General features: G+C 45.7%; 66 protein-coding genes (1 of these 66 only partly in view). 64 read left to right on the top strand and 2 right to left on the bottom strand.

Annotated features, from left to right (window positions below):
- Positions 1-188: the start of an excinuclease ABC subunit UvrC gene (gene uvrC / locus QP860_RS07325; protein WP_284912447.1), read on the bottom strand. Its footprint begins 1,642 nt before the window's first position; 188 of the gene's 1,830 nt are visible here — the first part of the coding sequence; it begins with the start codon at positions 186-188; its stop codon lies beyond the left edge, outside the window.
- Between the two features lie 218 nt (positions 189-406).
- Here uvrC and QP860_RS07320 point away from each other — a divergent pair, with 218 nt between their 5' ends.
- The 5 genes from QP860_RS07320 (at position 407) to QP860_RS07300 (ending at position 6,425) form a co-directional block, all read left to right on the top strand.
- A complete protein-coding gene (locus tag QP860_RS07320; protein ID WP_284912446.1) occupies positions 407-1,564 on the top strand; it encodes a metallophosphoesterase in 1,158 nt (385 codons plus the stop codon).
- A 15-nt stretch (positions 1,565-1,579) separates the two neighbouring features.
- Positions 1,580-2,821, top strand: a complete 1,242-nt coding sequence (locus QP860_RS07315; RefSeq protein WP_284912445.1) for a DEAD/DEAH box helicase — start codon at positions 1,580-1,582, stop codon at positions 2,819-2,821.
- 13 nt (positions 2,822-2,834) lie between these two features.
- Positions 2,835-4,217: a bifunctional UDP-N-acetylglucosamine diphosphorylase/glucosamine-1-phosphate N-acetyltransferase GlmU gene (gene glmU / locus QP860_RS07310; RefSeq protein WP_284912444.1), complete on the top strand. Its 1,383-nt coding sequence runs from the start codon at positions 2,835-2,837 to the stop codon at positions 4,215-4,217.
- Between the two features lie 71 nt (positions 4,218-4,288).
- Positions 4,289-5,287 carry a ribose-phosphate diphosphokinase gene (locus QP860_RS07305; RefSeq protein WP_070618477.1) on the top strand — a complete coding sequence of 333 codons (999 nt, stop codon included), beginning with the start codon at positions 4,289-4,291 and terminating at the stop codon, positions 5,285-5,287.
- A gap of 199 nt (positions 5,288-5,486) precedes the next feature.
- Positions 5,487-6,425, top strand: a complete 939-nt coding sequence (locus QP860_RS07300; RefSeq protein ID WP_284912443.1) for an AEC family transporter — start codon at positions 5,487-5,489, stop codon at positions 6,423-6,425.
- Between the two features lie 146 nt (positions 6,426-6,571).
- Here QP860_RS07300 and QP860_RS07295 read toward each other — a convergent pair whose 3' ends face one another.
- Positions 6,572-7,534 carry an L-lactate dehydrogenase gene (locus tag QP860_RS07295; protein ID WP_070618483.1) on the bottom strand — a complete coding sequence of 321 codons (963 nt, stop codon included), beginning with the start codon at positions 7,532-7,534 and terminating at the stop codon, positions 6,572-6,574.
- Positions 7,535-7,950: 416 nt separating this feature from the next.
- Here QP860_RS07295 and pth point away from each other — a divergent pair, with 416 nt between their 5' ends.
- The 59 genes from pth (at position 7,951) to rplQ (ending at position 57,249) form a co-directional block, all read left to right on the top strand.
- Positions 7,951-8,514 (top strand): aminoacyl-tRNA hydrolase, encoded by a 564-nt coding sequence (gene pth / locus QP860_RS07290; protein WP_070618486.1) that lies wholly within the window; start codon positions 7,951-7,953, stop codon positions 8,512-8,514.
- Between the two features lie 33 nt (positions 8,515-8,547).
- A complete protein-coding gene (mfd, locus tag QP860_RS07285) occupies positions 8,548-12,069 on the top strand; it encodes a transcription-repair coupling factor (RefSeq protein ID WP_502869812.1) in 3,522 nt (1,173 codons plus the stop codon).
- A gap of 9 nt (positions 12,070-12,078) precedes the next feature.
- Complete coding sequence (locus tag QP860_RS07280) at positions 12,079-13,701, top strand: polysaccharide biosynthesis protein (RefSeq protein ID WP_284912441.1); 1,623 nt, start codon at positions 12,079-12,081, stop codon at positions 13,699-13,701.
- Between the two features lie 12 nt (positions 13,702-13,713).
- Positions 13,714-13,992 (top strand): RNA-binding S4 domain-containing protein, encoded by a 279-nt coding sequence (locus QP860_RS07275; protein WP_070618492.1) that lies wholly within the window; start codon positions 13,714-13,716, stop codon positions 13,990-13,992.
- A 136-nt stretch (positions 13,993-14,128) separates the two neighbouring features.
- Positions 14,129-14,584, top strand: coding sequence for an FtsB family cell division protein (locus tag QP860_RS07270; protein WP_284912458.1), 456 nt, complete (start codon positions 14,129-14,131; stop codon positions 14,582-14,584).
- 31 nt (positions 14,585-14,615) lie between these two features.
- Positions 14,616-15,059: a S1 domain-containing RNA-binding protein gene (locus QP860_RS07265; RefSeq protein ID WP_067973116.1), complete on the top strand. Its 444-nt coding sequence runs from the start codon at positions 14,616-14,618 to the stop codon at positions 15,057-15,059.
- Positions 15,060-15,129: 70 nt separating this feature from the next.
- On the top strand, positions 15,130-16,509 hold the full coding sequence (gene tilS, locus QP860_RS07260) for a tRNA lysidine(34) synthetase TilS (protein ID WP_284912440.1): 1,380 nt from the start codon (positions 15,130-15,132) through the stop codon (positions 16,507-16,509).
- 136 nt (positions 16,510-16,645) lie between these two features.
- Positions 16,646-17,191 (top strand): hypoxanthine phosphoribosyltransferase, encoded by a 546-nt coding sequence (gene hpt / locus QP860_RS07255; RefSeq protein WP_070618498.1) that lies wholly within the window; start codon positions 16,646-16,648, stop codon positions 17,189-17,191.
- Positions 17,192-17,236: 45 nt separating this feature from the next.
- Entirely contained in the window at positions 17,237-19,378 is a 2,142-nt protein-coding gene (ftsH, locus tag QP860_RS07250) for an ATP-dependent zinc metalloprotease FtsH (protein ID WP_284912439.1), read from the top strand.
- A gap of 451 nt (positions 19,379-19,829) precedes the next feature.
- Positions 19,830-20,711, top strand: coding sequence for an Hsp33 family molecular chaperone HslO (gene hslO, locus QP860_RS07245; protein ID WP_070618502.1), 882 nt, complete (start codon positions 19,830-19,832; stop codon positions 20,709-20,711).
- Positions 20,712-20,725: 14 nt separating this feature from the next.
- Positions 20,726-21,622 carry a pyridoxal-phosphate dependent enzyme gene (locus QP860_RS07240; protein ID WP_284912438.1) on the top strand — a complete coding sequence of 299 codons (897 nt, stop codon included), beginning with the start codon at positions 20,726-20,728 and terminating at the stop codon, positions 21,620-21,622.
- Positions 21,623-21,697: 75 nt separating this feature from the next.
- Positions 21,698-22,693, top strand: a complete 996-nt coding sequence (dusB, locus tag QP860_RS07235) for a tRNA dihydrouridine synthase DusB (protein ID WP_284912437.1) — start codon at positions 21,698-21,700, stop codon at positions 22,691-22,693.
- 88 nt (positions 22,694-22,781) lie between these two features.
- Positions 22,782-24,290: a lysine--tRNA ligase gene (gene lysS / locus QP860_RS07230; RefSeq protein ID WP_070618595.1), complete on the top strand. Its 1,509-nt coding sequence runs from the start codon at positions 22,782-22,784 to the stop codon at positions 24,288-24,290.
- 644 nt (positions 24,291-24,934) lie between these two features.
- The gene (locus QP860_RS07225; RefSeq protein WP_284912436.1) at positions 24,935-25,744 is read left to right on the top strand and encodes a sensor histidine kinase; all 810 of its coding nucleotides are present in this window, start codon (positions 24,935-24,937) and stop codon (positions 25,742-25,744) included.
- A complete protein-coding gene (locus QP860_RS07220; protein ID WP_284912435.1) occupies positions 25,737-26,468 on the top strand; it encodes a LytR/AlgR family response regulator transcription factor in 732 nt (243 codons plus the stop codon). Before QP860_RS07225 ends, QP860_RS07220 begins: the two co-directional genes overlap by 8 nt.
- Before the next feature lie 246 nt (positions 26,469-26,714).
- Entirely contained in the window at positions 26,715-27,563 is an 849-nt protein-coding gene (locus tag QP860_RS07215; RefSeq protein ID WP_070618518.1) for an ABC transporter ATP-binding protein, read from the top strand.
- Positions 27,556-28,251, top strand: coding sequence for an ABC transporter permease (locus tag QP860_RS07210; protein ID WP_284912434.1), 696 nt, complete (start codon positions 27,556-27,558; stop codon positions 28,249-28,251). The genes QP860_RS07215 and QP860_RS07210 overlap by 8 nt, the downstream gene beginning before the upstream one ends.
- Before the next feature lie 473 nt (positions 28,252-28,724).
- Entirely contained in the window at positions 28,725-31,424 is a 2,700-nt protein-coding gene (locus QP860_RS07205; RefSeq protein ID WP_284912433.1) for a GW dipeptide domain-containing protein, read from the top strand.
- Positions 31,425-31,876: 452 nt separating this feature from the next.
- The gene (gene rpsL / locus QP860_RS07200) at positions 31,877-32,290 is read left to right on the top strand and encodes a 30S ribosomal protein S12 (RefSeq protein WP_067973086.1); all 414 of its coding nucleotides are present in this window, start codon (positions 31,877-31,879) and stop codon (positions 32,288-32,290) included.
- A 24-nt stretch (positions 32,291-32,314) separates the two neighbouring features.
- Entirely contained in the window at positions 32,315-32,785 is a 471-nt protein-coding gene (gene rpsG / locus QP860_RS07195) for a 30S ribosomal protein S7 (RefSeq protein ID WP_070430141.1), read from the top strand.
- Between the two features lie 208 nt (positions 32,786-32,993).
- Positions 32,994-35,084 carry an elongation factor G gene (gene fusA / locus QP860_RS07190; RefSeq protein WP_070618524.1) on the top strand — a complete coding sequence of 697 codons (2,091 nt, stop codon included), beginning with the start codon at positions 32,994-32,996 and terminating at the stop codon, positions 35,082-35,084.
- A gap of 172 nt (positions 35,085-35,256) precedes the next feature.
- Positions 35,257-36,444: an elongation factor Tu gene (gene tuf, locus QP860_RS07185; protein ID WP_070618528.1), complete on the top strand. Its 1,188-nt coding sequence runs from the start codon at positions 35,257-35,259 to the stop codon at positions 36,442-36,444.
- 177 nt (positions 36,445-36,621) lie between these two features.
- Positions 36,622-37,014: an SseB family protein gene (locus QP860_RS07180; protein WP_284912432.1), complete on the top strand. Its 393-nt coding sequence runs from the start codon at positions 36,622-36,624 to the stop codon at positions 37,012-37,014.
- Positions 37,015-37,130: 116 nt separating this feature from the next.
- On the top strand, positions 37,131-37,814 hold the full coding sequence (locus tag QP860_RS07175; RefSeq protein ID WP_284912431.1) for a 2,3-bisphosphoglycerate-dependent phosphoglycerate mutase: 684 nt from the start codon (positions 37,131-37,133) through the stop codon (positions 37,812-37,814).
- Positions 37,815-38,017: 203 nt separating this feature from the next.
- Positions 38,018-38,566 carry a carboxymuconolactone decarboxylase family protein gene (locus QP860_RS07170; protein ID WP_284911020.1) on the top strand — a complete coding sequence of 183 codons (549 nt, stop codon included), beginning with the start codon at positions 38,018-38,020 and terminating at the stop codon, positions 38,564-38,566.
- A gap of 11 nt (positions 38,567-38,577) precedes the next feature.
- Complete coding sequence (locus tag QP860_RS07165) at positions 38,578-39,642, top strand: acyl-CoA dehydrogenase family protein (RefSeq protein ID WP_284912430.1); 1,065 nt, start codon at positions 38,578-38,580, stop codon at positions 39,640-39,642.
- Between the two features lie 111 nt (positions 39,643-39,753).
- Positions 39,754-40,137 carry a YbaN family protein gene (locus tag QP860_RS07160; protein ID WP_246818931.1) on the top strand — a complete coding sequence of 128 codons (384 nt, stop codon included), beginning with the start codon at positions 39,754-39,756 and terminating at the stop codon, positions 40,135-40,137.
- Between the two features lie 11 nt (positions 40,138-40,148).
- Entirely contained in the window at positions 40,149-41,090 is a 942-nt protein-coding gene (locus tag QP860_RS07155) for an FAD:protein FMN transferase (RefSeq protein ID WP_502869811.1), read from the top strand.
- 25 nt (positions 41,091-41,115) lie between these two features.
- Entirely contained in the window at positions 41,116-41,742 is a 627-nt protein-coding gene (locus QP860_RS07150; protein WP_284912429.1) for an NADPH-dependent FMN reductase, read from the top strand.
- Positions 41,742-43,022, top strand: coding sequence for an NAD(P)H-dependent oxidoreductase (locus QP860_RS07145; RefSeq protein WP_284912428.1), 1,281 nt, complete (start codon positions 41,742-41,744; stop codon positions 43,020-43,022). Before QP860_RS07150 ends, QP860_RS07145 begins: the two co-directional genes overlap by 1 nt.
- A 341-nt stretch (positions 43,023-43,363) precedes the next feature.
- Positions 43,364-43,672 (top strand): 30S ribosomal protein S10, encoded by a 309-nt coding sequence (rpsJ, locus tag QP860_RS07140; protein ID WP_067973054.1) that lies wholly within the window; start codon positions 43,364-43,366, stop codon positions 43,670-43,672.
- 77 nt (positions 43,673-43,749) lie between these two features.
- Positions 43,750-44,385 (top strand): 50S ribosomal protein L3, encoded by a 636-nt coding sequence (gene rplC / locus QP860_RS07135; protein WP_070618553.1) that lies wholly within the window; start codon positions 43,750-43,752, stop codon positions 44,383-44,385.
- Between the two features lie 26 nt (positions 44,386-44,411).
- Complete coding sequence (gene rplD / locus QP860_RS07130; protein WP_070618556.1) at positions 44,412-45,035, top strand: 50S ribosomal protein L4; 624 nt, start codon at positions 44,412-44,414, stop codon at positions 45,033-45,035.
- On the top strand, positions 45,035-45,328 hold the full coding sequence (gene rplW / locus QP860_RS07125) for a 50S ribosomal protein L23 (protein ID WP_067973045.1): 294 nt from the start codon (positions 45,035-45,037) through the stop codon (positions 45,326-45,328). Before rplD ends, rplW begins: the two co-directional genes overlap by 1 nt.
- A gap of 18 nt (positions 45,329-45,346) precedes the next feature.
- On the top strand, positions 45,347-46,177 hold the full coding sequence (gene rplB / locus QP860_RS07120; protein ID WP_067973042.1) for a 50S ribosomal protein L2: 831 nt from the start codon (positions 45,347-45,349) through the stop codon (positions 46,175-46,177).
- Positions 46,178-46,216: 39 nt separating this feature from the next.
- The gene (gene rpsS, locus QP860_RS07115; protein ID WP_070618559.1) at positions 46,217-46,495 is read left to right on the top strand and encodes a 30S ribosomal protein S19; all 279 of its coding nucleotides are present in this window, start codon (positions 46,217-46,219) and stop codon (positions 46,493-46,495) included.
- Positions 46,496-46,516: 21 nt separating this feature from the next.
- A complete protein-coding gene (rplV, locus tag QP860_RS07110) occupies positions 46,517-46,870 on the top strand; it encodes a 50S ribosomal protein L22 (RefSeq protein WP_067973036.1) in 354 nt (117 codons plus the stop codon).
- 3 nt (positions 46,871-46,873) lie between these two features.
- Entirely contained in the window at positions 46,874-47,524 is a 651-nt protein-coding gene (gene rpsC / locus QP860_RS07105) for a 30S ribosomal protein S3 (protein ID WP_067973033.1), read from the top strand.
- A 1-nt stretch (position 47,525) separates the two neighbouring features.
- Entirely contained in the window at positions 47,526-47,954 is a 429-nt protein-coding gene (rplP, locus tag QP860_RS07100) for a 50S ribosomal protein L16 (RefSeq protein ID WP_067973029.1), read from the top strand.
- Positions 47,947-48,144 (top strand): 50S ribosomal protein L29, encoded by a 198-nt coding sequence (rpmC, locus tag QP860_RS07095; protein ID WP_067973027.1) that lies wholly within the window; start codon positions 47,947-47,949, stop codon positions 48,142-48,144. The genes rplP and rpmC overlap by 8 nt, the downstream gene beginning before the upstream one ends.
- A 28-nt stretch (positions 48,145-48,172) precedes the next feature.
- Positions 48,173-48,436, top strand: coding sequence for a 30S ribosomal protein S17 (gene rpsQ, locus QP860_RS07090; RefSeq protein WP_067973024.1), 264 nt, complete (start codon positions 48,173-48,175; stop codon positions 48,434-48,436).
- Positions 48,437-48,464: 28 nt separating this feature from the next.
- Positions 48,465-48,833 (top strand): 50S ribosomal protein L14, encoded by a 369-nt coding sequence (gene rplN / locus QP860_RS07085; RefSeq protein WP_067973021.1) that lies wholly within the window; start codon positions 48,465-48,467, stop codon positions 48,831-48,833.
- 29 nt (positions 48,834-48,862) lie between these two features.
- Positions 48,863-49,171, top strand: coding sequence for a 50S ribosomal protein L24 (gene rplX, locus QP860_RS07080; protein ID WP_067973017.1), 309 nt, complete (start codon positions 48,863-48,865; stop codon positions 49,169-49,171).
- Positions 49,172-49,194: 23 nt separating this feature from the next.
- The gene (gene rplE, locus QP860_RS07075) at positions 49,195-49,737 is read left to right on the top strand and encodes a 50S ribosomal protein L5 (protein WP_067973015.1); all 543 of its coding nucleotides are present in this window, start codon (positions 49,195-49,197) and stop codon (positions 49,735-49,737) included.
- An 18-nt stretch (positions 49,738-49,755) separates the two neighbouring features.
- Positions 49,756-49,941, top strand: coding sequence for a type Z 30S ribosomal protein S14 (locus QP860_RS07070; RefSeq protein ID WP_083272384.1), 186 nt, complete (start codon positions 49,756-49,758; stop codon positions 49,939-49,941).
- Positions 49,942-49,975: 34 nt separating this feature from the next.
- Entirely contained in the window at positions 49,976-50,374 is a 399-nt protein-coding gene (gene rpsH, locus QP860_RS07065) for a 30S ribosomal protein S8 (RefSeq protein WP_067973014.1), read from the top strand.
- Positions 50,375-50,410: 36 nt separating this feature from the next.
- Positions 50,411-50,947 carry a 50S ribosomal protein L6 gene (rplF, locus tag QP860_RS07060; RefSeq protein ID WP_070618561.1) on the top strand — a complete coding sequence of 179 codons (537 nt, stop codon included), beginning with the start codon at positions 50,411-50,413 and terminating at the stop codon, positions 50,945-50,947.
- Positions 50,948-51,002: 55 nt separating this feature from the next.
- Positions 51,003-51,350, top strand: coding sequence for a 50S ribosomal protein L18 (gene rplR / locus QP860_RS07055; RefSeq protein WP_070618564.1), 348 nt, complete (start codon positions 51,003-51,005; stop codon positions 51,348-51,350).
- 20 nt (positions 51,351-51,370) lie between these two features.
- Positions 51,371-51,877 (top strand): 30S ribosomal protein S5, encoded by a 507-nt coding sequence (rpsE, locus tag QP860_RS07050; protein ID WP_070430158.1) that lies wholly within the window; start codon positions 51,371-51,373, stop codon positions 51,875-51,877.
- Positions 51,878-51,890: 13 nt separating this feature from the next.
- On the top strand, positions 51,891-52,073 hold the full coding sequence (gene rpmD, locus QP860_RS07045; RefSeq protein ID WP_070430159.1) for a 50S ribosomal protein L30: 183 nt from the start codon (positions 51,891-51,893) through the stop codon (positions 52,071-52,073).
- Positions 52,074-52,106: 33 nt separating this feature from the next.
- Entirely contained in the window at positions 52,107-52,547 is a 441-nt protein-coding gene (gene rplO, locus QP860_RS07040) for a 50S ribosomal protein L15 (protein WP_067972999.1), read from the top strand.
- Complete coding sequence (gene secY, locus QP860_RS07035; RefSeq protein WP_067972997.1) at positions 52,547-53,845, top strand: preprotein translocase subunit SecY; 1,299 nt, start codon at positions 52,547-52,549, stop codon at positions 53,843-53,845. Before rplO ends, secY begins: the two co-directional genes overlap by 1 nt.
- A gap of 27 nt (positions 53,846-53,872) precedes the next feature.
- Positions 53,873-54,520 (top strand): adenylate kinase, encoded by a 648-nt coding sequence (locus tag QP860_RS07030; RefSeq protein ID WP_067972994.1) that lies wholly within the window; start codon positions 53,873-53,875, stop codon positions 54,518-54,520.
- Positions 54,521-54,640: 120 nt separating this feature from the next.
- On the top strand, positions 54,641-54,859 hold the full coding sequence (gene infA / locus QP860_RS07025; protein WP_067972992.1) for a translation initiation factor IF-1: 219 nt from the start codon (positions 54,641-54,643) through the stop codon (positions 54,857-54,859).
- Between the two features lie 27 nt (positions 54,860-54,886).
- Positions 54,887-55,000, top strand: a complete 114-nt coding sequence (rpmJ, locus tag QP860_RS07020) for a 50S ribosomal protein L36 (RefSeq protein WP_083272385.1) — start codon at positions 54,887-54,889, stop codon at positions 54,998-55,000.
- 19 nt (positions 55,001-55,019) lie between these two features.
- Positions 55,020-55,385 (top strand): 30S ribosomal protein S13, encoded by a 366-nt coding sequence (rpsM, locus tag QP860_RS07015; RefSeq protein WP_067972988.1) that lies wholly within the window; start codon positions 55,020-55,022, stop codon positions 55,383-55,385.
- Positions 55,386-55,417: 32 nt separating this feature from the next.
- Positions 55,418-55,810: a 30S ribosomal protein S11 gene (gene rpsK, locus QP860_RS07010; RefSeq protein ID WP_067972985.1), complete on the top strand. Its 393-nt coding sequence runs from the start codon at positions 55,418-55,420 to the stop codon at positions 55,808-55,810.
- Positions 55,811-55,897: 87 nt separating this feature from the next.
- Positions 55,898-56,842 (top strand): DNA-directed RNA polymerase subunit alpha, encoded by a 945-nt coding sequence (locus QP860_RS07005; protein ID WP_067972982.1) that lies wholly within the window; start codon positions 55,898-55,900, stop codon positions 56,840-56,842.
- A gap of 26 nt (positions 56,843-56,868) precedes the next feature.
- Positions 56,869-57,249, top strand: coding sequence for a 50S ribosomal protein L17 (gene rplQ, locus QP860_RS07000; protein WP_067972980.1), 381 nt, complete (start codon positions 56,869-56,871; stop codon positions 57,247-57,249).
- Positions 57,250-57,486: the final 237 nt, after the last annotated feature.

Here is a 57,486-nt window from a genome sequence, read left to right as displayed (position 1 = left end):
TCATGGATTTCACTGACTAATTGAGCCGTCTTTCTGGTGTGAGAGCTCTTGAAATAGGAGCGAACCCGGTTTTTAAGATTTTTTGCCTTGCCAATATAGATAATATGGTTGTTGCGGTCCCGCATAATATAGCAGCCGGGATCGTTAGGCAGTAATTTTAATTTATTTTCAATTAATTCGCTCGCCATAAAAAGGCTCCTTTCTAGCTTGTTGAATTCAATTCTTTATTATAACACGTTGGTCTGGAAAGCGATAAGGAATTGACCCTTAAGTCCTTATCCTTTAAATTTTCTTTGGACTCAGTCAAAATTTCTCAAAGCTTGCTACATTATGATAAAATAGGAGTAAATGACTTGAAGAGCCCCGAGTGAACTGTCAAGGGGCAACAGAATGAGGAGGCCTTCATATGACTCAATCCCATTTCAAAAAATTGCTTTGGCGGGGAGGCTGTTTAGCGGCCCTCGCCCTCTACGGCTATGTCCAAAATTACCGCTTAAAACGCCAAGACTATCTCTTAGAGAGTCCGCGTTATGCGGGGGCCTTGGATGGTTTTACCATTGCCGTCCTATCTGATTTGAACTTCCCTAAGCACCGGGTAGACCTAAAAGATCTCTTGAAGCAGACCAAGGCTAGCCAGGTGGATATGATTGCGCTGACGGGGAATATCCTCAACCAAGAAGGAACGCTTAGCTTGACTGAGCTCGCAGCCTTTGCCCGTGAACTGACAACCCTTGCACCGACCTTTGCGGTTTATGGTCCTAACGAATTAAAACATCCCCAGGCACCCCAAATGGAGCGGCTCTTCCGCGAATATGGCGTCCAATTCTTGCACGACCAAGCCGTCGACTTGACCTATAAAGGCCAGGCTATTACCATCATGGGCCTTATGGAGAAGGGCAACCGCTCTTTCCTCAAAGGAGACGCCTTACGCCATGTGGACTTGACGCCTAAGCAGACCCAGCAGGTTAAGATTTTGTTGGCCAGCCATCCGGAAGCTTTTCTGCGCTACCATGAAGATCTCAGTAAGTCACCAGACCTGGTCCTCTCAGGCTTGGCTACTGGGGGCAGCATCCATTTAGGACCGCTGGGCGGTCTCTATGCACCAAGCCAGGGCTACCTGCCTAAGTATACGGAGGGTATCTTCCGCCTGCCCGGTAACCCTTACAAGTCTCTCTTGATTTCGCGGGGGATCGGTCGAGCCAGTCTGGGCGTCCGGGTGAACAATCGGCCTGAATTGGTCCGTGTCCAATTGACGGCCTCACGCGAGGATCAGCTCAAGGATTGGGCCCGAGATCTAGGGGAGAAGGCGGACCAGTCAGAACATAGCCAGCCTGGCCCAGATAGACAGGAAAACTTAAACGAAGGGATTACGGTTTATGATGACCGGCCTAGCCAACACTACAGCCAGCCTGACCATGTCCTCATCCAGAACCAGGGTGGAGACTATCTGTTAGAGCCTTTACCGGAAGAGAAAGTAGGGGCTGAGGACCTGCCCTTAGCAGTCGATCCCAGCCATCCTGCTAGTCCGATTCGGCCCCTGCCAGACCTTGAAGAAGACAATTAGCGAGGAGCAAGACTTGTGTGGAATAATTTATCAGAAGAAGTCCGTGACTTAGTGGAAGCAGCCGGCTTCCAAGCGCCTACCGAGGTGCAAAAGGCAGCCTGGGAGCCCATGCTTGCGGGAGAAAATTTTTATATGGTATCTCCTACTGGGACGGGTAAAACCCTGGCCTATCTCTTACCACTATTAGAGAAACTTGAGACCAATGGGCAAGTGCAAGCTGTGATTCTTGCCCCTTCCCAGGACCTTGCCGCCCAGATTGCGGACGTGGCTAGGCATTGGGCCAAGGCGAAGGGAATCAAAGTCCAGTCCTTAGTTGGCGGGGCAAATATTAAACGTCAAATTGAAAAATTAAAAGGAAAACCAGAGCTGGTGATTGGGACCGTTGGCCGCTTAAATGAACTGGCTCAGAGCCGCAAGCTCAAGCTCCACCAAGTGAAGCGCCTGGTCTTGGATGAGTGCGACCGCCTCTTTAGCCAGGAGCAAGCAGCAACGACCCAAGCCTTCATCGACCGGCTCCAACAATCGGTAAGTCTGGCTGCCTTTTCAGCAACGGCTAATGCGGAAGCTTGGGCCCAGTTCGAAGGATTGCGCGAAGAGGTTTTCTTCCTCGATTGCAGCCAGGCCTCCCAAGCGTTGACGGCTAAGCGTCAACACCTCTACTTGCAAGTATCCAGCCGTAAGCGGGATGATGCCCTGCGACGCTTGGCCCAGGTGGAGGGGATGCAGGCCTTGGTTTTTGTCCGAAGTATTGCCGAACTTGACCGGCTCAAGGAGAAGTTGACCTATCGCCAGGTGCCGGTGGCTGTTCTCCATAGTGAGATAACCAGCCAGGACCGGCAAAATGCCCTGCAAGGCTTCCGTCAGGGGCGCTATGTCTATCTCTTAACCACGGATGTGGCGGCACGGGGAATGGATATTCCAGATTTGCCCTATGTGATTCAGTATGACCAGGCAGAAGACCGGGCCACTTATACCCATCGCAGCGGACGGACTGGCCGGATGGGAGCTGAGGGGAGTGTTCTAAGCTTTGTGACTGATCGCAGCTTACGCGAGCTTAAGAAGCAGGTCCCCGACCAAGCCAAGCTGGAAGAAGTCTTTCTCAGCCAGGGGCAAGTCAGCAAAGAAGTCCCTGTCCACCGCGACCAAGGGACAAGCAAATCTAAGCGGGGCCAATCGCAAACACAGAAATCAAAAAACAAAAATAAAAAGCGCAAGCGCCAACAGAAGAATAAGGGCGCACGTCGCCAGAAGAAGTAAACTGGAGGGAACTATGGGAAAGAAATTTGCAATTATCCTAGCAGCAGGTAAGGGAACACGGATGAAGTCCAAGCTCTACAAGGTCTTGCACCCGGTCGCTGGTAAGTCCATGGTAGAACATGTGGTGGATAATATCAGCCAGGCAGGCTTTGATGAGAAGATTACCGTAGTTGGTCATGGGGCAGACCAGGTGAAGGAATGCCTCGGTGACCGGTCCCTCTACTGCTTACAAGAAGAACAATTGGGAACGGCTCATGCGGTCATGCAGGCAGAATCCCTATTAGCTGATAAAGAAGGCCTTACCTTGGTCGTAGCCGGGGACACTCCTTTAATCCGCGCTGAGACTTTTGAAGCGCTAGTTGACTACCATGAAGCGGAAGGCGCTAAGGCAACTATCCTCACAGCCCATGCCGATAATCCTTATGGCTATGGACGAATTCTCCGCCGAGCTGATGGGTCGGTAGACCGCAGTGTTGAAGAGAAGGATGCCACAGAGGAAGAACGCCAAGTCCAAGAAATTAACACAGGGACCTATGTTTTCGACAACCAATGGCTTTTCAAGATGCTCCATGAAGTGAACAATGACAATGCCCAGGGTGAGTATTATTTGCCAGATGTTCTCGAATTGCTCAAAGACCGGGGCCAGCATATTGCTGCCTACCAGATTTCCGATATGTCAGAGGCGCTAGGTGTTAATGACCGCCTGGCCTTGGCGGAAGCTAACCGTCTCTTCTTTAAACGACAAAATGAGCACTTTATGCGCCAAGGGGTCAGCTTCGTTGATCCGAGCACGGTCTATATTGAAGCAGGGGTATCGATAGCTAGCGACACCTTGATTGAAGCGAATGTTCAATTGAAGGGGCAAACGAGCATTGGTCACGATTGTGTGATCGGTAGCCAGACCTGTATTCGCGATAGCCAGATCGGTGATGGGGTTAAGATCCGGTCTTCAGAAATTGAAGAAGCTGAAGTTGGCTCAAATTCAGATATCGGACCTCATGCCCACCTCCGCCCCAAGGCTAAGCTGGCTAGCCGTGTTCACATTGGCAACTATGTTGAAGTGAAGAACGCGACCATCGGCCAAGGGACCAAGGTTGGCCACTTGACCTATATTGGTGATGCCGACCTGGGTGCTGATATTAATGTTAGCTGTGGCGTTATTTTCTGTAACTATGATGGAGTCAACAAGGCCCGGTCGGTGGTCGGTGACCATAGCTTTATTGGCTCCAATGTGAATATCGTAGCCCCCGTCCAAGTTGCTGCCAATACCTTCCTAGCAGCAGGGTCTACCATTACCGATGATGTGCCGGAAAAGAGCTTAGCCATTGCCCGGGCTCGGCAGTCTAATAAAGAAAACTATTGGGATAAGCTGGCAATTGGCAAAAAGAATCACTAGTTTGTAAAAAATATGTTAAGATATGTGTGTAGCAAATTTTAAATGACCAATAGTAGGAGGAATATCAGGAAATGTCTCAACATAAGCCGAATAATCTTAAGGTGTTTTCTCTCAATTCGAACCCAGAATTAGCTGAAAAGATCGCTAAAGCTATGGATACTGAACTAGGGGAATGTTCTGTTACCCACTTTAGCGACGGCGAAATCTATATCAGTATCGATGAATCAATTCGTGGGGATGATGTTTATATTGTTCAATCAACATCAGAACCTGTTAACGACCACCTCATGGAACTCTTAATTATGATTGATGCCTGCCGCCGGGCGAGTGCGGCGACGATTACAGTTGTCATTCCTTACTTCGGCTATGCCCGTCAAGACCGTAAAGCCAAACCGCGTGAACCCATCACAGCTAAGCTTGTTTCTAATATGATTGAAAAGACTGGTGCTGACCGAGTGGTAGCCCTTGACTTGCACGCTGCCCAAATCCAAGGTTTCTTCGATATTCCAGTGGACCACCTGCTTGGTTCTCCTCTTCTGGCTAACTACTTCATTGAAAACCCAGACTATAGCTTAGAAGATGTTGTGGTGGTTTCACCAGACCATGGTGGGGTGACCCGGGCACGTAAATTGGCAGAGTTCTTGAAGGCGCCAATTGCTATTATTGACAAACGTCGACCTAAAGCCAACGTGGCAGAAGTGATGAATATTGTCGGTAATGTTGAAGGCAAGCACGCTCTGATCATTGACGATATGATCGATACTGCAGGGACAATTACGGCAGCGGCTAAAGCCTTGGGCGAAGCAGGCGCTGTTTCGGTAGCGGTTTGCTGTACCCACCCTGTTCTTTCAGGTCCAGCAGTTGAACGTCTGGCTAAGTCCAACATCTCAGAAGTTGTAGTTACAGACTCCATTTACCTGCCAGAAGAAAAACGAATCGATAAGATCAAGCAAGTAACCGTTTCTGAACTGATTGCAGAAGCTATCCTCCGTATCCACGACAAGCGTTCGGTAAGTCCTTTATTTGTTGAAGAATTCAAGGGCATGGACAATGGACATAACGCCGACTAGAAGAAAAGAATTAAGGCTGGAACGAGTTTCCAGTCTTTTTTAGTGTTTAATTTTTTAGTATAGGCGATCATCTCATTCAGCTTTATCTGGAGCTTCGGACCAGGAGAGTCAAAAGGCTGAGCCAGTCTCTTGCTCGAACGGTTGACGGCAGGAGGGATTTATGCTTGAATACTTTTATCAGAAAGTGAGGAATGGATGAATGACGAATTTTATGATTGGCTTCAATGCGGTAATGCCTGTCCTGCTCTATATCTTGATCGGACAGCTGATCCACCGCATTGGTTGGATGTCCCGCAAGTCCCTTAGCGAGATGAATAAGGCACTCTTTGCCTTTTTCCTGCCCTTGAACTTATTTAACAATGTCTACCACATGGATCTGGATAAGAACTTTAATCCGCGGACCTTGGCCTTTGTGATTATCTATGCGATTGCAATTTTTATTGTCTATGCCCTGATTATTCCCATTTTTCAGAAACGTAATGACCGCCGGGGAGTGATGCTCCAAGGATCTATTCGTTCGAACGCCATTCTTTTCGGCTTACCCCTGGGGACAGCCCTGCTCGGCAAAGAAAACTTGGGCATGGTCAGTATCGCCCTAGCGATTATCGTGCCGGTGAATAATATCCTGTCGGTAATTGCCCTGTCCATTTATACGGATGAAGATTTCTCCTTCAAGGACTTGATGCACAAAATCATCAGCAATCCCATGGTGATCGCTACGGCTTCGGGGATTGTGGTAGCTGCCCTCGGTTTGCGCTTGCCCCAGTCTGTGGAAGTGGCTTTCGATAATCTGAGTGCTATGACCTCACCTTTGGCCCTCACCGTGATGGGCGGTCTCTTTAAATTTGATAAGATTAAAGATGCCGATTGGTCGCTCTACTTCACGGTGATCAATAAACTGTTGGTGAATCCAGCTATTGCTCTGAGCTTGGCTGTCCTCTTTGGCCTTCGTGATGATAATATTATCAGTGTCTTGATTGCGACCGCTGGACCGACCGCCGTTTCGTCCTATGCCCAAGCCGTGATGGCAGGGGGCGATGAAGATTTGGCCAATCAGATTGTCGTTTTCACCACTTGCTTTGCCATGTTTACCTTGGTCTTTTGGATCTGGCTTTTGAAGAGCCTAGCTCTCTTCTAAGAAGGTCAGTGTGACAAAAGTTCGATATAAAAACCGGTCATTTTAAAATCGGAGTGATCGCTAAGCAATATATTTGAAGTCAAAAAGCCGTCCCAGCTAGCGCATGAGCGTTAGCTGGGACGGCGATTTTTATGGACTTAGAGAGCTTATTTGTTTTCTAATTCAGCAAAGGCTGAATCAATGACTTCTTTCATTTGACCGGCAGACTTGTCCATTAAGTTTTGTTCGTGGTCGCTGAGTGGTAATTCGATGACGCTACGAACACCTTCACTGGTTAGGACAGCAGGGGCACCGATATAGATATCCTCTTGGTTGTACTCACCATCGAGGTAAACAGAGATAGGGAGAATTGCCCCTTCGTTGTTTAGGATAGCCTTCACGATCCGGGCTAGGGAAGCGGCGATACCGTAGAATGTTGCTCCCTTGTTTTCGATAATGTGGTAAGCTTTATCACGAACATCGTAATAGATTTCTGTCAAGCGTTCTTCATTGATTTCGGGGTGAACCTTAACCCAGTCTTCCATTGGGAGTCCCCCAATATTAGCGTGAGACCATACGGCAAATTCGCTGTCGCCGTGTTCCCCCATGATGAGAGCGTGGACACTACGGGAGTCCACATTGGTTAAAGCACCAATTTCTTGGCGGAAACGAGCGCTGTCGAGGGCAGTCCCTGAACCGATAACCCGGGAAGATGGGAAGCCAGAGAATTTCCATGTGGCATAGGTCAGGATGTCCACAGGGTTGGTGGCTACCAGGAAGATCCCGTCGAAACCACTAGCGACAACTTGATCAACCATGTCTTTGAAGATTACCAAGTTCTTGCTGACAAGGTCGAGACGAGTTTCACCTTCTTTTTGAGCCATGCCTGCGCAGAGAACCACGATGTCGGCATCTTTACAATCGCTATATTCAGCAGCAAAAATCTTTTTAGGGCTAGAATAAACTAGGGCGTCTTTTAAGTCTTCGACGTCACCAATCACACGTTTTTTATTAATATCAATGATTCCAAGTTCGTGGCCGATGCCTTGCAATACAGTGGAGAAAGCGAAGCTAGAGCCAACTGCACCATCACCAATTAAAATAATTTTATGTGTTTTATCTTTTGCCATCAATAAGACCTCTCATTTCTATTCTATCAATATGCTTATACTAGCAATTATAGTGATTAGCTAGGGGGATTTCAATGCTTTCCTAGAAATTGTGAAATGATAAACGAAGTTAGAAAAAAACAGCAAGCGTTATCATATGTGATTTAACAAAAAAGGAAAGAAATAAAAGGGGATGAAGTAAATACAAAAAATGTATTTGATAGATAATTGTGATTGTTTTTACAATTATGATAGATAAAGTTTAAGCCTTAAAAGATAGGCTTGGTACTAGCTTAACTGCAAGCTGAGAACTTGTTTGCGCTGGGGGTCTAAGGTACAATAAGTATGAGTAGAAGCTACTTGCGCTTCGCAATCAGAGCAGCAGTATAGGATGCTTAGTAGAGAAGGGCTCCGCCCTTAAATAAAGGAGTATGACGATGAAATTAGTAGCAGGTTTGGGGAATCCAGGCCCTAAATATGAACGATCCCGCCACAATATTGGTTTTATTACTTTGGATGAATGGGCTTACCAGCACCATCTGACCTTTGACCAGGAGAAATTCAAGGGCAAATATGTGGAATACCGTATCCAAGGGGAGAAGGTTTTCTTTGTCAAGCCACAGACTTTTATGAACCTATCGGGCGAGAGTTTAATTGGCTTTGTGAATTATTTCGATATTGAATTAGAGGACCTCCTAGTGGTCTATGATGATATGGATATGGATGTGGGTCGCTTGCGTATGCGGCGCAAGGGCAGTTCTGGTGGCCATAATGGGATGAAGAGTATTATCCAACACTTAGGGACTGACCAAGTCCAACGTTTGAAACTAGGCGTGGGGCGGCCGCAAGCAGGCGTGAGTGTGGTGAACCATGTCTTAGGGAGCTTCCCCAAAGAAGACCATACCGCCATGCTCGAGAGCACTCGCCAGGCGGTAGCAGCCATTGATTATTGGCTAGCCGGCCATTCTTTTGAAGAAACTATGACCAAGTATAACCATTAGAGAGCAGGTGTTTTCTTGCAATTAGATCAATATATGACTGAAGCGCTCGATACGGATGCCCGTCAAGCTCTGGCTGAAGGGCAGAGCGTTCTCTTTCTAGGCTTACAGGGTTTATCCAAGGCCTATATCGCCCAACTTGCCTACAAGCAGGCGATGGGTCAAAAATATTTAATTGTGACTAATAATTTACTTGAAGCTGAACGCTATTTGGATGATTTAGCCAATTTCATTCCCGAAGACCGGCTCTATCTCTTTAATAGCGCAGAGAGTGTGGCAGCCGACCTAGCTGTAGCCAGTCCAGAAGCCTTGGCTGACCGCTTGGCCGTGATGAAATTCTTAAGAGAAAGTGAAGAAGGGGGAATCATTCTTGCCCCGCTTTTTGCTTTGAAGAAGCGTCTGATGCCTGCTGAACTCTGGGATAGTCTGCATTTAGAATTAAGCTTGGGGGACGACTTGCCTGCCCCCCAACTAGCCAAGGACCTCCTAGCGCGGGGCTATAAGCGTCGGCCGATTGTCGCGAGTCCGGGTGAGATGAGTTTACGGGGAGATATTGTGGATTGCTTTCCTCTTGACCGGGACCAACCCGTCCGCTTCTCTCTGGCCTTTGATGAACTGGAACGGATTTCAAGCTTTGATCCAGACAATCAGAAAAGTCTGGAGGACCTAGACCAAGTCCAGATCATCCCAGCTGATGACTTCCTCTTTCAACCTGAACAAATGAAGGCCCAAGCGGACCGGCTCCAAGAAGCAGTCAAACAAGAAGTTGAGGGCATGGCGGATGCTGACCTAGTCCAAGAAATCAAGGAAAATATGGCAGAAGAAGTCAACTTATGGCGGACCGGGGAGAGTTCGGAACTGACCGCTTACTTTAGCCAATACCTCTATGAGAGTGAGGATAACTTGCTCAGTTACTTAGGGGACAAGAGTCTTCTAATAATTGATGACTATCCCCGCCTCCAAGAATCTGCTGTTAGTATTGACGAGAATGCAGCAGCCTTCCTCCAAGCTAAAACGGAGCAAGGCCAGCTCCCTCCGCAGATCACTTATTATACTTCTTTTAAGGAGAGTTTAGAGGCCTACAAGGGGCGGTGCTTGTACTTGGGGATCTTCCAGAGGGGCTATGGACAGATGAAGTTTGACTATCTCCATGAATTCCAAACCCGTCCGGTCGTTCAATTCTATGAGCAGATGGATGCCCTCAAGATGGAAATCCAGGCCTGGCAGAAGACCAAGCGTCAAGTGGTCATTGCCCTGTCGACCGCTGACCGCCGGCGCAAATTAGAGGAAATCCTCCAAGCTGAAGGCCTGGCGGTGGTGTCTTCGGACTTAGGCCAGCTCCAAGAAGATGCCGTGAACTTAGTTTTAGCTAATTTTACTGCTGGAATTGAGTTCGTCAACGAGCGTTTGGTCCTAGTGTCGGAGGCAGATATCTACCAGCAGGTCAAGAAGAAGAAACGCCCTAAAGCTAACAAGCAGCTCTCGAATGCGGAGCGCCTTAAGAACTACCAGCAATTAGAGGTGGGCGATTATGTCGTTCATATCAATCATGGGATTGGGCAATTCACAGGGATTGAGACCATTGAAGTGGCGGGTTCGCACCGGGACTATCTGACCATTGTCTATGCTGACCAGGCGGCTATCCATGTGCCTGTGGAGCAGATCGACTTGGTACAAAAATATGTCTCTAGTGAAGGCAAGACACCTAAGCTCAATAAGATGGGTGGCAGTGAATGGGCCAAGACCAAGCGTAAGGTGAGCGGGCAGATCGAGGATATTGCAGATGATCTGATCGAAATCTATGCCAACCGGGAAGCCCAGGAAGGCTATGCTTTCGGCCCAGATACCCCGGAACAAGCAGACTTTGAAGCTGCCTTTCCTTACAGTGAGACGGAAGACCAGTTGCGATCCATTGACGAGATTAAGACGGATATGGAGAAGTCCAAAGCTATGGACCGTTTACTCGTGGGAGATGTCGGCTTTGGGAAGACGGAAGTTGCCATGCGGGCTATTTTCAAGGCGCTAATGGAAGGAAAACAGGCTGCCTTCCTAGTACCTACTACCGTGCTGGCTCAGCAGCATTATGAAACGCTCCTGGAACGTTTCCAAGACTGGCCCTTTGAAATTGCCCTCTTGAGTCGTTTTAGGACTAAGGCCCAGCAGGATCAAACCATTGAGGGCCTCGCTTCTGGCAGGGTCAACCTAGTTGTTGGTACCCACCGGCTCTTGTCCAAGGATGTCAGTTTCCTAGATCTGGGCCTCCTCGTTGTTGATGAGGAACAGCGCTTCGGGGTCAAGGCCAAGGAACGACTCAAGCAGCTCAAGGCCAATGTAGATGTGCTGACCCTGACGGCGACACCGATTCCACGGACCCTCCATTTATCGATTCTAGGCGCCCGCGACCTGAGTGTGATTGAGACGCCACCAGCCAACCGCTATCCAGTTCAAACTTATATTCTCGAGCAGAATCCAGAAGCCATCCGCGAAGCCATTGAGCGCGAGCTCGGCCGGTCGGGTCAAGTTTTTTATCTCTTTAATAATGTGCAAAAAATCGAAGAGAAGGCCTTGGCTATCTCGGGTCTGGTGCCAGAAGCCCGGGTCGGGATTGCCCATGGTCAGATGTCGGTGAACCAGCTGGAAGAGGTCTTGATGGCCTTTATCGAGGGGGACTACGATGTCCTCGTGACGACCACGATTATTGAGACAGGCGTGGATATTCCTAATGTCAATACTCTCCTCGTTGAATCGGCTGACCGCATGGGGCTCTCAACCCTCTACCAATTGCGCGGCCGGGTAGGGCGGAGCAACCGGGTAGCCTATGCCTACTTCATGTACCAGCCGGACAAGATGCTCAGTGAAGTCTCTGAGAAACGCTTGGCAGCCTTGCGTGACTTCACTGACTTAGGTAGCGGGTTCAAGATTGCCATGCGAGACTTGGCTATCCGGGGCGCCGGTAATCTCTTAGGCAAGCAGCAGCACGGCTTCGTGAATTCGGTCGGTTTCGACCTCTATTCGCAAATGCTCAGCGAAGCGGTGGCTAAGAAGCGGGGTCAAGCGCCAAGCCAAGCTGAAGAGCCGGTCGAACTCGAGATGAATATCAATGCCTATATTCCTTCGACTTATATTGCTGACGAGAAGCAGAAGTTGGAAATTTATAAGCGGATCAACCTATTAGAAGATACGGAAGCCATGTGGGACCTGGACGAAGAATTGATGGACCGCTTTGGCGAACCCCCACTCGAAGTCCAACTCCTCTTGAATGTGGGCGCGCTTAAGGCCAATGCCAAGAAAGTTGGCATCAACCATATCCAGACTCGCAATAATGGGGTAGAGTTACACTTCCATGCCAGTCTGGACCAGCAGACGGCTGTACCTAAGATATTTGAGGCCTTGGATAAGATTCCTATGCGCCTACAAATGAAAGAAGATAAGGAAGGCCAACTTACCCTCTTCCTACAGATTGGAAAGTTAGAGCCAGTAGAATGGCTCGACTACTTGCTCCAATTTGTGAGTCAGCTCGCTGACCAGGTCGATAGCCCGTCCGATGAGGAGAGCTAGGAGGCTAAAATGAAAGACCCAAGGAAAAATATTGCCAAAGGAGCCTTCCTCTTGACCCTAGCCGGTATCATTGCCAAGATTTTGAGTGCGGTCTACCGGGTACCCTTCCAAAATATTGTGGGCGACGAGGGCTTCTATGTTTACCAGCAAGTCTATCCCATCTATGGGATAGGCATGACCTTTAGCCTGTCCGGTTTGCCTAATTTTATTGGCCGGCAGATTGCTTTCCAAGCCAAGCTGAGTCAGCGGCGTATCTTTGTCCAACGTTACAGTCTGATGATGCTGGTTTTTGCTGGCCTATGTTTTATCCTGACTTATTTTGGAGCTGGAATCTTGGCCCAGGCCATGGGGGACTCCCTCTTGACACCGGTCATCCGCTCGGTTAGTTTTATGTTCCTCTTTATGCCGGTGCTGATGATCTTGCGGGGAAGTTTCCAAGCCTACCAAGTGATGCTGCCCGTCGCTCTCTCCCAGATCATTGAACAAGTAGTCCGGGTAGGGGTGATCCTCTTAGCCGCCTTCCATTTTGTCAACCTGAGTGCTGGCGGAAGAAATTATTACCAAATGGGAGCCCAGGCCATGCAGGGGGCTTGGCTTGCGGCCCTGGCTGCTAGCCTTGTCCTAGTTTGGGCCTTGGCTCAGAGCCGGAGCTTGCGGCGTTTTATTACTTGGCCCAAGCCCCAGCAGCAGGCGGAAAAGATGCCCTACCATCTGCGCTGGTCATATCTTATTAAGGAATTTCTCAGCGAAGGCCTGCTCTTGTGCTGCTTCGCTTCGCTCTTGGTCTTCTTCCAATTGGTGGATTCATTCACCCTCTATGAGGCCCTAATAGGGAGCGGTTGGTCAGATTTAAGCGCCAAGTTGGCTAAGGGGGTCTATGATCGAGGCCAGCCCCTCGTTCAACTGGGCATGGTCCTTGCTGTTGCTTTCTCCAGTTCCTATTTACCGGCCCTGACCCGATCCTATATCCGTCGGCAAGAATCTGCCTTTATCCAGAATAGCCGTCTCTACCTCCGCCTGACCACTTTCGTTAGTCTTTTAGTGACGGCGGGCTTGGTGAGCATCATGCCCCAGCTTAACCACCTGCTCTTTAGCGATCGGGAAGGGTCTCTGGTTCTGGCCCAATATGTCCTGATGATTATCTTTGCCAGCCTGGTGACGGGTTTAGCCAATATCTACCAGGCCCAGGGGAGGAGCCTCTATGTTGCCTTTAGCTTTATCCTAGGTATTACGCTCAAGATGGTGGTCAACTCCCTCCTAGTAAGTTGGGCGGGCAGTCAAGGAGCCGTCTGGGCGAGCTTACTAGCCCTAGCTGCCATGCTGACCTTGCTCTATAGCCTCTTAAAGGCCAAGATTCGGTGCAAGCTAGGACTTGCTGATTTGCTGTTAAGGACCCTGCCTCTCTGCTTGCTCATGCTTAGCATCAATTATTTCGCCCTGACCAGCTTTGAAGCGGTCTTCGGGGCTAGCCGTTTCTTGGATAGCCTAGCTGTCTTTCTGGGTATGGGGCTGGGCCTTCTTCTAACAGCGGTCTACATGCACCAAGTGGCTGTTCTCAGTGAAGAGGAGCTTTTAAGCTTGCCTCTAGGTCGGGCTCTGTTAAAATGGATAAAAGTAAGAAAAACACAGTAAAGGAGTGCTCTTATGCGTTTAGACAAGTTTCTCAAAGTCTCCCGGGTGATTAAACGGCGGACGGTTGCTAAGGACATTGCCGACAAGGGGCGGATCCAAGTGAATGGGAATCCAGCTAAGTCGGGGACCAAACTCAAGATTGGGGATGAACTTACCATTGAGTTTGGTAATAAGACGCTGAAAATCCGTGTCGACGACCTCAAAGAATCAACCCGCAAAGCAGATGCGACCTCCATGTATACGATTCTGGAAGAAGACTTCAAGTCGCGCGACCTACCCGAATTTTATTAAAAAATAATAAAAATGGCGCTATACTTTCTGGCTTAAGATGGGTATACTGTATTAATAAGCTATCAGATGGAAGTTGTGCTATAATAGATGCTGATAGATAAGAGCTGGGAATTTAGGCGGCTTTTAATCCTAGGTGATGAAGGTAGGTGTCAGTGTGCGGCCTAAGAAACGAAATAAAAAAGTAACCCCCCTCTATGCAAAAAGCTCCTCAAAGAAACGTCCCCATCATTCTAAACAGTCTGCCCGCCAGTGGTTAGTGCGGGGGCTCTTAGTGATTATGGGAGTGATTTGCTTGACGAGTCTCTTCCAGATCCGGCGCACCCAGCAAGCGACTGCTTCGGTTAAGGAAGAAAAGAAGGCAGCGGAGGCTGCCTTGCTCAGTGAGGAGAATAATTTGGCTTACTTGAAGGACCAGGAGACTCTGCTTGAGAATGAAGACTATGTGGCTAAGCTAGCCCGCAGCCGCTTCTACTTAAGCAAGGACGATGAGATTATCTTTAGCCTGCCTGAAGATAATGATTCCAAGCGAGCTAAAGCCTTCAATAAAGCCTATCTTAAGGAACAAGAGAATGCACAAAATCAAAAACAATAAGTAAGAGCTGAAGGGAGAAAGAAATTAGTTCATGGCAATTGAAATCGGAAGCAAACTTACTGGCAAGGTCACAGGTATTACAAATTTTGGTGCCTTTGTTGACCTTGGAGACGGTAAGAGCGGATTAGTACATATTTCTGAAATTTCAAATGAATATGTCAAAAATATTAATGACTTTTTAAGTGTAGGGGATGAGGTGAAAGTCCTCGTTACCAATATTGATCAATCAGGTAAGATTGCCTTGTCAATGCGGAAGGCGGAAGATTCTGCCCCAGCAAAAGCTCCTAAGGCAGCGCGTGACAACAAGCCACGCCGGTCCAAACCCGCCCCTAATTTTAAGCGGCAACAAAGTTCGCGGAGTTCGGATTTCGATACCATGATGAGTAATTTCTTGAAAGACAGTGATGACCGCTTAGCATCACTGAAGAAGAATACAGAAGGCAAGCGCGGTGGCCGTGGGGGTCGTCGCAGCTAGCAAGTGATGGAGAAGAGGCCTAGGAAGTAATTTCAAGCCTCTTTTTTCGTCGTTAAAGCAGGAGGTTGTGATGTTATTTAAAGAATTGGTTGAGCAAGTGGAAGCGTTTTTTAGACGGGAGGCGGCGGAAGTCTTTGAAGAGGGCGTGCCCTTATTGCTGGCTGTTTCTTATGGGGTGGACTCCATGGTTTTGCTGCGGGTGGTTGAGTATTTAGGAGAAATAAGGGGATTGAAATTTGCGGTGGCTCATATTAACCACCTCTTGCGTCCTGAGTCAGATGCTGAGCAGGAAGCGCTAGTGACCTACTGCCAGGACCGGGATATTCCAATCTATGTTCGCATCTGGGCCCATCCAGATTTTGGTCAAGCTTCTTATGAAGAGGCGGCCCGGCACTTTCGCTATGCCAATTTTGGCCAAATTTTGGAGCAAAAGGGCTGGTCCTATTTGCTGACTGCCCACCATATGAATGACCAGGCGGAGACGGTACTCATGCGGCTCATCCAAGGCAGTCAGCTCCAAGCCCTAGCAGGAATGCGGCCAGTCAGCGTGCTATATAGCTATCCTAAGGCTCAAGTCCTCCGCCCCTTCTTGGATGTTCCTAAGGCAGATCTCTATGCCATCGCCCAGGAAGAGGGGATTCCTTATGCGGAAGACGCGTCTAACCAAGAGCGAGCGGCTCTGAGAAACCGCCTGCGCTTAGACTATTTGCCCGCCTTAGAGGAGCTCAATCCTAATGTCCAGGACCAGCTAGCTACTTTTGCTAAGGACCTGGGAGCGGGTTGGCAATTGATGGAAGAGGCCCTAGAAGCGAAGACAAGGGGCCTCATGACAGGGGCAGAGGACCACTGGCAGTTAGCTATCGACCAGCTTGAGCGCTTGCCTAGGAACCAGCGTCTTTTGGCCTTGCAGTACGCTTTTCAAGGAAGTCGGGTGGAAGCCTTGGCTACTTTCCCGCGCCAGGGCCTAGAGAAGTTGCTGGACTTTTTATTAGAAGGCAAGGCTCAGGGTCTGTGGAGCTTACCTGCTGGCTACCAATTAGCTAAGGTCTACCGGCGAGCTTACATCTACCCTGCTGGCCAAGAAAAGCCCAGTCCTAGTCCCAGCCTGACTTATCCGCTAAAGATCGGCCAGTCTTTAACTTTGGAAGATGGAAGTCAAATCAGTCTAAAAGTACAAAATTACGGCTACGGCTTCCTCCCTCGATCAGCTAGCCCTGACTCGCTCCAAGTGCGCCACCGTCAGGCTGGAGATTATCTGCTTTTGAGCCAAGGCCAGCATAAGAAAATTCGGCGCTGGTTTATTGATCAAAAACTTCCTCAAGCGGACCGCGACCGGGCCTGGCTGGTCGCTTTAGTCGACCAACATATCCTAGCCATCTTCTTAGATGGCAACTTTCTCTACCTGGAACGGCACGAGAACAGCCCCTTCCATTTGTTTCTTGAAAAATAAGCATTAAATTTTATATAATTAAGCGGCAATTGGTTTTAAATTATTAAAGTTATGATAGAATGAAGGAGTTCAGAATATTTGCTGATTCTGTAATTATTTTGTTAGAATAGAAAGCGTGTGGAGGATTATTAAAGCTATGACACATCCTAATGATGATATCCAAGAAGTGCTGCTGTCTCAGGAAGAAATTGCCGAGACAGTTGATCGCTTAGGGCAAGAACTAACTGAGGACTACCGGGGCAAGAATCCCCTTGTAATTGGTATCCTCAAGGGTTCTGTCGTATTTATGACGGACCTGGTACGCCGTATGGACTGTCCTTTAGAGATGGACTTTATGTCTGTTTCCAGCTACGGCTCAGGGACGGAATCCTCCGGTCAGGTTAAGATACTCAAAGACCTAGACCAAAGCGTTGAAGGACGTCACATCTTAATTGTCGAAGATATTATCGATACAGGACGCACCCTCAAGAAGGTCTGTGAACTGATGGCCCACCGCAAGGCAGCCTCCGTTAAGGTCTGCGCCTTGCTGAACAAGCCTGAGCGCCGGGTGGTGGACATGACTTGCGACTATACTGGCCGTGATGTTCCAGATGAATTCGTAGTCGGCTATGGCCTCGACTATAATGAGACGTACCGCGCCTTACCCTATATAGGTATCCTTAAGGCTGAGGTTTACAGTTAATCAGCATAACTATCAGATCAAAATTAAGCAGATAGGAGAAACTACATGCAGAGAAAAGGACCAAATAAGAGTTTTCTGACAAGTGGTCTTCTTTGGATTATTATCTTCTTCGCCCTAATTGGCTTGGTCAATTATATTGCAGGTGGTGGAGATGATGGATCAACCGAAGAAATCACGCAAACGGAATTTATGCAGGAATTATCGGATGAAAATCTGCAAAATATCGCCATTCAACCGCAAGCTGGAGCCTATCAGATAACTGGGGACTATCGGGCCTCGCGGGACAAGCAAGAGAGCCAGAGTGAAAACAACCTGCCTATTTTTAATAATGCTAAAACAGGCCAGGCTAAGAAGTTCTTCACGCGTGTCCTCCCCAACAATGACACCCTAGCTAAGATTAGCCAGACAGCTGAAGAGACCGATACCTCGCTCAAGGCCCTCAAGGAAGATAGCTCCGGGGTCTGGGTTAACCTCCTCTTCAGCGCCCTGCCATTAGTTATCTTTATTGGCTTTATGTACTTTATGACCCAGCGTGCCCAAGGCGGTGGCCGGGGTAACCCTATGTCTATGGGCAAGTCCAACGCCAAGGACCAATCCCAACAGTCTAAGGTACGCTTTGCCGATGTAGCTGGAGCCGATGAGGAAAAGCAAGAACTTGTTGAAGTGGTTGAATTCCTCAAGGACCCTCGCAAGTACCACCAATTAGGGGCACGGATTCCTAAAGGCGTCCTCCTCGAAGGCCCTCCAGGAACTGGGAAGACCTTGCTGGCTAAGGCAGTCGCCGGAGAAGCCCAGGTACCTTTCTACTCGATTTCAGGGTCTGAATTCGTTGAGATGTTTGTTGGGGTCGGTGCCAGCCGGGTCCGCGACCTCTTCGATACCGCCAAGAAGAATTCACCGGCTATTATCTTCATCGATGAAATTGATGCGGTCGGGCGTAAGCGGGGTTCTGGTATGGGCGGCGGCCACGATGAACGGGAACAAACTCTCAACCAATTGCTGGTTGAATTAGACGGTTTTACTGAGCAAGATAATGTGATCGTCATTGCGGCAACCAACCGTTCCGATGTCCTCGACCCAGCCTTGCTGCGTCCAGGTCGTTTTGACCGTCAAATCTTAGTTGGTCGCCCTGACGTCAAAGGCCGGGAAGCCATCCTCAAGGTCCATGCCCGCAATAAGAAGTTAGGGCCTGATGTGGATCTTAAGGTTTTAGCTCGTCAAACGCCAGGCTTTACCGGGGCAGAACTTGAGAATGTCCTGAATGAAGCGGCACTCTTAGCAGCCCGCTTGGACAAGGCAGCCATTGATATGGTGGATGTGGATGAAGCCCAAGACCGGGTGATTGCTGGGCCAGCTAAGCCAGACCGTCAAGTGAACGAGAAAGAAAGACGGGTGACGGCCTTCCACGAAGCGGGCCACACCGTCTGCGGTCTGGTCCTCAATGAAGCCCGAATTGTCCATAAGGTGACCATCGTTCCCCGGGGCAAGGCTGGGGGTTATGCTATTATGCTGCCACGCGAAGACCAGAACATGTACAATGCTAAGGATCTGCGCGAACAGATTGTTGGTTTACTCGGGGGTCGGGCAGCTGAAGAAGTCTTCTTCAATACCCAAACCTCTGGGGCTTCCAACGACTTTGAACAAGCCACCTCACTAGGACGCAGTATGATCACCGAATATGGGATGAGCCAAAGCTTGGGCCCTATCTCTTATGAAGGGAACCACAGCATGCGTGGGGCACAAAGTTATGGCGAGAAGACCTACTCTGCTCAAACGGCAGCCAAGATTGACCAAGAGCTCCTCCAATTGATGGAAGACTGCTTGACTGAGGCTAAACAAATTCTCAGCGACCACCGTGAACAAGTGACGATTATCGCTGAAAAACTCTTGGAACTTGAAACCTTGGATGCCCGCACCATCAAGAGTCTCTTTGAAACGGGTGAAATGCCGGCTGAAACTGTAACAGAAGTCGAAGAAGAAGCCCGCCCTAAGACTTATGATGAAGTCAAAGAGAAGATGCAGCGTGAGGGTCAGAAGAAACAGGAAGAATCTAAAGAACAGTTAGAAGAACGCCAAGGTCTAGACGCTTCTGAATCTGATTCAGAAGACCAAGAACCTGGTCGGCGAAATGAACATATACAAGAAGAAATTGCTCAACGCCGGCAGGACGAAAAGGATGAGGACTAAGGCTCATCACTGGCTTGAAGATTAAGCAGGGAGCGCTTCGGCACCCTGCTTTTCTGCTTTTTAATTTACTTATATATTTGAATAGTATTAGGGAGCATTCGTTCCGCTTTTGAATTTGGTCCTTAAAAAGTCACGGCACCGGTTCGGGCCAAGGTCCCTCACCTAGCGAGCTTCAAAGGGCTAGTACGGCTAGCGCCTACTATCCCTAATTCACATCGCTTGCTTAGTCGTGACTAAGGACCAACTTCAACGCTCCACTCCTGCTCAAAACAAGCTGATATATGATTAATTCTTTAATTAATAACTAGTCTTCAACATTAATAAGTAGAGAATGTTTAATCACAAAACTCAGCCGAGGATAGGGGCTTGGGATAGTTTTTGAAGCAAATTATTTGGCAAGGCCAAGAAAACAACGTAATCTGTAAGAAAAGATAAAAAAGGACGTGAAGAAGTGACAGATCAATTAGTTAAAGCCACAGCCTTCGACGGGCAGATCCGTGTACGTGCAGTAGATGCTAGTCAGGTGGTTGCTAGCGCTCAAGAAAAACACGATTCTTGGAGCGCTTCTAGTGCAGCTCTGGGACGAACCCTTGCAGGAACCCTTCTCCTAGCTGCGGATATTAAAGACGATGCCAAGATGACGGTACAAATCGCTGGGAATGGACCAGCGGGTAAGATTGTTGTGTCTGCAGATGGCCAAGGCCATGTTAAGGGTTATATTGACCAGCCCCATGTCAGCCTGGATTCCAATGCCCAAGGCAAGATTGATGTCCGCGGGGCCGTTGGAACAGAAGGGACTTTCTCAGTTATCAAGGACCTCGGTTTGAAGGAGCCCTTCCAGGGTCAAGTGCCCCTGGTATCAGGTGAGATTGCAGAAGACTTCACCTATTATTTAACCGTTTCTGAACAGGTGCCTTCTGCTGTTGGACTGGGCGTTCTTGTGAACCCAGATGAGTCGATTGCTTGTGCGGGTGGTTGGGTGATCCAAGTCTTGCCAGGTTGCTCCGAAGAAGTTATCGATCAGCTTGAGGCAAGTATCGCTGACATGCCCCAAGTGACAGACTTGCTCAGCCAGGGCTTGACGCCAGAAGAGATGATTTATCGCTTGCTAGGTCAAGACCAGGTCAAGATCTTGAGTCAGGAAGAAGTCAGCTTTAAGTGTGACTGTTCCAAGGAACGTTTCGCACAAGGCCTAGCTGCTATCGGAAGCCAAGAATTAGAAACGATTATTGAAGAAGATGGCGGGGCAGAAACTGTCTGCCATTTCTGCAATAAGACCTATCAATTTACAGCAGAGGAATTGAGAGAGATTGCGGCACAGGCAAGTGCCTAGAAGTGGAGGAAAGCATGCCAGCTGTAGAGAGCGATTTAAGTCAACTGATTACAGGGACTCCCCTGGTGAAATTGCAACGGTCAACTCCCTACCGTGCAGCGGATGTCTATGTCAAACTCGAAAACCGTAATTTGACAGGTAGTGGGCGCGACCGGGCAGCCTTAAACATGCTGGAGGTTAAGGAGGCAGAAGGCGCCTTTGCTGAGAAGCGAGCCTTTGTAGGGATCGACGACGGTTATTTCGGCCTCAGCCTGGCTAGCCTAGCTGCCATCCGGGGCTTCGATGCGGTCATCTTTCGCAGCCAGGCTTGGCAGCCAGCAGTGACGGAAAAAATCCAAGACGTAGGTGCCCACTTAGAAATGCTGGATGACCAGCTGACTTTTACGGAACAGATCGAGGCAGCTAGGACCTATGCCCTGGCCCATGACCTGCCCTTCCTAGATCCCTTCTCTGACCTAGCAAATCCAAGCATCCATGCAGTAACGACAGGCCCTGAGATTATTGAATCCCTGGGCCGGGTGCCGGATGCCTTTGTGGCGGGAGTTGGAACAGGTGGCACCCTGACTGGAGTCGCCCAGGCTCTCCGTGAACAGAAGGAAGAGGTCGGCATCTACGCCGTGGAGCCCGCCCAAGCTGCTGTCCTTTCAGGAGAAAGTGCCGGACACCACCACTTATCAGGCATCGGCTACGGTTTCATCCCAACCAGCCTGGACCGGGCTTGCTTCGACCAGGCTATTGTAGTGGATGAGACGAAGGCTTTACATTGCCAGCGTGCTTTAGCCATTAACGAGGGTCTGATCGTAGACTCTGGGAGTGGGGCCGCCGTTGCCGGAGCAATCGCCCTGGCTGAGCGTTTAGGCCAGGACCGGCAAGTGGTGGTTAGCGTGACTGCTAGCTATGACGCCCTATAAAAATAAAAACAAGTAGAAGCTGGGGCATCCCGGCTTCTTTGTACGAAAGAACGAATCAAGGAAAAAGGTGACTGAATGATAAAAATAGGAAATATTGATATTGCCAATCCTATCGCCGTTGCTCCCATGGCTGGCATCTCCAATGCGGCTTTCCGGGTAATGGTCAAGGAGATGGGCGCGGGGCTGGTAGTCTGCGAGATGATCTCCGACCAAGGGATCCACTACCGCAATAAGAAGACCCTGTCCATGCTCCATATTAAAGAGAGCGAATGGCCGCTCTCTGTTCAGATCTTCGGTGGGGCTGAAGAGTCTCTGGCTGAGGGCGCCCGCTTCGTCCAAGATAATACCAAGGCAGCGATCATCGACATCAACATGGGTTGCCCCGTCAATAAGGTTGTGAAGACCGATGCAGGCGCCCGCTGCCTCTTGGATCCAGAAGAAGTCCATGGCCGGGTTAAAGTAGTCGTGGATGCAGTGGACCTGCCTGTTTCAGTCAAGATGCGGACGGGCTGGGACGCTGACCATATCCTAGCCAAGGAGAATGCCCGAGCCGCCCAGGAAGCAGGCGTCTCTATGATTGCCATGCACGGACGGACCCGCGAGCAGATGTACCGCGGCCATGCTGACTGGGATATCATTGCTGAAGTGGCCCAGGAATTGACCGTACCCTTCTACGGCAATGGCGATATCCGGACCCCTGAAGAAGCCAAGGCGGCCCTAGATAATTATGGCGTCGATGGCGTCATGGTCGGTCGGGCCTGCCTGGGCGATCCTTTCATCATCCAACGCATGGTCCACTACCTAGAGACCGGCGAACTCCTGCCAGAGAAGAAGGGATCTGAACGGATCGATGAAGCCCTGGACCACTTGCGACGCCTAGTTGACCTCAAGGGAGAAGTCATCGGTGTCAAAGAATTCCGTGGTCTGGTGAGCTACTATCTCAAAGGGATTTCCCGGGCCTCCAAGGTGAAACTGGCCTGTACCCAAGCGGATACTTACGATGAAGTTGTGGGTCTGCTCAGCCAGTTCCAAGAACAAGTCTTAGAACGCGAAGCAAAAGAAGGGCGTTAGGTCCAAATAGACCTTGCAATTTCGACTAGAAATTGGCAAGATAGTAGGAGATAATAGAATTAGCGATAAAAGTATGGGAGTGAGAAGTTTGACCAAGGAAAATGTCAACCAAACAGCAGAATCAAGCACTGATCAATTGCAGGTTCGCCGTGATAAAGTTGATGAATTAAGAGAGCATGGGATTAACCCCTTTGCTTCAGGCTATCAACGGGAAAACACAGCGGGTGAATTGCACGACGGCTATGAGAGCTTCGACAAGGAAGAACTTGCTGAGAAAGATTTAGATGTGGCCATTGCCGGGCGTTTGATGACCAAGCGCGGTAAAGGGAAAGTTGGCTTCGGCCATGTCCAAGACATGAGCGGCCAAATCCAAATCTATGTCCGTAAAGACGAAATTGGTGAAGAAGCCTACAATACGATTTGGAAGAAATCTGACCTGGGGGATATCCTAGGCATCCGCGGAAAATTGATGCGGACCAATACTGGGGAATTATCCGTCCAAGCCAAGGAATTGATCCACCTGACCAAGGCCCTCCGTCCCCTACCGGACAAGTACCATGGCTTACAAGACAAGGAACAGATCTACCGTCAACGCCACCTGGATTTAATTACCAATTCTGAAAGCATGGACCGCTTTGTCAAACGGTCTAAGATTGTGCGTGAAGTTCGCCGCTTCCTAGATGACCAAGGCTACCTGGAAGTAGAAACACCAACCCTCCATAACTTAGCCGGGGGAGCGAGTGCACGTCCTTTCATCACTCACCACAATGCCTTAGATATTGACCTCTACCTCCGTATTGCGCTAGAACTTCACCTCAAACGCTTGGTCGTAGGGGGCTTTGAGAAGGTCTATGAAGTGGGCCGGGTCTTCCGAAATGAAGGGATCGACCACACCCACAACCCAGAATTTACCCTCTTGGAAGTCTATACCGCCTTCAGCGACATGGCTGGCGTGATGGACTTAGTTGAAGGTCTCTACCAACACGTAGCTCAAGAAGTTCTGGGGACCACCAAGGTAACTTATGGCGACCACGAACTAGAATTCGGCGGCAAATGGGCCCGCATCCACATGGTAGATGCTATTAAGGAAGCTTGCGGGGTGGACTTCTGGCAAGAAATGTCCGACCAAGAAGCCCGCGACCTGGCCAAAGAGCATGGGGTTCCCGTGGAAGATAATCACACGGTGGGCCACGTCATCAATGAATTCTTCGAACACTTTGTTGAAGATAGCTTGATCCAACCAACCTTTGTCTACGGCCATCCGAAGGCTATCTCCCCATTGGCTCGGACCAATGAAGAGGATCCGCGCTTCACCGACCGCTTCGAAGCCTTCATCGCAGGAGCAGAAGCTGGGAATGCCTTTACTGAGTTAACCGATCCAATCGACCAGCGCGAACGCTTCGCTGCCCAAGCGGCTGAGAAGGAAGCGGGCAACGATGAAGCCCATCCTTATGATGAAGACTTTATCGAAGCTCTAGAAAGCGGGATGCCACCAACAGGGGGACTGGGTATCGGGATCGACCGGATGGTAATGATCATGACCAATGCCTCATCCATCCGCGACGTCTTGCTCTTCCCAACCATGCGGAATAAATAATTGATAGTAAAGAAAAAGACCAGCACGCCTTTTGCGTGGCTGGTCTTTTTTGCTTGGGAAGATGGTGTGTGGAGAGCAGCTCTTTCAAAGCTGTTTCACTGTTTTTCAAAAGAAAAGTGAATGAAAAACTTATCATAGACAAATTAAAATGCATTATATATAATATGACTATAATAGAGTAAGGAGGTTATTATATCTTTATATTATGCCAACAACTAGTTACCTTCTTTGCTATTTTGGTCATTAGTCAAAATAAACTAAGTGTCCAACGATCAATTTATGGTCTCGCAGTTATTATTGCAGCAATTTTTTTATATCATATCGGCTCCATATACACCGTGTTTATCCTAATGTTTATTTGGGCGACTGTTGGCTATTTAGCTGGAGATAGTTGGCCAAAAAGTATTTTTTCGGTCACATATGCCTTTATACTTCTTGGCCTAAGTGAATACATGACTAACTTGTATTTCATTAAGGACCCCTACCTTAGTCAAACAATACAAAATCATCTAATTGTTTTTTCAATAGTCTATCTAATCTTAATTGGCCTTTTTCACTGCCTTCTTATTCGAATTAAGAAAAGAAAGCAAAAAAAAATAGTACTCTATTTAGGAATTTTTATCTTAATTACGGGTTATAGTTCTATGCTTATGGGAGTATCTTTAGACAATTCTTCTTTCTTGAGTCAATCCCATTTACTCTTGTTAATGATTTACGGATTAATAAGCATTTCCTTTCTATTTGTTTATTCAAATTGTGGACAAAATAACCATGAATTAAATCAAAAAGAAAAGGAGATCGATCACTTAAAAAAATATACTCTCCAGCTAGAACAAGACTATACAAATTTGAATTCTTTTAAGCATGATTATGCAAATATTTTGGCTTCTTTAGAGGGGTATATTCATGGTGATAACTCTCAAGAGCTCAAAGAATTCTTCTTTAATGAATTAAGAACGGTATCGACCCCTCATTTACCATATGACTCTGATTTGACTCCGCTTAGATATCTTAAAGTTCCCGCAATAAAGGGACTTTTGGTGAATAAATTAGTTCGCCTTCATGAGAGGAGGATCTCTTTTAATCTGGAGATAAAAGCAGAAATTTCGCAATTACATATGGAAACGATTGATTTTATTCGATTATTAGGTAATTTATTAGATAACGCTATTGAAGAATTAGAAAGACTAGAGGATGGCATATTAACAATCGTTATCTTCGAGCTAGATTCTTCGCTCCATGTGATTGTTAAAAATCCTTGCCAAAAGACCATTCCTCACCTCTCGCAATTAAAAGAAAAAGGTTTCTCCACAAAGGATAAACACCAAGGCTTTGGCTTATTTAATATTGAAAAAATTGTTCAGCAATATGCGAATGTCAATTTACAGACTGAAATAAACGATTATCATTTTGTCCAACATCTGATCATAAGAAAGGAGCCCAGCGATGATTAGTATCTATATCTGTGAAGATAATAAACAGGAGCTAGAAAATATTACGACTTGCATTGAGGATTATGTAATGATCAATGCTTTGGATATGAAGGTCGAACTTGCTACGGATGACCCGGTTAGCTTACTAAACCATGTCAAAAGACAATCAAGAGGAAATAATCTCTATTTCTTAGATATTGATCTGGGCAATGATACGATAGGGGGTATCCAACTTGCTGCAAGTATACGTTCATTTGATGTGCTTAGTCCCATTGTTTTTGTAACAAGTCATGATGAATTAGTCTTAACTACCTTTAAACATGCTGTGGAAGCGCTTGGCTATATCATAAAGGATGGCCCAGATTCTTGTGCTGGTCAAATTAGGCAAATACTTGATTTAGTTAATAAGCGGTATCTAACTAATCCTAATAATTATCGCGTCTTTACCGTTCGCTGTGAAGATAGTGTCCGTATATTTAACGTCAATGATATTATTTATTTTCAAACGTCTGATACTCACCGTGTCATTATGACCCATAATAAAGGGCAAATTGAATTTAGAATGTCTATGAAGGAAGTTGAAAAGGCTGATCCTGATTTTATAAGGTGTCATGAGTCCTTTATAGTTAATAGAAGCCATATATCAGAGATCAGTAAATCAAAGCGACTTCTAAAATTGTCAAATGGGTCAATATGTGAGATGTCGTTTAGGCGTATGAAACAGGTGCTGGATGCTATAAATTAGCAAAGTCTGACTATTTAAATGAAATATTTTCATGAGCTATTCGATTAACGAAGTATTGGTCGTTATTTGAATAGTTTTTGTTTTAATAAATACTACTTGCGTTAATAGATTTTTACAGTTTTTACGTATATCTAAACATCTACGCCAATAAAATCATTATGAAATATTTCACTTTATAATATATGTAAAAGGTTCAATCTATTGATATAGAGGTAAAGTAAGGAAATTATTCTAGAAGGGACAGTTATGACATCAAAACAAGACAATATTATAAGTGTTAAAAACCTATCCAAACGCTTTAAGGATACGGTGGCTCTTGACCAGATTAGTTTTTCTATCAAGAAAGGCGAAATCTTAGGTTTCCTAGGGCCTTCCGGGTCAGGCAAGACGACAACCATCAATATCCTCACCAAGCAACTTGCGCCAGACCAGGGGGATATCTATATCCTAGGCAAGACTGTCGGCCAGTTAAATTCAAATGATTTCAAGAATATAGGCATTATGAGTGACACCAGCGGCTACTATGAAAAGCTTTCCTTATTGGATAACCTTAGGACTTATGCGGATATCTTAAAGGCTGATTACGACTATGTTGACGCCTTATTAAAAGAACTGGACCTCTATGAAGACCGTGATAAGCCGGCTGAGAAATTATCAACAGGTATGAAAAAGAGGATGCTACTCATCCGCGCCATCCTAAACAAACCTGACTTGCTCTTTCTTGATGAACCCACCAGTGGCTTAGACCCTAGTACTTCAAGGAAAGTCCACCGCTTGCTCGCTCGCTTAAAAGACCAAGGAACCAGCATCTTCTTTACCACCCATGACATGGACGAAGCGGAAAAGTTATGCGACAACTTAGTTTTATTAAACAAGGGGCAGATTGTTGAAGAAGGTGCCCCTGAAGATATTATTCTGGCCCACACCACAGACCGCCAAGTTCGTTTAACTTATGCCGATAAAAGCAGTCAACAATTAGCCTTCGACGACTATGACCCTGATTTGACCAAGCAAGGCGTTGTCGCCGTCCATTCATGTGAACCAACGCTAGAAGACATCTTTATTCAAGTAACAGGAGAATCTTTATATGACTAATACCATTACATCTCTGATTAAACTCAGATCAAAACTTATTCTGAAAACACCCAATACCCTAGTTCTCCTCTTAATGCCCCTCGGCTTTTCTCTGCTTTATAACGGGATGTTAAATAATAATGGAGAAAATGGTAGTGAAATCCTCTTTATTAGCTTGACCTTTACTTTTGGCCTCTCGATCGGAACTCTGATTACTAGCGCAATCGGGGAAGAAAAAGAGAAAAACAGTTTGCGTTCCTTACGCTTAATTGGTGTTAAGAGTAGTGAATATATATTAGCTACTATCTTTTATCCTAGTGTAATTAGTCTCTTAGCGATTATCTTATATCCCGTCTTAATTGACGGTTGCAATTTAAGAGAGATGTCGCTTAACTACTTCGTCATCAGCGCCCTCACTGCCCTAGCCTGTATCCTATTCTATTTCTTGATTGCCTGGCTTTCATCCACTCAGTCTCAAGGGCAGATCAATAGTATCTTGGCCATGGTCCTGATTACTCTCGTTCCTATGTTCTCCCAAATGAATGAAACTTTACAATCTATCAATGAATATTCCTTCATGGCTGCCTTAACCCAGCTCTTGTCCGAACAAAAGCAAGTCCAAATAGCTGATAGTAGTTCCATTGGCTTAGTCATTTGGATCATCAGCCTCTTTATTGCCAATATTCTCTTTTACCGTAAGAAAGCTTAATATTTATCCCAGCATTGAAAGGAGGTGAGGAGCATGGTTGGAGCCTTTGTTGTTGGAGTAGCAGTTGGAGTAGCCACTTATGTTGTTGCTTCGTAATGGTTGATCTTTTATTTAGAAAGGAGGGAATAGCATGGCTGTAGCATTTGCAGCAGGTTTTGTTGTTGGCTTTGGAGGCGCTGCTCTTCTATTAAATTAGATATAATTACTAAAATAAAAAGAATCTCGTATAGAAATGGCGTTCGATTCCAATTTTCTATACAAGATTCTTTTCTTATTGTAACATAGAATATTAATTCAATCATAACAATCAGCAGCACAAGAGCAATTCTGCTTTTTTGCGTGGTCAAGTTTAATGACATTGTCAAGAAAAGATTACAATTTGTTAACAAATACTTTAATAGCCCTAATCTTCTTTCGAATTCGATATAATAAGTGTACGCAAGAATATTAATAAGAATTAGGAGAGTTAAAGTATGAAGAAAAGATCCTATTTATTTTTAGCGTCACACCTGGCCTTAGCCAGCTTTATTGTGACAGCTCAAAATGTTCAGGCGGAAGAAGTGCCGGCTGAAGAGGAAAGCAATGCCTTAGAAGTAAAGGCGCCTGTAGAAGACAATACTCAAGTAAGTGAAGAAACACCTGAAGTAGAAGCACCTGCCCAAGACCAAGTCAAGGCAACCTACCAAGCGGGGAAGACGGACCAAGGCCCTAAAGTTGTTTATGAGGAACCCGGCCAAGCTTCTGAAAGCACTAAGACTGAAGAAAGCCAGCCTAAGAAAGAAGCAAACAAGGGAGATGCCTATACGACTGAACCCCACAAGGTATCTTATGATGGGACTATCGTTCGTACCCAGCATACTTTAGATACTAAACCCTGGGGCGTCCAAGGCTTCGAAACCATCTTAAATAATCTCAAATCCTATGATGGCCAAGCCGCTAAGGTAGATGCTGAAGCAGCGACCAAACGGGCAGATTGGATCCGGGTTTCCTTTGCTGATGGCCAGGAAGGTTGGACTGACCGCCGTGCCCTCCGCAAGGGTGAGCGTTACACCAGCTCTGTTAAGGAAGTGAATGAAACCATGACCCTGGCTAGCGGCAACCATACCCTGGACAGCCTACCTTGGGGAACTGCGGGCTTTAAGACCTTGAAGACCAACTTGAATGACCGCCAAGGTGAGGTCGTAACGGTCAGCAAACTCGTTTCAACTGAACGGGCAAACTGGGCCTATGTGACCTTCCAGGATAGCCTAGCCGGTTGGGTGGACCGCAATGCCCTATCTAAGAAATTACCTGGGGGCAAGTACCTAACGGAACCCGAATCGCTTAAGGCTTACGGCCGGATCACAGGTAAGAGCCACACCATTGACTCCAAGCCATGGGGGATTTATGGTTACCAGACTCTGGTAAGCCGCCAACAATACCCGAACTACCGCAACAAAGCGGTTAAAGTTAACCAAGCTGTCTCAACGACACGCGGGGACTGGCTCCATATTGAAGCGGTCGACGGATCCGTTTCCGGTTGGATTGACCGCAAGGGGATCACTTTCTCTGGCGATGCTTATACTAGTCCAGTCAAGGAAGTCAACTACACTGCCCATATTAAGAACGGCAACCACACATTAGACTCCAAACCATGGGGCGCTCCTGGTTATGAAACCTTACGCAGCCGTGGTCAGATGAAGGCTTACCAAGGTCAAGATGTGAAGGTCACTAAGGAAGTCTCAACTACACGGGCTGACTGGGTCTATGTGAACTTCGCAGATGGTTTAGCCGGTTGGTTCGACAAGGCTGGTATCCAGTCAGGGGCTAACCCAGAGCCTAAGCAAAAAGGCGACCGCTATACCACAGCTGAAAGACAGGTCAACTTTACGGCAACCATCGTCCAAGGTAACCATACCCTCGATTCGAAACCATGGGGGATTGATGGCTTCAAGACTTTAAGGAGTCGCCAACAAATGAAAGGCCACCAAGGCGAGTATGTTAAGGTCACTAAGGAAGTTTCCACCAACCGTGCCAACTGGGCCTACATTACTTTAGCGGATGGGACCAGCGGCTGGTTCGACCGAGCAGGCCTCGTTATCGGTAAAGAAGATGCCTACACCAGTCCGATGAAGGATGTTAACTACACTGCCTATATTAAGAACGGCAACCATACCGTGGACTCGAAGCCATGGGGAATCCCAGGTTACCAAACCATTAAGAGCCGTCAACAGACTAAGGCTTACCAAGGCCAATCTGTTCAAGTAGACAAGGAAGTTTCTACCAACCGTGCCGACTGGGCCCATGTTCGCTTCAACGATGGGACCAAAGGCTGGATTGATGCAGCAGCCTTGACCCGTCAAGCCCCTCAAACCAAGCAAAAGCCAAGCACATCCAAGGGCGTTAAAGTGCGTGATGTGGCCTATGCGGTCCAACACGGGGATACCTTGAATTCGATTGCTCGTGACTTCGGCATTAGTGTGGCAACCCTTCAAAACTATAACAAGCATGTTTCGCCAAGTAACCTCTACTCAGGCCAGCGCATTTGGATTCCAGAAGCTGTGGCTAAGCCAATGGACCTCGCCCGCTCACGTGATGGGCGCAAGGTTATCTACCTGGATGCCGGACACGGTGGTGCCGAAACAGGAGCAGCTGCTTATGGTTACTTAGAGAAGAACCTGAACCTCAACTTCACCAACCAATTAGCAACTGACCTCCGCCAACGCGGCTATGAATTGATTTTGAGCCGGAACGGGGACCAATTCGTCTCATTGACTGGCCGTTCAGCCGATGCTAACCAATCCAATGCCGACCTCTTCCTGTCCATCCACCACAATGCGTCAGCTAATGGGGCTCAAAGTGGGATTGAAACCTTCTATTATGAGTACACAACAGGTTACCCATCCACCATTAATGGCAACTACCACAATGATGCCCAACGCCTAACCAACAGCCGCTACATTGCTGGTTTGGTTCAAGACAACTTGATCAATGCCACAGGGGCCATCAACCGTGGAGTAAAACGAAACACCTTTGCTGTTGTTCGTGAAACCATGGTGCCAGCCATCTTAATCGAACTAGGCTTCATCGATAACTATAATGAACTCCAAAAAGTCGCTACACCTTCCTACCAACAAAAGATGGTCAAAGCCATCGGTAGCGCTGTAGACACCTACTTTAAGAATCTTTATTAAGATAGAGTGCGACAAAAGTCGGGAGGCCTGGCTTTTGGAGCAGGTTTTAATAGAGTGCGACAAAAGTCGTTAGGCCTGGACCACTGGAATAACTATTAGGTCGGGCTATTGGAAGAGATGGCAAGAAATTTTTGATTTGAATAGAGAGACTGGGACATGGTTTCCGGTCTCTTTTTTCAATCATTATGGAAACTCCCCTCAGTTCAGAAGAAAAATTTGCGAAAAAGTTTGACAATGAAATGGCAACGTGGTATTCTATCAAAGGTGCTTTTTGTATACAGATTCCTGTTATTAGTGATACAGTCGTGCTGACTGCCATACATTAATGCACAGAAGTAGGAAAGTTAATCGATCATAGATCGGTTATTTCTTTTTTACAGTAAAATGACACACCAGGGTGTGTGGACTTAAAAAGAATCTCCCAATTATTGGGGAAGGAGGAGCAGTAGTAAATGCCTACTATTAATCAGCTAGTACGTAAACCACGTAAATCAAGCACAGAAAAATCAAAATCTCCTGCTTTAGGACGTGGTTATAACTCAATGAAGAAGAAACCAACTCATAACAACTCTCCACAAAAACGTGGGGTTTGTACCCGTGTTGGGACAATGACACCTAAGAAACCTAACTCCGCTTTACGTAAGTATGCGCGTGTTCGTCTTTCTAACCTTATCGAAGTAACTGCCTACATCCCAGGTATCGGCCACAACCTACAAGAACACAGTGTTGTGCTAATCCGTGGGGGCCGGGTAAAAGACTTACCAGGGGTTCGTTACCACATCGTTCGTGGCGCACTCGACACTGCTGGTGTTGATGGTCGTCGCCAAAGCCGTTCTAAATACGGTACGAAGAAACCTAAGGAATAAGAAAAGGCGAAAGGAGGAGTTTAAATGGCACGTAAAGGACATATCGCAAAACGTGATGTATTACCAGATCCAATTTACAATTCAAAAGTAGTAACTCGCTTGATCAACCGTTTGATGATCGATGGTAAACGGGGTAAAGCAGCTTCTATCTTATACAAATCATTCGACAGCATTAAAGAACAAACAGGTCGCGAAGCAATGGAAGTCTTCGAAGAAGCACTTGAAAACATCAAACCATTGCTTGAAGTTAAGGCTCGCCGTATTGGTGGGGCTAACTACCAAGTTCCAGTTGAAGTGCGCCCAGAACGTGGACAAACTTTAGCTTTACGTTGGTTAGTTGGTGCAGCTCGCGACCGTGGTGAAGGTACCATGGAAGTTCGTTTAGCACGTGAAATCATGGACGCTGCTAACAACACAGGGGCTGCTGTCCGTAAACGCGAAACTGCCCACAACATGGCAGAAGCCAACAAGGCCTTCGCACACTTCCGCTGGTAAGAGAGGAGCGAGTGGAGCATTTCTCCACTTGGCTGCTTTATTTATTGGCTATATCATCAGCATTCGCTCAATGCTCCGTAATTTTTATACGGAAATGCAAAAAGTGGTAGATTTTCAAGTCTGACGCTATCACTTTAGTATGATTAACGTTATAATATAAGTAGCAGAGCCAGCCTCTGTTGACTAAATTGAAAAGGAGTTAGAATAAATGGCTAAAAGAGAATTCCCTCTTGAGAAAACAAGAAATATCGGAATCATGGCCCATATCGATGCTGGTAAGACCACAACGACTGAACGTATCTTGTACTATACTGGTAAGATCCATAAAATCGGTGAAACTCACGAAGGGGCTTCACAAATGGACTGGATGGAACAAGAACAAGAACGTGGGATTACCATCACCTCAGCGGCTACAACCGCTCAATGGCAAGGTTACCGTGTAAACATCATCGATACGCCAGGGCACGTGGACTTCACAGTTGAAGTTGAACGTTCTTTACGCGTATTGGACGGTGCGGTAACTGTACTTGACGCGCAATCAGGGGTAGAACCTCAAACTGAAACTGTATGGCGTCAAGCAGATACTTACCATGTTCCACGTATCGTTTTCGCTAACAAGATGGATAAGCTAGGTGCAGATTTCCTATATGCTGTAAGCACAATTAGAGACCGCCTAGGTGCAAATGCACACCCTATCCAATTACCAATCGGTGCTGAAGATAACTTCACTGGCATCATTGACTTGGTAACCATGAAGGCTGAAATCTACAAAGATGACCTTGGTACTGAAATTGAAGAAACTGAAATTCCAGAAGAATATCAAGAACAAGCCGAAGAATGGCGTACAGACCTCGTTGAAGCTATCGCTGATACAGATGAAGAATTAATGATGGCTTACCTCGAAGGCGAAGAAATCTCTGAAGACCAATTGAAGGCTGCTATCCGTAAAGCAACCTTAGCTTTAGACTTCTTCCCAGTAATGTGTGGGTCTGCCTTCAAGAACAAGGGTGTTCAAATGATGTTGGATGCGGTAATTGACTACTTACCAGCACCAACTGATGTACCACCAATCGAAGCAGAAATGGCTAATGACCCAGAACATACCTTCGAAGTTCGTGCAAATGATGACGCACCATTCTCAGCCTTAGCTTTCAAGGTCATGACTGACCCTTACGTTGGTCGTCTAACTTTCTTCCGTGTGTACTCAGGTACGCTTGAAGCTGGTTCTTACGTTCTAAACGCGACATCAGACACACGTGAACGTGTTGGTCGTATCCTCTTCATGCACGCTAACTCGCGTTCTGAAGTTGATGAAGTCTTCTCTGGTGATATCGCAGCAGCTGTTGGTTTGAAGAATACGACTACGGGGGATACTTTGTGTGATACTAAGACACCAATTATCCTTGAACGTATGGAATTCCCAGAACCTGTTATCGAAGTTGCGATTGAACCAAATACTAAGGCTGACCAAGACAAGATGCAATTAGCGCTTGCTAAGTTAGCTGAAGAAGACCCTACCTTCCGTGCGACAACTGACCAAGAAACTGGTCAAACGATCATCGCCGGGATGGGTGAGTTGCACTTGGACATCATCGTTGACCGTTTGAAACGTGAATTCAACGTTGAAGCTTCTGTAGGTGCACCACAAGTTTCTTACCGTGAAACCTTCACTAAGGCAACCCAAGCCCAAGGTAAATTCGTTCGTCAGTCTGGTGGTAAAGGTCAATACGGTGACGTATGGATTGAATTCACACCGAACGAAGAAGGCGCAGGCTTCGAATTCGAAGACGCTATCGTCGGTGGGGTTGTTCCTCGTGAATACATCCCTTCAGTTGAAGCTGGCTTGAAAGACGCTATGGAAAATGGTGTTCTCGCAGGTTTCCCATTAGTAGACGTGAAGGCTAAACTTTACGATGGTTCTTACCACGATGTCGACTCCAGTGAGTCTGCCTTCAAGGTTGCTGCTTCTCTTGCATTACGTAATGCAGCTAAAGAAGCTGGGGCTGTTATCCTTGAACCAATGATGAAGGTTGACGTGGTTGTTCCAGACGAATACCTAGGGGATGTTATGGGACACGTTTCTGCGCGTCGTGGCCGGATTGAAGGTCAAGAACCACGCGGGAACGCAATCCAAATCCACTCCATGGTACCACTTTCAGAAATGTTCGGTTATGCAACAACCTTACGTTCTGCAACTCAAGGTCGCGGTACCTTCACCATGGCTTTCGACCACTACGAGCCCGTACCTAAATCTGTAGGGGACGACATCGTTGCTAAATTCGGCAAGGGTGGCGAATAAGCTTAAGACTTTAAGACTTTAAGGCTTAAGTCTTGACAAAGAAAGAGTTGACGGGGCAAAATGAGCAAGTTTTCTTGACTTTAGCCCCTGTCCCTCTTATAATATAATCATTCAATCTATAGTAGATTATTATGGATAATATTGCTTAAAATCTGAGGAGGAAATTTAAAAAATGGCAAAAGAACATTTTGATCGTTCAAAACCACACGTTAATATCGGTACAATTGGTCACGTTGACCACGGTAAAACAACTTTATCAGCAGCTATCGCTACTGTATTAGCTAAAAAAGGCTTTGGTGAAGCTAAAGACTATGCTGCTATCGATAACGCTCCAGAAGAGCAAGAACGTGGTATTACAATCAATACTTCACACATCGAATACGAAACAGCTAACCGTCACTATGCTCACGTTGACTGCCCAGGACACGCGGACTACGTTAAGAACATGATCACTGGTGCTGCTCAAATGGACGGTGCTATCTTAGTAGTTGCTGCAACTGACGGCCCAATGGCTCAAACTCGTGAACACATCCTCTTAGCTCGTCAAGTAGGGGTTCCTTACATCGTTGTATTCTTAAACAAATGCGACATGGTTGACGACGAAGAATTACTTGAATTAGTAGAACTTGAAGTTCGTGACCTCTTATCAGAATACGACTTCCCAGGTGACGATACACCTATCGTTGCAGGTTCTGCTCTTAAAGCCCTTGAAGGCGACGCAGAATACGAAGATAAGATCATGGAATTAATGGATGCAGTTGATGAATACATCCCAACTCCAGAACGTGATACTGATAAACCATTCATGATGCCAGTTGAAGACGTGTTCTCAATCACTGGTCGTGGTACAGTTGCTACTGGCCGTGTTGAACGTGGTAAAGTTGAAGTTGGTAACGAAGTTGAAATCGTTGGTATCAACCCAGATATCACTAAGACAACTGTTACTGGTCTTGAAATGTTCCGTAAGACTCTTGACTATGCAGAAGCTGGTGACAACGTAGGTGCCCTTTTACGTGGGGTTACTCGTGAAAACATCGAACGTGGTCAAGTATTAGCTCAACCGGGAACTATCACACCACATACTAAATTCGAAGCAGAAGTTTACGTGTTGACTAAAGAAGAAGGTGGCCGTCATACGCCATTCTTATCTAACTACCGTCCACAATTCTACTTCCGTACAACAGACATCACTGGTGTGATCACTCTTCCAGAAGATACACCAATGGTTATGCCTGGTGACAACGTTACAATGTCAGTTGAATTGATCAACCCTGTTGCGATCGAAGAAGGGACAAACTTCTCAATCCGTGAAGGTGGCCACACTGTTGGTGCCGGCGTTGTATCAAAAATTAACGGCTAATTAAAGCCTTATTGACTGACACTCAAGCTAAATATGTTCAGACGAAAAAGGGGGCCTAGGCCCTCTTTTTATTTGCTTTTTTCTGGCGAGACTCTTATTTAAAGGATAGAGCCTTTAAATATTTGTCCTCAATCTGAAATCATGCTATATTTTATGGAGAGAAAAGGGGGCCTATTCATGACAAAGGATGTAGAAGCTGCAATCGATCATTATCAGGCGGAGCGGTCAGGGGCTAGTACCCTGGCCTTGTTACAAGCTGTTCAAGCAGGCCACTTTCAAGTTCTGCTTGCTCAGGACCAAGAAGGATCTGTATCCGGAGAACAGGAGCGTTTGATTACGGTCAAAAGTCCAGATGGCTTGACCTACTTGGCAGTCTTCACCCCAAGGGGAGAGGCAAGTGTCTTGGCTGACTTAGGCCCCATGAAGACCAAGCAGCTTTCCTATAAAGACTTAGCGGCGATGTTTCTGCGAAAGGAAGATAATCCTCATTTAGCGGGCTTTATGATTAATAATAATACCGACCATATTAAATTTACCCGGGAATTAATTCAGAAAATTGCTCGAACTTAATGTGGCCTTTCAGCCGCTTTTCAGCTTTGGTGGATTGGTGTAAAATTAAGCTAGAAAAAAAGTAGCGCCAGGAGACAAGTTGGCTGGCTAGAAATTAAATAAGGTGAGGGATTGATATGAAACTAATCTTAATACGACACGGACAGAGTGAGGCAAATCTCGCGAATCTTTTTACAGGCTGGTTTGATTCTCCCTTAACAGACAAAGGCAAGGCGGATGCTCACCAAGCGGGCTCTCTTCTTAAAGCAGAAGGTATCAAACTAGATGCAGCCTACAGTTCCTTGCTTAGCCGAGCCATCCAAACCACTTACTTCGTCCTGTCGGCCATGGACCAACTCTATCTTCCTTACCAGAAGGATTGGCGCTTGAATGGCCGCCATTATGGGGCGCTGGAAGGCCACAATAAGCAGGCTATGAAAGACAAGTATGGACCTGACCAAGTTCATGCCTGGCGGCGGACTTTTGATGTGCGACCACCCCTTGACCCAACAGGCATTCAGGATCCCCGCTATCGGGGCTTAGACCAGGGGGCCTTGCGAGCGGGCGAGTCGCTTAAGGATACCTTAGACCGTGTCGCACCTTATTGGCAGGATACGCTCGCGCCTGCCCTTAAAGCAGGACAAAATATTCTAGTCGTTGGCCACGGTAACGGTCTAAGAGCTTTAGTGAAATACATTGAAAATATTTCGGATGATGCCATTGAAAGCGTCGAGATCCCTAATGCTCAGCCTATTGTTTATGAGTTTGGATCGGATTTGATGATTCAATCACGGCAGATTCTAAAGCCTGATCAGTCATAATTAGGATAGAAAGCAGCCTTGTGAGGGGCTGCTTTTTAATGGCTTAGATACTTTAGACGGACAGGGAGTTAGGTAGTCATCACAGCTGATCGTCAATTCCTTTAATTTGAATCTTCGATCAGCTTTGAGCTAGAGCCAGTATTATCCAAGCTTAAATTACTATGATAAAGTAAGTGTAATCCAAAAAGAAAGAGCGTGATTACATGTCTGAATTTACTATTCATACGATTGAAACAGCTCCAGAAAAGTCGAAAAAAGTTTTAGAAAGTGTTTATAAGGAAAACCAAGGTTACATTCCAAATCTCATCGGTTTACTTGCCAATGCTCCCGCAAGTTTAGAAGCCTACCGCAAAGTAGGGGCTATTAATCGAAAAACTAGCCTATCTCCTTTAGAACGTGAAGTTGTCCAAATTACCGCTGCCCGTAGGAATGGGTGTGACTTCTGTGTCGCTGGGCACTCTGCCTTTTCGGTTAAGCAATTAAATATTGATCCCGAACTCTTGAAAGCTTTAAAAGACCAAAGTCCAATTGTTAGTGACAGGAAATTGGATGCTCTAGCCAACTTTACTCGTGCATTGATCCAAGAACGAGGCAAGGCGAGTGACCAAGACCTAGCTGGCTTTTTCGCGGCTGGCTATGACCAGCAAGCGGCTTTAGAAGTGGTTCTAGGAGTCAGTCTGGCGACTCTGTGTAATTATGCTAATAACTTGGCCCATACTCCGATTAACCCTGAACTTCAGGAATATGCTTAGGAGGGCTTACAATGTCATTTTTCTCAGATGAATTTATTAGATATTTAGACCAACATGCTGATATTATCGATCAAGAGTCCGGCCGCTATGGGGATGCCCTATTGGAACGAATAGGTGCGGAGGGAGCCTTCCGCGTCGGGGTTCCTGAATCTTTAGGAGGGAGTGGGGGAGGGCCCCAAGATGTAGTTGAGCTTCTCTCAGAATTAGCTCAACACTCTTTAACTGCCGCTTTTATTTCCTGGGGGCATCGGACCTTTATTGATAATATTCTCCATAGTGCAAATCCTTACTACCGTGACCATTACCTGGACCGTCTGCTGACGGGAGACTATGCAGGGGCAACAGCCCTGTCTAATGCTGTCAAGTTCTTGTCAGAATTGGAAGAGCTCAATGTGACGATTCGCAAGGAAGAGGGAGGCTATAAGCTGTATGGCCGCTTACCCTGGGTCACCAATGCTCGGGCCCGTCACTTTATTACCATTTTTGTGGCTGGCTTTGAAGGGGAGGACCGGCCACCGCTGGTCCTTGCCGTCCCCTCTCATGCCGCTAACTTCCACCGGTCGCGTGACTTAGAATTCGTTTCCCTCCAAGGCTCTAATACAGCTGCCCTTAGCTTCGACGGAGTAGACTTGGATGACAACTGGTTAATTGCCGAAGATGCTGAGGCCTTCCTTAAAGAAAACCGTCCGAACTTCCTAGGCTTTCAATTTGGTCTGGCTTTCGGTTTGGCCGAGAAGTCACTTTCTGAAGTCGCCAGGCACTTAGACCGACGCCAAGTCCTAGAGGCGGAATATGAGGCTAACCAGATTGAACTCCAACGTATTACAGCTGAGCTCTATCAAGGTTTAGAGAGCTCCCACTACTTTGTGGACCACCCGCGTGAACTCTTCCAATTGCGGATTGATATTGTTGATGTTGTCGCACAGAGTCTCTTACTTGAACTTCAAGCAGGTGGAGGAAGCGCGTATTTCAAGGCAGCCGAGTCAGGTTTCATTCGCCGCTGGAATGAAGGAGCTTTTCTCCCTATTGTATCACCAAGTGCCGTTCAACTGCGCCATATTCTCCAAACCACCTAATGAATGATGACTAGCTCTTTACCAGGGCGGGAGTATTAGCTTCCGCCTTTTTTACTGGCTTTTTCCTAGGTTAAAAGTTTATCTTATGTTACACTGAAGAAAATGTGTGTATTGAGAGGAGGGGATCCTATCAAACGAAAGCTCTATATTGTCCTAGGTTTTCTTTCTTTCCTAATTGGAGCCATCGGGGTTGTTCTGCCAGTTTTACCGACAACGCCTCTACTCTTACTTTCCGCCTGGTTCTTTGCTCGTAGTTCTGAGCGCTTTCGCCATTGGTTGGAAAATACCCGGCTTTATCAGATTTATGTCGGAGAATATGAGCGGACAGGTGGTATTCGTTGGCGGAAGAAGTGGCAGATTTTGATCTTTACCTACCTGGTGATGGGAATTTCCATTTACTTTGTTCCCTTGTGGCCAGTGCGCCTCTTCATTATTATTTGCGGCCTGTGTTTTGGCTATTTTCTCTTCTTCCGCATTAAGACTATTCATGAATAGGAGGGCTGCCAGTGACAGAGGCTAATAGTAGAATACGGTTGATGGGAACTTGGATAGACCTCTATGTTTGCCATGCAGAGGCTAAGCGCCTAGTTGCCCATGCGATTCAAAAGCTCTATGACTATAATGAGCGCTTCAGTGCCAATGATCCTTCCTCACAATTGATGCAGGTCAACCAAAGAGCTGGTCATGCTCCTATGGCAGTGGACCCAGACCTCTTCGAGCTTATTAAATTAGGCAAAACCCAGAGCATCGCTTCTGAGGGACGCTTAAATATTGCCATTGGGCCCTTAGTTAAATTATGGGGGATTGGCTTTGAAGGTGCTCATAGACCAGACGACTCATCCATTGCGGCTTGCCTGGAAAAAATAGATCCCCGACAGATTAAGTTGGAGGAAGCCAGCCAGGAGGTTTATTTAGCCCAGGAGGGAATGGAAATTGACCTGGGTGCCTTGGCCAAGGGTTATTTCGCTGACCGGATCATGGATGACTTTATTCGTGCGGGTGCCCAATCGGCTATGATCAATCTAGGAGGTAATGTGAAAGTATACGGATCGCCTCCCAAACGTCCCCACCAAACAAATTGGCGGATTGGAATCCAAGACCCTCGCAAGCCGAGAGGGCAGAATTGCGCGGTTCTCCAGGTCCACAATCAATCTGTGGTTACCTCAGGGGGGTATGAGCGACATTTGGAGGTAGACGGTCACTTCTACCAGCATATTTTTGACAGTCGGACGGGGTATCCAGTTGAGAATGAAGTGGCTAGCGTGAGTGTCTTAACCGATCAGTCGGTAATGGCCGAGGTTTGGACCACCCGTCTTTATCCAATGGGCCTGGCCGAGATCCAAGCGGAATTGGCCCAGGCTAGAGACTACCAGGCTCTAGTTATCGACAAGCAGGGGCGTCTCCTAGCCAGTCGCGGCCTCTTAGATCGTTTGCAGGTATTGAAATAAGAAATTAATAGAAAGGAAGGCAGTTATGAAAAAAATTGCAGCTATCGTTGGAACGAATTCCAAGCATTCGACCAACCGTGACCTCTTAAAGTATATGAAGGACCATTTCAAAGACCGGGCCCAATTCGATATCATTGAGATCGATGGTTTGCCCCTCTTTGCTAAGAATGAGGAAGGCAAGGTGCCAGAACTCGCTCTTGAGATGGGCAAACGTATCGACCAAGCCGATGGGGTAGTCATCAGTACACCGGAATATAACCATTCCATTACTTCAGCATTGACCAATGTTTTACACTGGTTGTCCTACCACCAGTACCCACTCGCTGATAAGCCAGTGATGATCACGGGGGCTTCCTATGGGCGCTTAGGCTCTTCTCGGGCTCAGATGCACCTACGTCAGATTCTAGATTCACCGGATATTCGGTCGCGGGTTATGCCTAACGAGGAATTTCTTCTAGGCTTTTCTCTGCAAGCCTTCGATGAAAATGGGGCTTTGAAGGATCCTAAAGAAATTAAGCAACTAGAAGACATGTTCGACTCTTTCCTTAATTACATTGATTACACCAATGAATTTGTCGCAAATAATGCAGATGTTAAGGCAGAAGTGAAGAACTTCTCCTGGCAAGATGAAGCAGAGAAAGGAGACGCCTAATGAGAATTGTAGGAATTGTTGGATCAGCTGGTGATAAGTCATACAATCGCCAATTGCTTCATTATATTCAATCAGAGTTTACTGATCTTTTTGACTTAGAGATTGTGGAGATTAAACACCTTCCCCTTTTCAACCAAGACCACCCAGAATTAATGGTTGAAGGGCCTCTCCATACCATTAATCGGAAGATCCTACAAGCGGATGGGGTGATTATTGCTGTACCCGAGCACAACCATACCATCCCAGGACCTTTAAAGAGTTTATTAGAATGGCTGTCTTTCACCGTTCATCCCCTAAAGAATAAACCAGTTAAGATCGTGGGGGCCTCTTATCTGGACCAAGGCACTTCCCGGTCCCAGCTCCACCTCCGTCAAATTTTAGAAGCACCAGGGATCGATGCTTTGGTTATGCCAGGACAGGAATTCTTGTTGGGCAATTGTCAGACCTCCTTTGATGCTGAAGGACGCTTGAAAGACCAAGAGACTGTTTACTTCCTTCGCGAATCCTTGAAGAAATTTATCAAATATGTGGAAGCCCTTAAGCCACTTGAATACACCCATAAATTCCCAGATGAAGATTTAACCGCTCAGAAGGGCACAGAGACGACCATTGAAGGTGTTGATATGACCGACCCTGAGTGGGTAGAAAAAGCTGCTGAAAAAGTTGGCGCGGTATCAGGTGATACCTATGTTAAGTTAGACCGCGGCCTACTTACTGTGGACCAATTGAATTGGTTCCTTAAGACCATCCCCTTAGAATTGACTTATGCGGATGAGAATAACCAATACCTCTATTACAACCGGGTTAAACCAGGTGAAGATATGTTTGCCTCCCGCTACGAACCCGATGTGGGCAAACCATTAGGTAGTGTTCACCCCCCTCGGACTTATAAGAATGTGTCGTGGGTGATTTCCCAATTACGCTCAGGCAATCTCGACGGCGTCCACGTCCATGTCCCTATCCACAAAGACCATTACGTCGTTCATAATTATGTAGCTATGCATGATGAAGAGGGTAAGTACAGAGGGATTAATGAGCATGTTCTCGACTTACAACCTGTGATTGACTGGTATCTAGAACAAACGGGTCAACAGTTGGTTGGGTCAACTGATGCCGATTCCGGCGCCTCCATGGGTGGCGCCTGGGGGACAGATGACTCCGACAGTTCAGACGCTGATAGCGGGGCTAGCGATAGTGAATCCACCGATCTTTCTTCAGGTGCGAGTGAAGCAGAAGCAACAGGCGAAACAGATATCGACTCTGGAGCTTCAGAAGTATAAGCATATCATCGGACTAAGCCTCCCTAGGAAACTAGGGAGTTTTTTTATTTCGATCACTCAAAAGAAATTACGACTCGCTAGGCAGCGTTGCCTTCAAAATCTTGCTTTTTAAGTCTTAGAAAGAAATATAAAAAAATCGCGAAAAAGCTTGAAATATCCATTAAGTATCTGTATAATATTACGAGTGCCCACCAGAAAGGGCGCAAACCCATATAAATCAATGGGTTGAGGAGCTTTGATGCGTAAGGTTGCGACACGCCCGGACGCTTTGCCATAGAGGGCGGGCCGGTCATTTACGCGGAGCAAGTCAATTTATAAAAACTGACGAGGAGGAAACAAACATGGCAAAACAAAAAATTCGTATCCGCTTAAAAGCTTACGAACATCGTGCACTTGATCAATCAGCACAAAAAATCGTAGAAACAGCAAAACGTACAGGGGCAGAGGTTGCTGGACCAGTTCCACTTCCAACTGAACGTTCATTATTCACAGTAATCCGTGCGACTCATAAGTACAAAGATTCCCGTGAACAATTCGAACTACGTACCCACAAACGTTTAGTGGATATCGTAAACCCAACACCTAAGACGGTTGATGCGTTAATGAAATTAGACTTACCGTCAGGCGTTAACATTGAAATTAAACTTTAATTCCATTATCCTAGAGAAGTTGTATAACTTCGCATTAATATAGTTATCAAAATTAAAAAAATTACGGAGGTGTAATCATGACTAAAGGAATCTTAGGTAAAAAAGTAGGGATGACGCAATACTTCACTGAGTCAGGTGAATTAGTTCCTGTAACTGTTGTCGAAGTAACTCCTAACGTTGTGTTGCAAGTAAAATCTAATGAAACAGATGGTTACGAAGCAGTGCAATTAGGTTTCGACGATAAACGTGAAGTATTAGCTAACAAACCTGAAAAAGGTCATGTAGCAAAAGCAGAAACTACTCCTAAGCGCTTCATTCGCGAATTTCGTAATGTTGAGCTTGGAGAGTACGAAGTAGGTAAAGAAGTAACGGTGGATATCTTCCAAGCAGGCGACATTGTCGATGTAACTGGAACCTCTAAGGGTAAAGGTTTCCAAGGCGCGATCAAACGTCATGGTCAACAACGTGGCCCAATGTCACACGGTTCACATTACCACCGCGCAGCTGGTTCAATGGGTATGGCTTCTGATGCTTCTAAAGTATTCAAAGGCAAAGCTCTTCCAGGCCGCATGGGTGGCAACACCGTAACAATCCAAAACCTAGAAATCGTTAAAGTCTTAGCTGACCAAAACGCTATCTTAATTAAAGGTAACGTACCAGGTGCTAAGAAATCATTAGTAGAAATCAAAACTGCTAACAGCGCACAAGCCTAATAATTGAGGAAGGGAGGAATTTCAGAATGGCTAATGTAACAGTATTTAAACAAGATGGTTCACAAGCAGGCGAAATCACATTAAACGACAACGTGTTCGCAATTGAACCTAACGAAAACGCAATCTATGATGTCGTAATTATGCAACAAGCTTCTTTACGCCAAGGGACCCACGATGTAAAATCACGTGGCGAAGTAAGCGGCGGTGGCCGTAAACCATGGCGTCAAAAAGGGACTGGCCGTGCACGTCAAGGCTCAATCCGTTCTCCTCAATGGGTAGGCGGTGGCCGCGCATTCGGACCAACTCCACGCTCTTACCAATATAAATTACCTCGCAAGGTACGTCGTTTAGCACTTAAATCTGTGTTATCACAAAAAGTTGCTGAAGGTAATTTAATCGTTGTGGACGCTTTAAACTTAGAACAAGCGAAAACTAAAGAATTCAAAGCCGTATTAAACAACTTAAATGTTGACAGCAAAGTGCTTGCCGTAATCGATGCCGACAACCAAGAAGCAGCTCGTGCTGCCCGTAACTTGGCTAAGGTAACCGTTGTAGACGAAAAGAACGTGAACGTTTATGACCTCGTAAATAACGAAAAAGTTATCATTACGCAATCTGCACTTTCTGATCTAGAGGAGGTACTTGCATAATGACAGCACATGACATTATCAAACGTCCAGTCATCACTGAAGCATCAATGGATGCCATGGACGAAAACAAATATACCTTCGAAGTTGATGTAAACGCCAATAAAGCAGCAGTTAAACATGCCATCGAAGAAATCTTTGACGTAACTGTTGTTAAAGTAAACATCATGAACGTGAAAGGTAAATTAAAACGTATGGGTCGTTACGCTGGTTACACACGTAAAACCCGTAAAGCAATCGTAACTTTAGCTGAAGGCGACGCAATCGAAATCTTCGGCGCAGAAGACGCAGAATAAGAATAGGAGGAAACGAACGTGGCGATTAAAAAATATAAAGCTACTTCTAATGGTCGTCGTAACATGTCAGGTTATGACTTCTCAGAAATCACCAAATCGACTCCTGAGAAAACACTCTTAGAAAAACAAAGCAAGCGCGCAGGTCGTAACAACCGTGGTAGCATCACAGTTCGTCACCACGGAGGCGGCCACAAGCAAGCTTACCGTATTATCGACTTCAAACGTAATAAAGATGATATCGAAGGTGTAGTTAAAGCAATCGAATACGATCCAAACCGTTCAGCAAACATTGCTTTAATCCACTACACTGATGGTGTGAAAGCCTACATCATTGCACCTAAGGGCCTTAAAGTAGGTACCCGCATCATGTCTGGTGAAAATGCCGACATTAAAGTAGGTAACGCACTTCCATTACGCTCTATCCCAGTGGGTACTGTTATCCACAATATCGAAACTAAGCCAGGTAAAGGTGGCCAATTAGTTCGTGCAGCTGGGACTAGCGCTCAAGTATTGGGTAAAGAAGACAAATACGTATTAGTTAAATTAAGCTCAGGCGAAGTTCGTATGATCTTAGGCACTTGCCGGGCAACAGTTGGTTCAGTTGGTAATGAACAACATGAACTAGTAACTGTTGGTAAAGCAGGCCGCTCACGCTGGTTAGGCAAACGCCCAACTGTTCGTGGTTCTGTAATGAACCCTAACGATCACCCTCACGGTGGTGGTGAAGGTCGTGCACCAATCGGACGTAAGGTTCAAATGACACCTTGGGGCAAACCTGCTCGTGGGATCAAGACTCGTGATAAGAACGCACGCAGCAATAAACTTATTGTTCGTCGTCGCAACAAATAGCACTTCCATTAAATAGGAGATACGAAAGGAGCCAAATATATGAGCCGTAGTATTAAGAAAGGGCCTTTCTGTGACGACCATTTAATGAAAAAAGTGGAAGCACAGCAAGATGCCGAAAAAAAATCAGTAATCAAAACCTGGTCACGTCGTTCAACGATTTTCCCTAACTTCATCGGGTTAACCATCGCTGTTTATGATGGACGCAAACACGTACCAGTTTACATTCAAGAAGACATGGTTGGCCACAAATTAGGTGAATTTGTACCAACACGTACTTATCGTGGACATGCGAAAGACGATAAAGCAACACGTCGTTAAGATGAGGGGAGGAAATAAATAATGGCAGAACAAACAACTGCAAAAGCAACTGCAAGAACAGTTCGCATCTCTGCTCGCAAAGCACGCTTAGTTATTGATTTAATCCGTAACAAGACTGTCGGCGAAGCAATTGCTATTCTAAAGAACACTCCTCGTGCAGCATCGCCTGTAATCGAGAAAGTGTTGAACTCTGCAATCGCAAATGCAGAACACAACTATGACTTAGATGTTAGCAAATTATTTATCAGTGAAGCATATGTGAACGAAGGGCCAACAATGAAACGTTTCCGCCCTCGTGCAAAAGGTGGCGCATCAAGAATCAACAAGCGTACTAGTCACATCACTGTTGTGGTAAAAGAAGCAGGGGAGGAATAATTAGTGGGTCAAAAAATTAATCCTACCGGTTTGCGTATCGGAGTTATCAAAGACTGGGACGCACGCTGGTATGCAGAAAAAGATTACGCAGATACTTTGCATGAAGACTTAAGCATCCGTGAATACATCGACAAAGCCCTTAGCGAAGCTTCAGTTTCCAACGTAGAAATCGAACGTGCAGCTAACAAGGTTAACGTAAACATCCACACTGCTAAACCAGGTATGGTTATCGGTAAAGGTGGTTCAGAAGTTGATGCTTTACGTAAGAGCTTAAATAACTTAACAGGTAAACGTGTACACATCAATGTGGTTGAAATCAAGAACCCAGACTTAGATGCACGCTTAGTTGCTAAGAATATTTGCGAACAACTTGAAAACCGTGTGGCCTTCCGCCGTGCGCAAAAACAAGCTGTTCAACGTACAATGAAAGCTGGCGCCCAAGGGATCAAAGTTATGGTTTCCGGCCGTTTAAACGGTGCAGATATGGCGCGTTCAGAAACAACTGACGAAGGAACTGTTCCATTACATACTTTACGTGCAGATATTGACTATGCATGGGAAGAAGCAGATACAACTTACGGTAAGATCGGTGTCAAAGTATGGATTTGTCGTGGTGAAGTCCTTCCTACAGTAAATAATCAAGAGGAGGAATAGCATGTTAGTACCAAAACGTGTAAAACATAGACGTGAATTCCGCGGTAAAATGCGCGGCGAAGCTAAAGGCGGAAAAGAAATTGCTTACGGCGAATACGGTCTACAAGCCTTAGATTCAAAATGGATTACTAACCGTCAAATTGAATCTGCGCGTATCGCCATGACACGTTTCATGAAACGTGGCGGGAAAGTTTGGATCAAAATCTTCCCTCATAAATCATATACCGCAAAAGCTATTGGTGTTCGGATGGGTTCTGGTAAAGGTGCTCCTGAAGGATGGGTTGCTCCCGTTAAACGTGGGAAAATCATGTTCGAAGTAGGTGGCGTTCCTGAAGAAGTAGCAAAAGAAGCGCTTCGTTTAGCAATGCATAAATTACCAGTTCGTTGCAAAATCGTAAAACGTGAAATTGGTGGTGAACTGAATGACTAAATTTGAAGAAATTAAAAATTTATCCGCTGCTGAACTTGAAGCAAAGGAAAAAGAATACAGACAAGAGTTGTTCAATCTCAGATTCCAATTGGCAACAGGTCAGTTAGAAAATACAGCACGCATCAAACAAGTGCGCAAAGAAATTGCTCGTATTAAAACCGCTCTACGCCAGGAAGAATTAGCTAAGTAATCATCAGTGAAGGAGGGAACCCAGTAGTATGGCAGAACGTAAAAATCGTAAAGTATACCAAGGACGTGTCGTTTCTGACAAAATGGAAAAGACCATTGTTGTCCAAGTAGATACTTTTAAATTCCATCCAACTTATGGAAAACGTATTAAATACTCTAAAAAATATAAAGCACATGATGAAAACAATTCAGCAAAAATGGGTGATATTGTACGAATTATGGAAACACGTCCATTATCCAAAGATAAGCACTTCCGTCTTGTTGAAATCGTTGAAGAATCAGTTATCATTTAACAATTAACTGGAAGGAGGATACTTTAGGATGATTCAAACAGAAACTCGTATGAAAGTGGCTGATAACTCAGGCGCTCGTGAAGTTTTAACTATTAGTGTACTCGGCGGATCAGGCCGTAAAACCGCTAATATTGGTGACGTCGTAGTTTGTTCAGTGAAGAACGCTACACCAGGTGGCGTTGTTAAGAAGGGTGACGTTGTCAAAGCTGTTATCGTTCGTAGCAAGAGCGGGGCTCGCCGTGCAGATGGTTCATACATCAAGTTTGACGAAAATGCATGCGTGATTATCCGCGACGACAAGACACCTCGTGGTACACGTATCTTTGGCCCAGTTGCTCGGGAATTGCGCGAAAACAATTTCATGAAGATTGTTTCCCTAGCTCCGGAAGTATTATAATAAATAGATCAAAAAGGAGGTGCCCATCGATGCGTATTAAAACAGGTGATACTGTAATTGTGATTGCAGGTAAAGATAAAGGAACGCAAGCAACTGTTAAGCAAACTTTACCAAAACAAGATAAAGTCATTGTCGAAGGCGTAAACATTGTTAAGAAACACCAAAAACCTTCACAAGTTAACCCACAAGGCGGTATTGTGGAAGAAGAAGCGCCAATCCATGTTTCTAACGTTCAATTAGTAGATCCAAAAACGGGCGAAAAAACACGCGTAGGTATCGAAGAAAAAGATGGCAAACGTGTACGTGTAGCTCGTAAATCTGGCGAAGTAATTGACTAATACGGGAAGGAGGACAATAGAACATGACTAATCGTTTAAAAGAAAAATACTCAAACGAGATCGTACCAGCATTAATTGAAAAATTTAATTATAGCTCTCCAATGCAAACACCTAAGATTGACAAAATTGTGATCAACATGGGTGTTGGTGATGCTGTAACCAACTCTAAGAACTTAGACAAAGCAGTTGAAGAGTTAACTTTAATTTCAGGTCAAAAACCAGTTATTACTCATGCTAAGAAATCAATCGCTGGCTTCCGCTTACGTGAAGGAATGCCTATCGGTGCAAAAGTAACCCTACGTGGTGAACGCATGTATGACTTCTTAGACAAGCTAATCACTGTTTCATTGCCACGTGTACGTGACTTCCGCGGGATCAGCAAACGCTCATTCGATGGCCGTGGGAATTACACTTTAGGTATTCGTGAACAATTAATCTTCCCTGAAATCGACTTTGACAATGTTGACAAAGTACGCGGGATGGATATCGTTATCGTTACAACTGCGAACACTGATGAAGAATCAAAAGAGTTATTAACTCAAATTGGAATGCCGTTCCAAAAATAATAGGAGGAGGGAATCGATTTGGCTAAAAAATCAATGATTGCGAAAAATAAACGCAAAGCAAAATATTCAACACAAGAATACACACGCTGCGAACGCTGCGGCCGTCCACACTCTGTTTACCGTAAATTCAAGTTATGCCGTATCTGCCTCCGTGAACTTGCCTATAAAGGACAAATTCCTGGTGTCAGAAAAGCTAGTTGGTAATCGAGAGTAATAAGTAAAGGAGGGTGAACAGGTAATGGTCATGACAGATCCAATCGCTGATTTCTTAACACGCGTGCGTAACGCTAATATGGTACGCCACGAGTCTTTTGAAGTTCCAGCATCAGCAATGAAAGTTGCAATCACAAAGATTCTTAAAGAAGAAGGTTACATCAAAGATTTCGAAGTCATTGAAGATGACAAGCAAGGTATCATCCGTGTCTTCATGAAATATGGTAAGAATAACGAACGTGTTATCACAAACTTAAAACGTATTTCTAAACCAGGTTTACGTGTATATGCGAAAACTGATGAAGTCCCTAAAGTCTTGAACGGTTTAGGAATTGCCATCATCTCAACTTCTGAAGGTGTTATCACTGATAAAGAAGCTCGCGCTAAAAACGTTGGTGGCGAAGTCTTAGCTTACGTATGGTAGGCCCTAAAAAATAAAATTGAAAGAGGTGCAGTCTAGATGAGTCGTGTTGGTAATAAACCAGTAACAATTCCTAGTAACGTAACCATCGATGTACAAGACCACACTTTAACCGTTAAAGGCCCTAAAGGTGAACTAACTCGTACATTCGATCCACAAATTACAATCAATGTAGAAGAAAACGAAATCACTTTCGAACGTCCTAACAACCAAAAGAATGTTCGTGCTTTACACGGGACTACTCGTGCTTTAGTTAATAACATGGTTCAAGGGGTTAGCGAAGGTTTCAAGAAAACCTTACTCTTACAAGGGGTAGGTTACCGTGCACAAGCCCAAGGAAACAAATTAACGCTAAGCGTTGGTCTTTCCCACCCAGCAGAATTTGACATTCCTGAAGGTATCGAAGTTGATTTACCATCAAATACTGAAATCAATATTTCAGGTGCAGATAAAGACTTAGTGGGTCAATTCGCCGCTAACGTTCGTGAAATTCGTCGTCCAGAACCTTACAAAGGCAAAGGGGTACGTTACTCTGACGAACACATTATCCGCAAAGAAGGTAAAACTGGTAAATAATCTTAGGATTATTCTTACCTATCAAATTAAAGTAGAAATTAAGAGGTGAACCATTTTGATTAGCAAACCAGATAAAAATGTCTTACGTAAAAAACGTCACGCACGTGTACGTCGTCACATTTCTGGAACAGCAGAGTGCCCACGCTTGAGCGTTTTCCGCTCAAATAAACACATCTACGCTCAATTAATTGATGACGTAGCGGGTGTTACGCTTGCAAGTGCCTCTGATGGTGAAGAAACTGGGACAAAAGTTGAAAAAGCTGCAGCTGTTGGTAAGAAGATTGCCCAAGCCGCAGCAGAAAAAGATGTCAAAACCGTTGTCTTTGACCGTGGCGGTTACCAATATCACGGCCGTGTTCAAGCCTTGGCTGACGCTGCACGTGAAAACGGACTAGAATTTTAGGAAAAGGAGGAAGCCATAACATGACAAACAAATTTGTACAAGTTAACGACCGTGAAATCGAAGATCGCGTTGTTGCTATCAATCGTGTCACTAAAGTAGTTAAAGGTGGCCGTCGCATGAACTTCTCAGCACTTGTTGTTGTTGGCGACAAAGATGGACACGTTGGATTCGGTACAGGTAAGGCTGCTGAAGTTCCTGAAGCAATCCGTAAAGCGGTTGAAGCTGCTAAGAAGAACATGATCGAAGTTCCTCGTGCAGGTACCACTATCCCTCATGAAGTATTAGGTATCTTCAACGGAGGCCAAGTCCTCTTGAAACCAGCTAAGAACGGTTCTGGGGTAGCAGCTGGTGGCCCTGTTCGTGCCGTTGTTGAATTAGCAGGTATTGCAGATATCACTTCTAAGTCACTCGGATCAAACACTCCAATTAACATTGTGCGTGCAACCATCCAAGGGCTAAAAGAATTGAAATCACCTGAAGAAATCGCTGAATTACGTGGTAAATCAGTTGAAGAAATCTTAGGTTAAGGAGGCTTACAACATGGCAAAAGTTCAAATAACTTTAAAACGCAGTGTTATCGGTCGTCCAGATGACCAAATCAAAACCTGCCAAGCGCTGGGCCTAACCCGGACTGGTCGTACAGTTGAAAAAGAAACTAATGCAGCAATCGACGGAATGATCAAGAAGATTGCCCATTTAGTTGAAGTTAAAGAAGTAAAATAATACAATAAGAAATAAGGAGGTGCCTTGAAGATTATGAAATTACACGAGTTAAAAGCAAGTGAAGGATCACGTCATGTTCGTAACCGTTTAGGACGTGGATCTGGATCAGGTAACGGTAAGACTTCAGGTCGCGGCCAAAAAGGTCAAAAAGCTCGTTCAGGCGGTAAAGTACGTTTAGGTTTTGAAGGTGGGCAAACCCCATTGTACCGTCGTATCCCTAAACGTGGTTTTACAAACATTAACCGCAAAGAATACGCCATCGTTAATATCGACGATTTAAACGTTTTTGAAGATGGGGCTGAAGTAACGCCAGAAGCTTTAGTTGAAGCTGGTCTTGTTAAGAATACCAAGAAAGCTATTAAAGTTTTAGGTGCTGGTGAATTAGAACGCAAACTAACCGTTAAAGCAGCTAAATTCTCAGCTACAGCTAAAGAAGCAATTGAAGCAGCTGGGGGCACAATCGAGGTGATCTAATGTTCACTACTCTGAAAGCTGTATTTCAGGATAAAGACGTTAGAAGTCGCATCCTCTTTACTTTGGGAATGTTAATTGTGTTCCGTCTCGGGACACATATAACAGTTCCAGGTGTGAATGCACAAGCGATAAATACGCTCGTTAATTCAGGGCTCTTTGGTCTGTTGAATACCTTTGGCGGCGGGGCCTTGCATAACTACTCAATCTTTTCCTTAGGGGTCTCCCCTTATATCACGGCTCAGATTGTGGTACAGCTTTTGCAGATGGACATTGTGCCAGCCTTTACAGAATGGTCGAAACAAGGTGAAGTGGGACGGCGTAAGCTGAATAAGTGGACACGCTATCTCTCTGTTCTTGTTTCTTTCTTCCAAGCCATTGCGATTTCGGTTGGTTTTAACTCCCTCTCGCAATTCGGCCTGATCAAGGATCCAGGAATGCTCACTTACTGCATTATTGCCTTGGTCATGACAGCTGGGTCCATGCTCGTTGTATGGATCGGGGAGCAAATCACCCAATTCGGTATCGGGAATGGGGTTTCTCTGATTATCTTCTCGGGGATTGTTGCTCGGATTCCCGGTGAAGTCCTCACCGCTGTTAAGAAAGGCTTAATTGATGTGACTGACCAAGCTCAGCTCACTCAAAATGCCATCTTTGGGGGTATTTTTGCCCTTGTTGCATTACTTCTAATTATCTTAGTTGTTTACGTCAACCAAGCTGAACGACGTATTCCGGTACGCTATTCCAAAAGGGCGAGCACAGTAGTGGAACAATCCCATATGCCGCTGAAGATTAACTCAGCCGGGGTTATTCCAGTTATCTTTGCCAGCTCCATCATCATGGTGCCACAAACGGTTCTCAGCCTCTTGTCGGCCCAGTTCTCAGATGCCGCTTGGTTCAAAACAGCAGAGACAGTCTTTAATCTCGAACAACCAATCGGGATGACCATATATGCGGTAACGATTGTACTCTTTACATTCTTCTATGCGCATATCCAAATTAATCCTGAACGCGTTGCCGAGAACTTCCAAAAATCAGGCGCTTATATCCCTAGTGTGCGTCCTGGTTTACCAACAGAACGTTATATTTCCAAGATGCTCAATCGTTTAAGCAGTGTGGGCTCATTATTCTTAATGATGATTGCCATCCTACCTCTAATGGGGTCCTATTTCTTTGATCTTCCACGAACGATTGGTCTTGGAGGGACAAGTTTACTCATCGTTGTCGGTGTCGCACTCGATACAGCTAAACAAATTGAAGGTCGCTTAATCAAGCGTCGCTATGTAGGCTTTATTCGCTAGTCAAGAATTGAAGTTCGGAGGATGGAAATGAATATTATTTTGATGGGGCTGCCAGGTGCTGGTAAGGGTACCCAAGCAGAAAAAATTGTGGCAACTTATGACATTCCACATATTTCAACAGGAGATATGTTCCGTCAAGCCATCAAAGACCAAACCCCACTCGGTAAAGAAGCTAAATCATACATGGACAAGGGTGGCCTTGTGCCAGATGAAGTAACGAATGGGATTGTTAAAGAACGTTTACAACAAGCAGACACAGAAGCTAAGGGTTTCATGCTAGATGGCTTCCCACGGACTCTCAACCAAGCTAAGGCCTTGGAAGAAATCTTGGAAGACATTAACAAGACCATCGATGCTGTCATTTATATCGATGTTGACCCTGAAGTCCTAGAAAAACGCCTAAGTGGTCGGATCATCTGTGGCAATTGTGGGGCAACCTTCAATGTCAACTTTAACCCGCCAAAAGAAGAAGGCGTCTGTGATCGCTGCGGAGCAGAAGAATTCTATACCCGCGACGATGATAAGGCTGAAGTGGTTAAGAATCGGATTGAAGTCAACCAAGAGCAACAAGCCCCAATCCTCGACTTCTACGAAAGTCAAGGCAAGGTTTACCGGGTGCCTGGTGACATCGGAATCGATAATGTCTTTAACGAAATCAAAAAGATCATTGAATAAAGTCTTGCATTAGATGTTCTTTAATGGTATAATGTTCAGGTTAATCCTATTGAGAACTTTTGAGATGAGTTTTTCTTCATGTTGTCGTGTCGCACATATGTGTAACGAGGAGGAAATATAGTGTCTAAAGAAGATATGATCGAAGTAGAAGGTACAGTCACCGAGACTTTACCTAATGCAATGTTCAAAGTCGAACTTGAAAACGGCGTAGAGATTCTTGCCCATGTGTCTGGGAAGATTCGTGTGAATTATATTCGAATTCTACCGGGTGACCGTGTAAAAGTCGAAATGTCTCCATATGATCTGACCAAGGGACGGATTACATATCGTTTCAAGTAATTTCTAAATGATATAAGGAGGTCAATCGTGAAAGTTAGAGCGTCTGTTAAACCAATTTGCGACAAATGCAAAGTGATTCGTCGTAATGGCAAAGTCATGGTAATTTGCCAAAACCCTAAACATAAACAACGCCAAGGTTAATAAAGGAGGTGCCAATCGAATGGCTCGTATTGCAGGTGTAGATATTCCACGTAACAAACGTATTGTCATTGCCTTAACTTACATTTATGGGATCGGGAACACAACAGCTAAAAAGATCTTAGCTGATGCTGGCGTTTCTGAAGATATCCGTGTGAATGATTTAAGCAATGATGAATTAGATAAGATTCGTGCAGAAGTTGATAAGATCAAGGTTGAAGGTGACTTACGTCGCGATGTCAACATGGACATCAAACGTTTACAAGAAATCGGTTCCTACCGTGGTATGCGTCACCGTCGTAACCTACCAGTTCGCGGTCAAAATACTAAGAACAATGCTCGTACCCGTAAAGGTCGCGGTGTAGCGATCCCAGGTAAGAAGAAATAATTAATTTAAAGTAAAGGAGGCAAGTTAATCAAATGGCAAAAGCAAAACGTCAAACACGTAAACGTCGCGTGAAAAAGAATGTTGAAGTTGGTGTTGCTCATATCCACTCAACTTTCAATAATACTATTGTTATGATTACTGATGAACATGGTAATGCAATTTCATGGTCATCCGCAGGTGCACTTGGTTTCAAGGGTTCCCGTAAATCAACACCTTATGCTGCCCAAATGGCTTCAGAAGCTGCTTCTAAGACAGCTATGGACCAAGGCATGAAGACTGTTGAAGTATCTGTTAAAGGTCCAGGACCTGGTCGTGAATCTGCAATTCGTGCTTTACAAGCTGCTGGTTTGGAAGTTACCTCAATTCGTGACGTAACCCCAATCCCACACAACGGTTGCCGTCCTCCAAAACGTCGTCGTGTATAGTACTGTTTTTCAAACAGCTTGCCGAAAACTTTTTGGAAGCAGTAGTGGTGCAAAATTCACGTTTTGAAAGGGGAATACTTGTAGATTATGATCGAAATTGAAAAACCAACTATTGAAACGATTGAGATCAGCGATGATAACAAATTTGGTAAATTTGCGATTGAACCATTAGAACGTGGTTACGGAACAACTTTAGGCAATTCCCTGCGTCGTATTTTACTCTCATCATTGCCTGGTACAGCGGTAACATCAGTTCAGATTGATGATGTTTTACATGAATATTCTACAATCCCAGGTGTCCGCGAAGATGTCACTCAAATTGTATTGAACATCAAGAAGCTTTCCTTGAAACTTTATGATGTTGAAGAAAAACAAGTCGAAATTGATGTAGTTGGCCCAGCAGAGGTCACTGCAGCGGATATTACGGCCGATGCTGATTTTGATATCATGAATCCAGACTTGCACATTTGCAGCTTAGAAGATGGAGCTCGTTTCCATATGCTGATGAATGTTCAAAATGGTCGTGGTTTTGTTCGTTCTGAACATAACAAATCAGAAAATATGCCAATTGGCGTAATTCCAGTAGATTCAATCTACACACCAATCGAAAAAGTTAACTACCAAGTTGAAAATATCCGTATTGGTGAAATCAACCAGTTCGATAAGTTGACTTATGATATCTGGACTGACGGGACGATAGCCCCTCATGAAGCGTTGAGTTTAGCTGCTAAGATTCTAACGGAACACTTGGCGATCTTCGTTGATATGACCAATGAAGCAAAATCTGCTGAAATTATGGTCGAAAAAGAAGAAACTCAGAAAGAAAAAATGCTCGAAATGTCAATCGAAGAATTGGATCTTTCTGTTCGCTCTTACAACTGTTTGAAACGTGCAGGTATCAATACTGTGGATGAATTAACTGACCGAACTGAACAAGAAATGATGAAAGTTCGTAACTTAGGCCGTAAGTCACTCGATGAAGTCAAGAATAAGTTGGCTGCTCTCGATTTAAGCTTACGCCAAGAAGATTAATTATAAAGTGAAGGAGGAATTCTCTGATGAGTTACCGTAAATTAGGTCGCACCAGCTCACAACGTAAAGCTTTATTACGTGATTTGACGACTGATTTAATTATCAATGAACGTATCGAAACAACCGAATCTCGTGCTAAAGAAATCCGTAAATCTACTGAAAAAATGATTACTTTAGGCAAGAAAGGTGACCTTAGCGCACGTCGTCAAGCTGCTAAATTTGTTCGTAACGAAATCGCTGATGTTCGTGCGGAAGATGATGACATCGTTATTGAAACAGCCTTACAAAAATTATTCAACGAGTTAGGCCCTCGCTATGCAGATCGTCAAGGTGGCTATACCCGTATCCTTAAGACTGAACCTCGTCGTGGTGACGGTTCTAAGATGGCGATTATTGAATTAGTGTAAGCCAGATGTATGTAGAGCGTTATGATGATGGGACAACCCAAGTCTAGCTCTTTCACTTCCGGAGCAGGTGCTCCGGAAGTGAAAATATATCCTAATTCCAAAACACGAGCATCCATGTTATTACATGAATGCTTTTTTTGCTATAAGGGTGTGAGGGCTGGCGGGAGAAATAGACCTCTGGAGCCAAAAGCCAGAGAAGACTGAAAGTCTTCGGCGGATTTTGGTGAAGAGGAGCTA

The organism is Aerococcus sp. UMB1112A (assembly GCF_030230715.1).
GTDB lineage: Bacteria > Bacillota > Bacilli > Lactobacillales > Aerococcaceae > Aerococcus.
This window is presented reverse-complemented; position numbering and strand designations above follow the sequence as displayed.

Coding starts and splice junctions, on each gene's coding strand:
- QP860_RS07210 (WP_284912434.1), top strand. CDS start 27,556: ATGACTAATACCATTACATCTCTGATTAAACTCAGATCAAAACTTATT.
- rplD (WP_070618556.1), top strand. CDS start 44,412: ATGGCTAATGTAACAGTATTTAAACAAGATGGTTCACAAGCAGGCGAA.
- QP860_RS07205 (WP_284912433.1), top strand. CDS start 28,725: ATGAAGAAAAGATCCTATTTATTTTTAGCGTCACACCTGGCCTTAGCC.
- fusA (WP_070618524.1), top strand. CDS start 32,994: ATGGCTAAAAGAGAATTCCCTCTTGAGAAAACAAGAAATATCGGAATC.
- rpsJ (WP_067973054.1), top strand. CDS start 43,364: ATGGCAAAACAAAAAATTCGTATCCGCTTAAAAGCTTACGAACATCGT.
- rpsG (WP_070430141.1), top strand. CDS start 32,315: ATGGCACGTAAAGGACATATCGCAAAACGTGATGTATTACCAGATCCA.
- QP860_RS07280 (WP_284912441.1), top strand. CDS start 12,079: ATGAAAGACCCAAGGAAAAATATTGCCAAAGGAGCCTTCCTCTTGACC.
- hpt (WP_070618498.1), top strand. CDS start 16,646: ATGACACATCCTAATGATGATATCCAAGAAGTGCTGCTGTCTCAGGAA.
- rpmD (WP_070430159.1), top strand. CDS start 51,891: ATGGCAAAAGTTCAAATAACTTTAAAACGCAGTGTTATCGGTCGTCCA.
- rplC (WP_070618553.1), top strand. CDS start 43,750: ATGACTAAAGGAATCTTAGGTAAAAAAGTAGGGATGACGCAATACTTC.
- glmU (WP_284912444.1), top strand. CDS start 2,835: ATGGGAAAGAAATTTGCAATTATCCTAGCAGCAGGTAAGGGAACACGG.
- QP860_RS07225 (WP_284912436.1), top strand. CDS start 24,935: ATGCTTATGGGAGTATCTTTAGACAATTCTTCTTTCTTGAGTCAATCC.
- QP860_RS07320 (WP_284912446.1), top strand. CDS start 407: ATGACTCAATCCCATTTCAAAAAATTGCTTTGGCGGGGAGGCTGTTTA.
- QP860_RS07180 (WP_284912432.1), top strand. CDS start 36,622: ATGACAAAGGATGTAGAAGCTGCAATCGATCATTATCAGGCGGAGCGG.
- rplN (WP_067973021.1), top strand. CDS start 48,465: ATGATTCAAACAGAAACTCGTATGAAAGTGGCTGATAACTCAGGCGCT.
- QP860_RS07150 (WP_284912429.1), top strand. CDS start 41,116: ATGAAAAAAATTGCAGCTATCGTTGGAACGAATTCCAAGCATTCGACC.
- QP860_RS07220 (WP_284912435.1), top strand. CDS start 25,737: ATGATTAGTATCTATATCTGTGAAGATAATAAACAGGAGCTAGAAAAT.
- rplX (WP_067973017.1), top strand. CDS start 48,863: ATGCGTATTAAAACAGGTGATACTGTAATTGTGATTGCAGGTAAAGAT.
- rplO (WP_067972999.1), top strand. CDS start 52,107: ATGAAATTACACGAGTTAAAAGCAAGTGAAGGATCACGTCATGTTCGT.
- QP860_RS07265 (WP_067973116.1), top strand. CDS start 14,616: ATGGCAATTGAAATCGGAAGCAAACTTACTGGCAAGGTCACAGGTATT.
- QP860_RS07215 (WP_070618518.1), top strand. CDS start 26,715: ATGACATCAAAACAAGACAATATTATAAGTGTTAAAAACCTATCCAAA.
- QP860_RS07175 (WP_284912431.1), top strand. CDS start 37,131: ATGAAACTAATCTTAATACGACACGGACAGAGTGAGGCAAATCTCGCG.
- QP860_RS07240 (WP_284912438.1), top strand. CDS start 20,726: ATGCCAGCTGTAGAGAGCGATTTAAGTCAACTGATTACAGGGACTCCC.
- rplW (WP_067973045.1), top strand. CDS start 45,035: ATGACAGCACATGACATTATCAAACGTCCAGTCATCACTGAAGCATCA.
- QP860_RS07275 (WP_070618492.1), top strand. CDS start 13,714: ATGCGTTTAGACAAGTTTCTCAAAGTCTCCCGGGTGATTAAACGGCGG.
- QP860_RS07270 (WP_284912458.1), top strand. CDS start 14,129: ATGAAGGTAGGTGTCAGTGTGCGGCCTAAGAAACGAAATAAAAAAGTA.
- rpmC (WP_067973027.1), top strand. CDS start 47,947: ATGACTAAATTTGAAGAAATTAAAAATTTATCCGCTGCTGAACTTGAA.
- QP860_RS07170 (WP_284911020.1), top strand. CDS start 38,018: ATGTCTGAATTTACTATTCATACGATTGAAACAGCTCCAGAAAAGTCG.
- rplE (WP_067973015.1), top strand. CDS start 49,195: ATGACTAATCGTTTAAAAGAAAAATACTCAAACGAGATCGTACCAGCA.
- rplQ (WP_067972980.1), top strand. CDS start 56,869: ATGAGTTACCGTAAATTAGGTCGCACCAGCTCACAACGTAAAGCTTTA.
- ftsH (WP_284912439.1), top strand. CDS start 17,237: ATGCAGAGAAAAGGACCAAATAAGAGTTTTCTGACAAGTGGTCTTCTT.
- rpsK (WP_067972985.1), top strand. CDS start 55,418: ATGGCAAAAGCAAAACGTCAAACACGTAAACGTCGCGTGAAAAAGAAT.
- QP860_RS07145 (WP_284912428.1), top strand. CDS start 41,742: ATGAGAATTGTAGGAATTGTTGGATCAGCTGGTGATAAGTCATACAAT.
- rplV (WP_067973036.1), top strand. CDS start 46,517: ATGGCAGAACAAACAACTGCAAAAGCAACTGCAAGAACAGTTCGCATC.
- dusB (WP_284912437.1), top strand. CDS start 21,698: ATGATAAAAATAGGAAATATTGATATTGCCAATCCTATCGCCGTTGCT.
- rpsM (WP_067972988.1), top strand. CDS start 55,020: ATGGCTCGTATTGCAGGTGTAGATATTCCACGTAACAAACGTATTGTC.
- QP860_RS07305 (WP_070618477.1), top strand. CDS start 4,289: ATGTCTCAACATAAGCCGAATAATCTTAAGGTGTTTTCTCTCAATTCG.
- QP860_RS07300 (WP_284912443.1), top strand. CDS start 5,487: ATGACGAATTTTATGATTGGCTTCAATGCGGTAATGCCTGTCCTGCTC.
- secY (WP_067972997.1), top strand. CDS start 52,547: ATGTTCACTACTCTGAAAGCTGTATTTCAGGATAAAGACGTTAGAAGT.
- rpsL (WP_067973086.1), top strand. CDS start 31,877: ATGCCTACTATTAATCAGCTAGTACGTAAACCACGTAAATCAAGCACA.
- QP860_RS07005 (WP_067972982.1), top strand. CDS start 55,898: ATGATCGAAATTGAAAAACCAACTATTGAAACGATTGAGATCAGCGAT.
- rpsS (WP_070618559.1), top strand. CDS start 46,217: ATGAGCCGTAGTATTAAGAAAGGGCCTTTCTGTGACGACCATTTAATG.
- QP860_RS07165 (WP_284912430.1), top strand. CDS start 38,578: ATGTCATTTTTCTCAGATGAATTTATTAGATATTTAGACCAACATGCT.
- rpsE (WP_070430158.1), top strand. CDS start 51,371: ATGACAAACAAATTTGTACAAGTTAACGACCGTGAAATCGAAGATCGC.
- rpsH (WP_067973014.1), top strand. CDS start 49,976: ATGGTCATGACAGATCCAATCGCTGATTTCTTAACACGCGTGCGTAAC.
- QP860_RS07030 (WP_067972994.1), top strand. CDS start 53,873: ATGAATATTATTTTGATGGGGCTGCCAGGTGCTGGTAAGGGTACCCAA.
- pth (WP_070618486.1), top strand. CDS start 7,951: ATGAAATTAGTAGCAGGTTTGGGGAATCCAGGCCCTAAATATGAACGA.
- rplP (WP_067973029.1), top strand. CDS start 47,526: ATGTTAGTACCAAAACGTGTAAAACATAGACGTGAATTCCGCGGTAAA.
- rplF (WP_070618561.1), top strand. CDS start 50,411: ATGAGTCGTGTTGGTAATAAACCAGTAACAATTCCTAGTAACGTAACC.
- tuf (WP_070618528.1), top strand. CDS start 35,257: ATGGCAAAAGAACATTTTGATCGTTCAAAACCACACGTTAATATCGGT.
- mfd (WP_502869812.1), top strand. CDS start 8,548: ATGACTGAAGCGCTCGATACGGATGCCCGTCAAGCTCTGGCTGAAGGG.
- QP860_RS07295 (WP_070618483.1), bottom strand. CDS start 7,534: ATGGCAAAAGATAAAACACATAAAATTATTTTAATTGGTGATGGTGCA.
- rpsQ (WP_067973024.1), top strand. CDS start 48,173: ATGGCAGAACGTAAAAATCGTAAAGTATACCAAGGACGTGTCGTTTCT.
- tilS (WP_284912440.1), top strand. CDS start 15,130: ATGTTATTTAAAGAATTGGTTGAGCAAGTGGAAGCGTTTTTTAGACGG.